Source organism: Planctomycetaceae bacterium (assembly GCA_021371795.1).
In the GTDB taxonomy this organism is placed as follows: Bacteria; Planctomycetota; Phycisphaerae; order Sedimentisphaerales; family UBA12454; genus UBA12454.
In genome coordinates this window covers 230,685-288,355 of record JAJFVK010000019.1, presented here as the reverse complement: position 1 = coordinate 288,355, position 57,671 = coordinate 230,685, and the positions used below count along the sequence as shown (strand labels likewise).

Here is a 57,671-nt window from a genome sequence, read left to right as displayed (position 1 = left end):
ATCGTTTCAATAGCTGACGCTGCGATTCTGTTAATGCCGATGCCGTAGCAGCCCATAATGCACGGCTTTTCCGTTCCATCCTTATCGAGGAATTTCGCGTTGAGTTTTGCGCTATACTTTGTTCCGAGTTTGAAAACCTGTCCGACTTCAATGCCTCTTTTGAATGTAAGTTTTATGCCGCGATATGTATCGCCATCGACAGCGTTGCGAACGTCAGCGACAATTATATTTTTGCCTTCAATCGGGAAATCTCTGCCCGGCACGACGTTCTTAATATGGTAATCGGTCTTGTTTGCGCCGGTAACGGCTGTTTCAATCGTCAGCACCGAATGGTCGATGATGAGTTTGTTGATTTTCTGCGTCAGACCAACCGGGCCGGCAAAACCGACTTCTGCGCCAGTCAGCGTTTTAATGGTGTTCTCGTCCGCCAGCTCTATTGATTTGCCGACAGTTGAACGGAGCTTTTCAGGATTTATTTCGAAATCGCCTCGGACAAGAGCGAGGATTATTTCCGTGCCGCTTTTGTAAACGAGCGATTTAATTAGCGTTTTGGCGTCAACTTTCAGAAATTCGCAAATCTCCGTGATTGTTTTCTGGTTCGGAGTGTGAATTTCTTCGACGGGTTTATATGTTTTGTTTCTTGCGACTGCGGGCAGGGCATCGACGGGGGCTTTCTCGATGTTCGCTGCGTAGCTGCCGTCTTCGGTTTGAACAATGACGTCTTCGCCTGATTCACAGGGGATTGTAAACTGGTGCGAACCGCTGCCGCCCATTTCGCCGGACTCGGCTTCGACAATCGCGTACTTCAGGCCGCATTTGCTGAAGATTCTTTTGTATGTTTCGTACATTACTTTATAGGTTTCATCGAGACTTTTTTCGTCCGCGTGGAAACTATATGCGTCTTTCATTATGAATTCGCGCGAACGCAGAACGCCGAAACGCGGGCGGAACTCGTCGCGGAATTTGAAGCTGATTTGATAGATATTCATCGGCATCTGTTTGTACGAATTTATTTCGCCGGCAGCGAGATTCGTTACGACTTCCTCGGCGGTAGGAGCAAGTACGTTTTCCCTGCCATGGCGGTCGGTGAAGTGTGCCATTGTCAGACCGTAATCGACACTTCTGCCGGTCTGCTGCCAAAGCTCCATCGGTTGAACGGATGGCATAAGAATTTCCTGTGCGCCGCTTGCGTTCATTTCCTGACGCACGATGTTCATAATTTTTGTCAAAATTTTCCAGCCCAAAGGCAGGTAAGTATATGTTCCGCTGGCGAGTTTACGCATTAATCCTGCGCGAATCATCAACTGATGACTCGGAATCTCCGCATCGGAGGGTACTTCTTTGACCGTTGGTATAAGCGCTTTGCTGTATCTCATTTTATTCCTTGAACTTATTAAATAAACAACAGCCGCATTTATATCCTTAAAAACCTGTTTTTGCAAGAACAACTTTGCGTGCATCGCGTACTTTTATATTATTATATTTTTTCATAAAACGTTTTGACAGCAGGTTTTGCTTTGTTATAATTGGCCGAGGTTTTATTCTGGATGCAAAATAGTACTAAACGTAAGATGAAAGGATTGTCAAATGTCTGAAAAGCTACGGTTCAATGTTTTTCGGCTGTTAGTTTTGGTAATGTGTGCGTTTCTTTTCGTCGGCTGCGAAGAATCTGTCAAAACAGATAAAGCTGACAAGGTTGCGAAGGTTGAAAAGCCCGCCAAAACTGAAAAGGCTCAAAAGTCAGCCAAGCAGACCGCCCAAAAAGACCCGTCCGTAAGTCTTTATGTTGACGCTATCACTTTGAGCGAGACGAATAATCCTGATTTGGCTATCTCCAAACTGAATGAGGCTGTTCAGAGCAAACCTGATTTCGCACTTGCGTATTCTCTGATGGGCAATATTTATCTCCGTCAGAGCAGGTTCAACGAAAGCGTTGGAGCGTACAAAAAAGCGACCGAATTGAATCCGTGGTCGTTCGACGATTTCTGCAATCTTGGCAGGGCATATCGCGGTATGGAGGATTTCAACTCGGCGGCCGGCGCTTACGCAAAGGCCTGTTCGCTCGACCCGCAGAATACATCGGCACTGTGCAGTGCAGCCGAGTCGTATTATAAGATTGGCGATTACGAATCGGCACTGGAATTCGGCAAGACGGCCAAAGACCTCGACCCGACAGACAGCGATATTGAAAAGTTGATGGGCGATATTTATACCGCCCGCAAAGATAATGAAATGGCTATCGAGTCGTACAAAAAATCGCTCGAACTCGACGGCAGCGATCCCAATACGATGTTCTCGCTCGGCGCGGCGTATTTGCAGGCAGGTAAACTCGAGGAAGCACGTTCGTATCTCGAATCGGTTGTCGCGACCGAGCCGCAGAACACTCTGGCGTTCAGACATTTGGGCTATGTTTATTTGAAACTGCGCGAAGTTGACCTCGCGGTCGGCAGCTATGAAAAAGCCGTTGCGGTTAGTCCTGATGATTGGCGTGCACAAAAAGGCCTCGGCGTTGCGTATATGATGAAGTATAGAATTCAGGATAGTTTCGAGTCTGCGGATGCCAACGATTTAAAACAGAAGGCACTTACTCACTGGAGCAAGTCTCTGGATTTGAACCCGGCACAGGATAATTTGCTGAAACTTTACAGAAAATACCAGCCGGAAAAATAACTAAATATTAATACCACAGCGTGAATGATACCGACTTGTTCGTCGAAAAAATCAAAAATTAAAAATCAAAATGACAATGGTGAAAAAGCGTTGTCAAAATTATATTTGAATTTTGATTTGTCATTTTGATATTTTAATTTTGATATTTAATATAAATCGACTTGTGCTTGTGTTTAACAAAGACTTAAAAACAAATTCTAAATATGAATTTTGAAATGCATAAAACATTGACAGCACATCTGATTTTCTGGCCGATTTTCTTCATTGGTTTGGCTTCTGATTTAATCAGCAAATCGCTTATGTTCAAATGGCTCGAAAATCTTCCTTCACAGTGTTACAGTGTTGTCAACGGTCTGTTTCAGTTTGTAATGGTGGAAAATCGCGGAGCGGCGTGGGGCATTGCGTCCGACAAACGAGTTACGCTTGTTGTTATTTCCATTATCGCGATAATGGTTGTGCTGGGGATTTTCCTTTTTAGCCGTAAATTGCAGATGATTGTTGTAATTGCATTGGGCTTGTTTGCCGCCGGTATATGCGGAAATATGTACGACCGGATTTTCAACAACGGCAGGGTGCGAGATTTTCTGGATTTTTATTACGGTGACCATCATTTTCCCGCGTTTAACATTGCCGATTCAATGCTGACCGTTGCGGTGGGGTTGCTGATTTTGACAAGCATTTTTGCGCCGAAGGAAACAGAAAAAACTTCATAAACACCTGAACATAAATTAGGAGAGAGTTGAATGGTAGTTTTATTGTGGTTTGATTTGTTAGGTTTTTTAGCAAGTTTATTTGCATATGTTTCCATATTCCTTTGTTTAGATTTCCCTTCTAATGCCGCAGCAATTATATTGAATATTTGTATGGTTTTATCGACAGGGGTAAGATTGCTGCTGACTTACGATATACGACAAGGGGATGAGTGGTTTTTTGGCAAAAGCTTAAAAGGATTATGTCCAATTTGGCTGAAAATTTCTGCGGGTATAACCATAATTTACGGGGTAGCTAATGGGATCATTTGTTTCGTTAGAGTGTTTTTAATGATTTCGCCAGATATTGACGATTTTGGGCATAAGATTGCCATGAGATTATTGTTTATGGCAGTGTTTTCATTGATCATGGGGTGTTATGCTATGGAATTTTTACATGTTTACTTGTATAAAAGTAGAAGGAAAATTAACACAGAAAAACTTCAAGGGGATGGGTTGGTTTGGTAGTTTTTAATTCAAAAAAATTATTTTGCATAAACTTCAAATTCATATTCATCGCGGAAGTACGATGTCTTATCGCCTATGGCTGTAAAAATTAAAATCCATCTGGCCTGCAAATCAACTGCCTTTTCAACTTCGGGAGTATGCGGAATGATAAAGGCGGCTGAACCATTTTTTATATTGTTAACAATGTTTTGACAATCGCAGTACAAAGTCTTATCCACAGATTTTTTTGTGTTTTCATCTATAATTGCCGCCTGACAGTTAATTTCAAGCATTAGAGCGGAAATATTTTCGGTTTTTCCTCCGATTTTCAAGTCGATTCTCAATGTTTCGCCGATCCTCAAATTTGTTGAATGGAATGTGATGTGTACCGGCGTGAGAAAAACCTTATACAGCCTGTTTAATGCTAAACAGAGACATACGATAGCGGGAGTGCCTAAAATTGCCAAAATGATTACATAACCCATTTTATCGGTTTTTTCGTCTGCAATAAGATAAGCAATTAACACAAAACCCAATGCAGTTACTAAATATCCCATGAAGTACCCAAGACGAACAGGTGTTGAACTGTATATTTTAGGAAGTGTTTTATTTAAAGGCAAACATTCTTCAAATGTTCTCATTCTGTTTTTTTCTCGTATGCCAAAAAAAGCTAACATTGCCCCAAAGAAAATAAGCCCTGCAGAGACAATAACTTTTTTTAAAGGTTTATACAAAGTGGTACTTAACACTGCCTGCGAAGGGTTTTGAGGGTTTACATAACAGCTATATATACCATTTACCATGTATTTTGCGATAATGGAATTTGCGGTTTTATGCGTTGGGTAAAACTGTTTAAAGAAGATGTCCTGAAAGTCATATTGAGTTGACGAGTAATCTTTTCCATTGTAATTGTATGAATATATAATATTAATTAGGTAGCCGCGGCCGCTACGGTCGGTGGTTTTGTGAGTCGTAACATCTGTTTTGATAATGGTGCAATTCTGCTTTGACCAGTTATGTACTGCATTGTATCCCTTAATTGCAGGGTATATTACAGATAAAGTTCCATACCCCAATCCACATGAAAGGCAAACAATAACGCATATGTATATAACACAGATGGCGGTGTGTTGTTGTTCTTTTCGTTTTTGAATATCTTTCTGTTCCACCCCTTATCTCCTTCGTGTTTTGAGTTTTCATTCGATTTTACCCTTTACTAAAGACGTGTTCCGCCACAAAAAGCGGGATCTTTGTTCCTGCGGAAAGCGCGATGGCGTCGCTGGGGCGGGAATCAACTTCTACCTTTTCTCCGCTGACGTTCAGATGTATCGTTGCGTAATAGGTATGGTTTTTAATGTCGTCAATCACAATCTTTTCAATCTTTGCGCCCATTGCGTGAATGGTATTATACAGCAAATCATGCGTCAGCGGGCGGGGCGTTTCGATTTTTTTCAGTTTGCGGTCAATAGCCATTACCTCGACAATGCCGATAATTATCGGCAGATAGCGACTGCCATTCTTTTCTTTAAGAACGATAACCTGCTGGTCACTGGTCTCGTCAATTATTATTCGAGATAATTCAACCGCAATATTTGCCACAGAGTTTCCTTTTGTTGTTATAAACCCCGTCATAGTGATGACGGGGTTTATAACAACAATTTATTTAAGTTCCGCTAAATTCTTTTCGATAACGGCTAACTGTTCTTTCAACTCCGTCAGTCTTTGTTTTGTCTGCTCGACAACTTCCGGCTTGGCACGGCTAATAAAGTTTGCGTTATTTAATTTTGACTCATTGCCTTTCACGCCGTTGAGAATTTCATCTCGCTGTTTTTCAAGGCGTTTGATTTCAGCGTTGGCATCAATCAAACCTTCAACGAATATCTGTGTCTGCTCAACAACGGCGGCGGCTGCATTCTCCGGCTTGGCAATATCAGGCGAAGCAGAGAATTTCTCAAGTGCCGCTCTATCGCAAATCAAATCCGCATTGTCATTGAGATTCTTCGCTATATCGGCAGGAGCGTTTGCCATCGCGACAAGTTTTTTGCCAGGCGCAACGGCGTATTTATTTCTGATTTCACGAATCGCGCGGACGATTTCCTGAACTGCGGTAATGTCCGCTTCGGTTTTTGCATCAATAAACTTATCCAGACCCTTCGGCCAATCGGCGATAATTAACGCATTTGCCGAGGAAATTTCAAAAATGCCTTTCAGGCCGCGTTTGGGAGCAAATTCGTTCAGCTTTTGATAAATGCCTTCGGTAATGAACGGCACAAACGGGTGCAGCATTCGCAGCGTCAAATCCAGTATAAACGCCAGCACATTCTGCGGCACAGCCTTTTGCGAATCATCGTGAATCCGAACCTTAATCCATTCGACGTACCAGTCGCACATATCGTTCCAGAAGAATCTATAAATAGACATCAATGCTTCGCTGACCTGGAATTTATCCAACATCGTCGAAACTTCATTTACCGTCTGTGCCAATCTTGACAGAATCCACTTATCGGTAATCGTCAGTTTCTTGGCATCAAACGCATCGTAATTCAGGCCTTCGAGGTTCATCATCGCAAAGCGTGAAGCGTTCCAGAGTTTATTGCAGAAGTTTCTGCCGATGTCGAATTTTTCGCTGATGTTTCTGCCTTGCTCGTCTTTTGTTACAGGCAGTTTCAAATCCTGACTTTCGGTCGTCATCTGGCACAAGCTAAACCTCATCGCATCTGCGCCGTAAGTTTCGATAATATCCAGCGGGTCGATACCATTGCCTTTGCTCTTGCTCATACGTTCGCCGTTGCCGTCGAGGATTGTCGGATGGATAAACACATCCGAAAACGGAACATCGCCCATATTTTCGAGTCCCATCATTACCATACGTGAAACCCAAAGCGTGATAATATCGCGCGCGGTAACCAGCGTATTGGTCGGGTAGTAAAATTTTAATTCTTCAGTTTTCTCCGGCCAGCCGAGCGTACTATGCGGCCAAAGCGCAGATGAAAACCATGTGTCGAGAACATCCGGGTCCTGCACCAAATCTGTCGATTTGCATTTCTCGCATTGTGTCGGGTCTTCGATGCCGGTGTTGATATGTCCGCACTTTTGGCAATACCAAATCGGAATTCGATGTCCCCACCAGAGTTGGCGACTGATGCACCAATCGCGGATACCGTAGAGCCAGTCGAGATACGTTTTGCCGTAGCGTTCGGGATGGAATTTTATTCTGCCGTCTTCGACAGCTTTGATTGCTTCCTTGGCCAAAGGTTTAACGCTGACGAACCACTGGTCGGAAAGATACGGCTCGATAATATCGCCGCTGCGGTCTGAATGGCCGACTTCGTGTTCACGCGGCTCAATCTTTTCCATCAATCCCATTGCTTCGAGTTCAGCGACAATCGCTTTGCGGGCTTTGTATCTGTCGAGGCCTGCGAATTTTCCGCCGTTTTCGTTAATTTTGCCGTCGGACGTTAAAATATTTATCATTTCCAATTTGTGTCTTTGTCCGATTTCGTAATCGTTCGGGTCGTGTGCGGGCGTTACTTTCAAGCAGCCTGTGCCTTCGCCGAGTTTGACGTGGTCGTCTGCGATGATTGTAATTTCTCTGTCGGTCAGCGGCAGTTTGATTTTTTTGCCGAGGAGTTTCGCAGCTCTTGGATCTTTGGGATTTATCGCTACCGCCGTATCGCCGAGCATTGTTTCGGGACGCGTCGTTGCGATAGTAATAAAGCCTGTTCCATCCGCCAACGGATATTTGATATACCAGAAATTGCCCTTAACGGTTTTATGCACAACTTCATCGTCAGCGACAGCAGTTTGCAAAATCGAATCCCAGTTGACAAGTCTTTTGCCGCGATAGATTAAACCTTTTTTGAACAGATTCACAAAAGTATGACGAACTGCCTTTGCGCACATTTCATCGAGTGTGAATCTCGTCCGCTGCCAGTCGCAGCTTGCGCCGATACGTTTTAGCTGTTCGAGAATTCTGTTGCCGTACTGGTCTTTCCATTCCCAAATCATTTCGACGAGTTTTTCACGGCCGACATCGTGGCGGGTCTTGCCGGTATTAGCTTTTAGATTTTTTTCGACGACCGATTGCGTCGCGATGCCTGCGTGGTCTGTGCCGGGCATCCAGAGCGTATTAAAGCCAGACATTCTTTTGAAGCGAATCAGCACATCTTGAAGCGTGTTATCGATTGCGTGTCCCATGTGCAGGGCGCCGGTAACGTTCGGCGGGGGAATTACGATGGTGTAAGGCGTTCCATTTCTGCCGCCTTTTGCGGGCGGTTCGGTATGAAAATAATTGCCTTTGGCCCAAATGCCGTCGGCAAACTGCTCAATTTCCTTTGGTTCATATACTTTTGGTAATTCTTCTGCCATAAATCCAGTCCGTTTAAAACGTTATTAAAATAATGTAAACTTAAAATTCTACCAAAATATTCACATTTAATCAATCGTTTTAATTTGGCCCCTGCATCTGTGGCAGTGAAGGTCATTTAGAGCGTAGTGGAGAAATCGTAAAGTAGAAAAATTCAAACTCAAAACTCTTATGGTTTTTCAAATCTTCATTTTATGTTGCATCGTAATAAATTCCGCCTTATAATGTCCATATTGTTTTGCAGGAGTTTTTTGCGAAACATCCTCCGGCAAACCGAGAGTAACGAACTCATAAAAAATCAAAGGATATATCTATATAATGTATTATAAAATTTTATTTTTAATTGTTATATTATTTGCAGTTGTCATTATTGCACCGGCTCGAAGAGATCTGGCAAAGCGTAAAAATACAATTGACTATATTGCCGAATACAATCGAGTTACTAAGCCTGACAATTTCGACCCTAACAATAATGCTGCCCCTTTCTATCAGAAAGCTTTTGACACTTATGTTGAAATTCCTGAAGCGTTAAAAAATAAAGACAGACATGTGTCTTTAAAAAGATTTAATGATGATGAAATTGGCGTTTTACGAAAATGGCTCAGTGAGAATGCAAATTGCATTAGCAGCTTTAATCAGGCAGTTGTAAAACCTTATTGGTGGGTTGGGACAAGGGCAGACAGTAATAGTGTAGATGAAATAGAATTTCTGGAAATAACTTCTTATAGAAAGGTACTTTATGCGGCAGCTTGGCGGGCCAAATTGGATGCCTATGATGGAAAATATGAAGAAGCTTTTGATCAATTATCCAATATTTATTTGTCAGCTTCACAATTAACACCTCCTAAAGTTATTTTAGAACAATTAGTTGGCCTTGCAAGTCGAGCTATAGTTATTAGAACAGCTCTTGCAATTATAGACGAAGATGCTGTTCCAGTTGACATCTTAAAATCTTTCAAACAACAATTAAAAATTCATATGGCAACCCAAAAAACAATGTTAGAACTTTCCACCAGCGACTTGATATATACGCTTAACGAAATACAAAAGTGTTTTACTGATAACGGGAATGAGAATGGCAAGCTGATTCCATCTGCTTTTGCAAAAATGACAAAGGATCAAAAACAAATTGACGGAACATCTCTAAGGGTTTCGTATCCTAAGGCTTTATTGATTAGCATTACCCATCCCGACAAAAAAGACACAGTTGAACTTGCAGAAAAATATTGTGATTACTTCAATCAACTTATTAAGCAAACGCCTTGGCAGTTAAATCAAGCCAAAACTACTTACGCCGAAAGTTTAAGTGTATTTACTAAAGGTAATTATTTATTGAATTTTGATAGTGGAAAAACAGAAGGAATGGTGTGCGGGTCTCAGCATAACCATAATGCTTATAAAGGAGCATTGTTTTGTACCATTTCAATTATTGAATATAAAGAACAGGAAGCTAAATTTCCCGAAAAGATAGAAGAACTCATTGATAAAGGGTTCATTGACAGTTTGCCAATGGACCCGTATAGCGATAAATCTTTGGTTTATAAAAAGGCAGGCGATGATTTTATACTGTATAGTATTGGGGCAAATTTCAAAGATGACGGCGGAGTGCACAGCGAATATTGGGGAGCAAACCAAGAAGGTGGCGACTATGTTTTCTGGCCTGTTCAGAACAATGAATAAAATTTGCCGCGCAGCGGTCCATAGTTTTACACTATTTCCCCCTATATCCTAAACGCTCCACGCTCCACGCTAAACGCTTGCCTATACCTGTCCCCTAAAATCAGTGAAATCTGTGGCTAAAAGGTGTGTAGTATTAACATATCTGACGGGCAGAACAAGTTGCGGAGATAAGGTGTGTGACTCGGCGAAGAGAGTTTATTTCCGCTTCTTAAATGTCTCGCGCATTTCGAGGAAATCTTTTTTCCACTTTGCATACTGTTCCGGCGTCATAACGGAATTCATTTCAGTGATGATAACCTGTGCGTAATCATCGCGCTGCTTGTCCATCCATTCGTCATTTGATTTTTTGTGCTCAAATGCACGATTCATAATTCCGCGAACTCCTTCGATTTGCTGTGCATCCAGTGTATATTTTTCCGCGATTTTATTTGTGATGTCGTTTGTGTCCATATGAATCTTGTCAACCCATATAACACGGTGTTTTATCATCTGAATAGTTACTCCGCTGCCGATGATTATGCCCGATGCGAGTATAACTACTGCGCAGAGCAGTTTGGTCAGCATCTTGTTATTCTGTCTGAATAAGCACGTTGTGTTTTCTTCTACCATAACGAAGCTCCCTGATACGGCGTAAGCAGTTGCGCCATTGGATTCAAAATATTCTGTATTGCCTCAAGCGATAAGAACAGCATAATCGATGCCGCCACAGCCGTGAAGCCCGCGAACAGCTCCAGCGGCAGAAGCCCCGGCCTGCTTCGCTGCATTAAAGCTATGCGAGTCATCACATCGTCGGCGACATAGAATTGAGGCGCGACTTCATTCTTAGCCTTGTCAGCCAGTTTTTCGATAATATTAATTATTTTATCCATTCGAATCTCTCCGAAAAATTTTCTTTTTCAGCAGCTTTTTTCAGTTTTGAACGAGCCCGCATCGCCCGCATTTTCGTCCCTGCACGAGTCCATCCCATCCTCTGCGCGATTTCTTCAATCGAGCAGTCCTCAAAATACATCAGCGTCAGCACGAGTCTGTCGTCGGTCTGAAGTCTTTCCAGCAGCTTATGCAAAGCAGCAGCCGCTTCGGTCGGGTCAATTTGCTCTTCGGTCTGGGGTGCGTTGATGTTGTCGAAATCCTCGACTTCGACGAACAATCTTGCTTTGGTTTGCTGCTTCCAGAACCGATAGCCGACACGCGTTGCAATCTTATTCAGCCAGTGTGGAAATGGCCCCTGACCGCGATAGCTTTTAAGACTAAAAAACGCCTCAACAAAGACATCCTGGACAAGAATTTCGCACTCGTTCTTGTCTCGCGTAAATCGCCACATAAGCCGAGCGATTTGCTGTTCGTAGGCCTTTACCAGCCTGCGATAAGCCTCGCCATCACCGGCGGCACTGGCTAATATGTCCTGTAAGTCATTTTCCATAAACGCATTATACCATATGCCCCCAAAACGTCCATTGGTTTATTTTAATGAAAAAGAGCCACTTTTAACGTTGCTTTTCGAGACTTTCACATAGATTAAGTGCATCCGGCCGTAAAAAGGTAACAAAAATTTCAACCTTTTTTTACGGTACATAATACCTTGTTGCCAAATCCGGTTTCCGCGATTATTACGACCCAAATAAAGATAAAACTTGACTTTTATCAGATATCTTGATATGTTCAGCGGTATAATTACAGGCTAAAATATCCATTTATGGGGGAATGTATTATGAAAACTACCTGCTTACTCATGTCAATCGTGTTTTGCTTTGTTTTCACAGCCGTATCTTTCAGTGCTGAAACCGTACATCTTACACTGATTGGGCAAGATCAAGGCTGGATACAAGGAGATTCAACACTAATTTCACTGGGACGGGAAAATACAATCGAAGCATCAGCATATACGCACATGCTTGTCGGCGAGCCGGATCCAAGAAACGGCATCACAGGTGAGGTGCGGGACCATTTTCCGGTTTCCATTCTAAAGAAGTTTGACCGTTCTACGCCTCGGCTGTTTAGAGCATGGTGCAATCACGAAAGGCTGCAGGCGACATTTAAATTTTACCGCCCCGATCCCAGCGGCGACGGTACGACACAGCACTTTTATACGGTGGTATTGAACAACGCATATATTTCCGGCATTCGCAAGGAAGTTCCTAATACTATTGATGCCCAAACATCAAACTATCCCCCCGTGGAACGGATTTCATTTACATACGGCGATATACAAGAAATTTGGGTACCGGACGGTTTTGCTTATGGCGATGAATGGCATGCAAATACCACAAAAATACCTTTGAGCGATGTCAATTTTGACGGCATCGTCAATATGAAAGATTTTGCTATCCTGGCCGATGATTGGATGACGCAATACTAACATTTTTGGTTAGCCCTGCCAACACTTTGGCAGGGTTTGTCGTTTAGCCTCGGCCTGTGCCGGGGGAGTTTAGTCACGTCATCACTATGACGTGGTTCGTTAAATCAGTAAATTCCCAAAAAACTCAAATTTTAAATCTTAAATCGTTAAATGTTAAATCGTCCGCATTGTTTCGCTTCAATTCATATCTTTTATTTCACACCCTCTAACGGCTTTTTTTTATCAACTCTTTGCCTGCGATATTTATGCTCTCAAGCGGGTACGTGTTCATATTCGGCGAATTGAGCTTTTAAAATTTTACATTGTCATTTTTTTATAAATTATTGCCGGCCATTTTTAAGCTATAACTACCGGCGTTCCGCCATCGACTAACGACTAATCAGAACTATAATTTCAAAACTAAATTTAAATCGTACTATACTTGTATGTAGTATACTGTAATCTAAAAGTGTTACGTTCGTTTTTAGTTGCATTTCTGCGGGTGTTAATCCATAATTGAAATATTCATTTAAAATTGGAATGTTCAAATTTAAGGATTTTTGTAATGCGAAAGTTGATTTTACTGTTTGTCGCGTTAGTTTTACTTCCGGGAGTTTTAGCCGCTTCAGGGTCCGGCAAGCTATTTGATTATCAAAAAACTGTTCTGGATAACGGCCTGACCGTTATTACTCTTGAGGATTTTTCATGTCCGATTGTAGCCGTGCAGGTTTGGTATAACGTCGGCAGCAAGAATGAAGACCCGAATCGGCAGGGCTTTGCGCACATGTTTGAGCATATGATGTTTCGCGGCACAGACAGATTAGGTCCCGAAGAACATTTCAGTATTATTCGCTCGGTCGGCGGCTCCTGTAACGGCTACACAAGTTTCGACAGGACAGTATATCTTGAAACGCTGCCCGCGGAACAGATTGACGTTGCGCTGTGGCTCGAAGCGGAAAGAATGACGTTTCTTAAAATCACACAGGACTACTTTTTTACGGAACGTAAGGTTGTTGAGGAAGAGTTAAGACAAAGATTGAACAAGCCTTACGGCACGATTTCTGAAAAGGTGTTTGATGCAGTATTTGCAGGGACTCCTTATCGGTGGATGCCGATTGGTCAGATATCACATTTGCGGGCCGCGTCCACAAATGAACTTCGCAATTTCTGGCAGAAGTATTATGGGCCGGAGAACGCAACGCTGATAATTGTCGGCGCTGTTAAGCATCAACAGGCACAGGAACTTGCGAAAAAATATTTCGGCTGGATAGAGGGCAAAGCCAAACCGCAGCAGATACAAGTCAAACAGCATTATCCTGACAAGCCGGAGGACGTGATAATCAAAGGCGAACTTGCCCCGGCACCTATTGTCGGCGTAAGATGGCTGACAGTGCCGGCGTGCAGCGATGACACTACCGCTCTCGATTTGCTTTCTGTAATTATCGGTTCCGGCAATTCGAGCAGGATATACTCTGAATTGGTCGATACGAAGCGTTTGGCAGTAAGTGCTGACGCCGAAACATACTCATTGCAGCAGGCAGGTCTTTTCGCAATCGATGCTGTTTTGCCGCAAACTGGAGGCGAACCTAATACAGTCATGAAACTCATTGAAGAGTGCGTTGCGAAAGTCAGAACTGATGGTGTAACTGCGGAGGAACTTGAAAAGGCAAAGAATCTAATGTTGCGAAGCTTAGTTACGCAAAACCTTGAAATTGAGAACAAGGCAGAGGCGTTAGGCGCAGCTGCGATAGATATGGGTGATGTAAATTTTGTCAATACTTCGATTGATGATATCAAAAAAGTTACGACTGAAAAAATTAGGGAAGTCGCGAATAAATATCTTACGCCGGAAAAAGTTTTCAGAATTTATGTCCCGCAGAATATCGACGGCCCTGTATTCAGCAAAAATTCAGGACAAGAATCCACTGTCGTATCGGACACAAATGACGCCAACGAGCCAAAGCCCGGCAGAGGCCACAGCGTTCGTCCGCAGGATTATCCACAGTCTGTTCCATTTGCGAAATCGAATATCAGTGGTCTAAAGCCCGAAACTTACAGCCAAAAGCTGGCTAACGGTCTGACTGTAATGGTTGTTCCGAATAAGGAAGTTCCGTTTATTACCGTTCAGCTCGGCATAAAATACGGCGGTTGGACAGATGAAATTCCCGGCACGTGTTCGATGGCTATGAGCCTTCTTGAAAAAGGAACGAAAAAATATTCAGCGGCGCAGCTTGCCGAAAAGCTGGAAAGCCAGGCGATTTCACTGTCAGTCTCCGGCGGTATGGACAACAGCGGCGTGGCGGTGAGTTGCGTTTCGGACAGAATTGAAAACGCTATGGAATTGATGGCGGAAGTTGTTTTGAATCCGACTTTCCCGGCAGTTGAGTTTGATAAGGAAAAGGAAAAACTGCTGACAGATCTTGCTGTCAAGCAGCAGACGCCGGAATATATAGCTGATAAAGAATTTCGCAAAAAGCTTTACGGCAACCATCCGTACAGTAGAACATCCACAGGCGAAGTTGAAGATATTAATAAACTTTCAGCGGATATATGCAAAAAATGGTGGAATACTTATTCGCAGCCGAATCAGGCGGTTCTTATATTCGCCGGCGATATCGAAAAGAGTAAAGCTGTTGAACTTGCGGAGAAAAATTTCGGCAAATGGCACAACGCTGTTGAGCCGAAAGTGAAGGAAAATTTTGCTTTGCCGGACAATAATCAGCCGACGGAAATATATCTTGTTAATTATCTCGGCAGTCATCAAAGCCAGATACGCATCGGCAAGCTCGGTATTACACGCAAAGTGCAGCCTGAATATTTCACGAGCAGAATCGTTTCGGATTATTTCGGCTTCGGCTTCAACAGCAGACTCAATAAATCTATTAGAATTGAAAAAGGTCTGACCTATGGCGTTTGGGGCGGATATATAGCGAATAATATGGCGGGCGAATTCGAGATTTCAACATTCAGCAAAACAGCGTCAACTGCCGACGCTGTAAAGGGGATTCTTGAAGAAATCAACAGGCTCAAAACGGTTCCGCCTGAAAGCAATGAGCTGTCGCAGAGCAAGTCTTATATCGCGGGCAGTTTTGTGATTAATCGTGAAACGCCGCAGCAGATTGCCAAGGATTTATGGCTTATAAAATCGCAGAATTTAAATGACGATTATCTTGATAAACTGCTTTCGTCCGTGCAGGGCACGAAAATTGAAGATTGCAAAAACCTCGTTGATAAAACGCTGACTCCGAATAAATTAATAATTGTAGTCGTAGGCGATGCGAACACGTTGCAGCCCCAGCTTGAGAAGATTGCGCCTGTAAAAATCGTAAAATAGTGAACGGTTGTCAAAAGACGTCGATTGACATTAAGACTCATGGCTTGCGTTTGGCAGTATTAAAACGCTTGGCGTTCGTATGGCGGCACACTTATACGTTTGTCCGCAGGTTTGGAATCAGCGGATGACCTTTATAAAGGATTTTTCACAGGCTCTGGAGAATTTGGGTTGATTTGCTGTTTGAGTTTTTCAATATCGAGACGCATATAATAATTCAGCAAATTTTTCCAGATGGAATGAAATCCGTAGCCGCCATAAATCATTTCATTCAGGGCGTCTTCTTTAGACCAGCCTTCAACTGCTGCGCGGTACACTGCGCACATTAAACCGGTTCTGTCCGCTCCGTGCTGACAATGCACGAACACTGGCGTTTTATTGGGGTCTGTTACAATCTGAAGGAATTTCACGATTTCCTTATATTCAGGATGCCACGCTGTCATTGAAATATGTTCGCAGCCGATATTGACATCGCCGATTTCATCTTTGTCGGAATGAAATGCCCGCAGATTCAATATCGTTTTGATTCCCATCGCTTTTAATTTTGCGATTCCGTTGGCGTCAGGTTGTGCGCCTCTGTACAAAGTCTCGGAAACCTTATGAAAATTCGGCAGGCCATCTTCTTTAATTGCGACAGCCCAGTTTGCAGGTCTTTGCGTTTGATACTTCTTGGTTTTTTCGCTGTCAATTTTAACCTTGCCGATGCCGGTGGATGCCAGACCTGACACAATCAGTATCGCGTACAACAGCACTAATCGTTTATGTAATTTGCTCATAGATTTATTTCCTGAAAGTATTATTTTGTCTCACATCTATTCATAATATTCTGATGCAGACGGGCTTTGGAATGGATATTTTGTATCCCGCAGGTTCAAGTGTGCCGGTTTTAGCATTTATTCTGAAGACCACAATTGAATTGCTGTCCTGATTGGCAACAAGGCAGAATGTACCTGTTGGGTCAATGCAGAAATTTCTTGGCGTTTTGATATCCGTAATTTCATATTTGATGAAAGTTAATTTTACTGTGTCCGTATCGATTTGGTATGCGGCAATACTGTCGTGTCCGCGATTTGAGCCGTAAAGAAATTTTCCGTTCGGATGAACGCATATTTCGGCAGGGTAATTTGAACCATTATAATCATCAGGAATGGTTTTTACAGTCTGGATATCTGTGAGATTGCCAGATTGCGCATTATATTTAAATGCGGTTATTGTAGAATCAAGTTCGTTGATGACGTAGGCGAACTTTCCAGATGGATGAAATGTAAAATGACGCGGGCCTGCGCCGGATTTGAGTTTTACAAAAGGCGGATTGTTTGGAGTAATTGTTCCTGTTTCCGAATTTAATTTGTAAATCATTATCTTATCAATTCCGAGGTCCGCCGCGAAAACAAAACGGTCATCCGGGCTGACATTAATTGAATGAGCATGTGGTTTTTGTTGCCGATGAGGGTTTATGCCGCTCCCCTCATGCCGGAAAGAGCATGAAAGTTCTGCAAGCATACCATTCGACTTGACAGGAATCACAGAAATACTGCCGCTTGTATAGTTGGCGACAAACAGATTTTTACCAGTATGATCGATGCTTATATGGCAGGGATTGCTGCCGTTTGATAGCTGTTGATTTAGAGGTTTAAGGTTCCCGTTTTTAGGGTTGACTACAAACGAATTCACACTGCCGATGCCGTTTGATTCACTGACACAATAGAGGAAACAGTGGTTTGGATGTATTTGAAGAAATGATGGGTTGTTCACTTCTGCGGCAAGTACAATATCAGAGAGCTTCCCGGTTTTAAGGTTAAGGCTGCCGCGGTAGATACCTTTGCCGGAATTTTCACCTTCGGTATAAGTTCCAAAATAGACATAAAACGACTTAGCAGGAGCCATTGATATAGTCATCAAAAACGCTGTTATAACAAAAACTTTCATTCTTATGATGATAACAGACAAAAGTATTTTGTCAAAATATACAATAATAAACACCAAAGTGTCAATGCTTTGGTGTCGGCGAAGACTTAACGGCTATAATCGTTGACATAAGTGTAGAGTTTTATTACAATTATGAAATATACAAGGATTTTGGTATGGAAACATTTGTCATAATATTGATTATACTTGTCCTGGCGGTGGTTGCTTTGTTGCTTTGGCTTTCGCAGGCAAAGGGGTTTGTGCAGCAGTTAAAGGATTTAAAAGCCGCCCAGGAAAACCTCACGCAGAGCTTTCAGCAATCGATGATAACCAATCAGGACTCGGTGAACAAAAACCTGCAATTCCATTCACAGACCTTAAAAGACTTAAGCTCGCAGCTCGGTCAGCTTCAGGGAGCAAACAACAGGATTATCGAATTGGGCGCGGATATAAAAGGTCTTCAGCAGATACTCGCCAGCCCGAAACTTCGCGGCGGACTTGGCGAATGGTCGCTGGAAAATATACTTTCCGCGGTACTTCCGGCCGACAGTTTCAGCCTTCAATATTCATTCCGCGACGGCAAAAAAGTTGACGGCCTTGTGAAAATGCCGAAATATTCTGTTCCCATTGATGCGAAATTTCCATTGAGCAATTTTGAAAAACTTCAGCAGGCCGCCGGCGACGCTGAAAGATTGAAAGCCCGCAGGGATTTTCTCAAAGACGTCCGCAATCATATAGATAAGATTTCCACAAGTTACATTAAGCCCGATGAAGGCACGCTGGATTTCGCGATTATGTTTATGCCGGCTGAAAATATTTATTATGAAGCGATGGTCAAAAATTCTGATGATAATATAAGCATTCAGGATTACGCTCTGGAACGAAAGGTTTTTCCGGTTTCGCCGAACCTGCTTTATATTTATCTTATGACGATTGTGATGGGGCTGCATGGTATGCAGATAGAAAAGCAGGCCGCCGAGATTCGCCAGAACCTTAATACGCTGAAAAATTCGTTCGGCGATTTTTTATCGATTTGGGATACGCTCGGCAGCCATCTTCGCAACGCGCAGGCCAAGCATGATGACGGCCAGAAAAAATTAGATAAATTCACAATGCAGTTGGAGCAAATTCAGGAAAAGGAGTTTGCGGATAAATGATTTACGAAGATTTAAAGGGTAAAAAAGTTCTCGTTACCGGTTCGTCAAGCGGAATTGGAATCGCAACGGCAAAAATATTCGCCCAGCAGGGCTGTTTCGTCGGCGTTCATTATTTCCGAACGCAAAAGGGCGGCGAAACGACGCTTGCCGAGGTTAAAAAACATTCCGACGGCTGCCTGCTCAAGGCTGATATGCGCGACAAGAAGCAGGTATTCAAAATGATTCAGGATTTTGAAAAAACAGCCGGCGGCATTGATATTCTGGTCAATAACGCCGGTTCACTCATTGCCCGCCAGACGTTTGCCGATGCGAGCGAGGAATATTTCGATGATGTTATGGCGACAAATATTAAAAGCATTTTTCTGGCGACACAGGCATCGCTTGAGGCGTTAAAAAAATCAAAAGGCTGCATTATAAACACCGGCTCAATCGCGGGACACACCGCCGGTGCGATTGGCGGCGGAATTTATGCATCTGCTAAAGCGGCCGTGGCGACTATGACAATTGCGATGGCAAAAGAGTTTGCGCCATTTGGCATAAGGGTTAATTCAGTTTTGCCCGGCCTTATCGAAACACGATTCCACGAACAGTTCAGCACTCCAGAGCGAAGGGCACAGGTTGCGCAGCAAACGCCGATGGGCAGGAACGGTACAGCCGAGGATGTCGCCAAAGCGATTCTGTTTTTGGCAAGCAATGCCGCCGAGTTTGTTACAGGTGAATATATCGCCGTTAACGGCGGACTGCATATGAGGGCATAAAATAGTTTTGAGTTATGAGTTTTAAGTTTTGAGTCTTTTGGTAGAGTGAAAATGAAAAACGCTAACAAAATTGTAATGACTATCGCCGGTCTGGTTTTGCTTATCGCTTCGGCGCTGAAAATCAATCAGTTGTTGACAGAGCCGATATTGAGCAAAGGTTTTTGGGAATCGTGGGAATTTTTCCTTATCCAGATTCCGCTTGAACTTGGCCTTGCGATTTGGCTGCTCTGCGGTTTGTTCAGGAAAGCTGCCTGGCTGTTGGGGTTTATCGCGTTTGCCGGTTTTATCGCTGTTACGCTGCAAAAGTGGATGATCGGTGCAGAATCCTGCGGTTGCTTTGGAACGGTACACGTAAGGCCGTGGATTACGCTGTGCTTTATGGACATACCTATGTTTCTGGCATTTGCGATATGCAGGCCGAAGGGGCTAAAGCTTTTGCCGCCGCCGTGGCCGAGTCTGCGATATTTTCTGGCTATTGCGATACCGACTTTTATTTTGCTGCCGACGATTGAGTATGTTTTGATTACAAATAAACCGCCGATGGTAAGCGAGAAGTATGAAGTTATCGATGTAAGCAAATGGGAGAGTCAGCAAACATGGCCGCTGCTGCAGTATGTTGATATTCAGGACAAACTGCAAACCGGCGACTGGGTCGTGCTTATGTATCACAATGACTGTCCCGACTGCCGACAGGCGATGCCGATTTACGAAAAGTTTTACGGCGATCTCAAAGGCAACAATGTTGATATGGCTTTTATCGAAATGCAGCCGTACGAAGAGGGCGAATTGCAGTTGATGCCCGCCGACAGCAAAGTAAACAAAGGGCGTTTGAGCGATATAAAGACGTGGTATGTCGAAACGCCTGTGGTTGTTGTTGTGCGTGACGGACTGGTATTAAAGGCATGGGGCGGCTATGCCCCAACATTTGACGAAATAATCGAGGCCGCCTTTGCGCAGTAATATATTATAAATCTTTGTGTCTTTGTGGCTGTTGCTACGCCATAAGTCTTTCCGCTTCGAGCATTAACTTGCTGATTCTGTTGCCGTTCGGACAAACTTTTTCAGCTGCACTATAATCAGCGGAACCAATTCTACAATTTGTTTTTGCCTGAACTTCAGCGAAAAGTCCCTTTGCCAGTTTCACATCGCCGTATTTATTATGATACATCAGCGAACGCATTACATCGCTTACATAAGGTATTTGCGGAACCGCTGCGCTGCACGCGCCGCACGCATTACAGTATCCGCCGCTGGTTTCTTTCGCGTAACTGTTCATAAAATCCAAATCGCTCTGTGTAAGTCTTGTTTTGTCAAGAATTGCCGCGACGTTGGAAGTCAACAGTGCTATGTTTTTCATTCCGACGCACGCCGAGCAGATTTTGTCATCCTGCAGAACGGTTTTAATTTTTGCCTGACCTTCAGTGAAGCCTTTGTCGAGGAAGTATCTGTCTAATGGTTTTTCATCACTGCCGTCAGACCTGCCTGCCTGTGTCTTCATTGCGATTAACGCGATTCCTTTTGCTTTGCACGTGTCGACAGCGGCCATAAATTTCGGGTCCTGCATAAGTCTGAAATTATAGCTGGTCATAATCGCGTCAATCCAGTCGGTTTTTGCAGCGGCTTCAAGGCAGGCGGTCATATTTTTGTGCGTTGTGAAGCCGAAATATTTAATTTGGGCTTTTGCTTTGGCGTCTGCTGCCCAGTTTTTCAAATCGTCGTTAAGGTCGGCCGGATTGTTCATTCCATGTACACCGAAATATAAATCGATATAATTCGTGTTCATTCTTTTAAAAGATGTTTGCAGCCGGTCGGTGCGAGACGCTGAATCGCTTGCGCCGGAAGCCTTTGTGACCAGAAATACATCTTTTCGCTTGTTTGGATTTTTGGCGAAATACATTCCGATACCTTCTTCGCTTTTTCCGCCAGCGTAGCCGTGAGCGGTATCCCAGTAATTGATGCCCCATTGCATTGATTTATACAGAATGATTTGGTTTTCTATTGTATCGAACATTGCACCCAGCGACAGCATCGGCACAGAAACATTAGCTTTTCCAAAGGTTCTGGTGGGAACTTGTGGAAATTTTGGTTTTGCCGGTTTGTTAGAATTAGCAGGAGCGTTACTGTCAGCTCCGAAAGAAAGACTGGAAGTTATCGCCGCAGCCAAACCGCTTCCGGCGGCAACTCTAAAAAATTCACGTCTGTTTATATTTTTCTTTTCCATAACTATCTCCGTTATATTTAGTGTTTATTCGTGTTAATTCGTGGTTTCCATTTGTATTTTATTTTTCCCTGCTTTGGCCGTAAGGTGTTACAATTACTGCGCCTTTGCCGGACACTGGACATTCGTGCTGACAAATTCCGCATCCGATACACTTTGAGGAATCTACAAAAGGCCTCTGCAATCGCAGCATAATTTGAATGTTGTTTACCGCAGCGTCGGAGATATTTTGAGCAATCTTAATAGTATTACTGCTGTTGGCGATAATTGGTTCGCGGGCAACTTTGCCGTTTGCATTAAACTGGCAGTAATAATCGCCGGCCGCGAACTTGTCGGCTTCGAGCGAGTTTTCGCCCAATACAATTTCACCATCCTGGACGCTTTTGATTTTGTCTGTATCGAAAACAGAACTAAATGATTCATGCGTATAGATAGCTTTCGGGCTGACAGGGCAGTTTTCCTGACAAACGAGGCAAGGCGTGCTGAATGCCCATGGCAGACATTTGGTTCGGTCAAATGACGCGGTTCCAAGTTTAATCGGTCCATCGGCGGAGAATTTTCCCTTGCCGAGCTTTTCCGCAAGCGTCAGCGGCCGTATCGCACCAGTCGGGCATACATACCCGCAAGCCACGCAGTCGTACTGGCATCCGCTTGTGCCGATTCGGTAATTCATCGTCGACGTCCAAAGATTCAGAACTCCCGCTTCGATACCAAGCGGCTGAATCACATTTGTCGGACACAGCCGCATACACTGGCCGCATTTGATGCAGCGTTTTATAAATTCATTTTCCGGCAAAGCGCCGGGCGGGCGGATAATACCAACCGAATCCCTGCTTGTTTTCAGCAGTTTGAATGTCGGCATCGCCATCAATCCGGTAAAGGCAGCCGCCATAAGGCCGCGTCTTGTAATATCAGGCGGTGTTTGTACATTTGGATTCGATGCCGTGCTGAAATCAACCGCGTCGAATTTGCAGTCGTCAATACAGTTCATACAGAGCAGACATTCGCTCAATTTGACTGTCTCCGAAGGCTGACAGTTGCCCTGACAATGAGCATTGCAAAGTTTGCAGTTGGTGCATTTCGAATTGCGATTGATTCGAAAGATTACGAATTGGTTTAAAATTCCAAAAAGTGCGCCCAGCGGGCAAATAAACAGACAGAAAAACCGCGGGATGTAAAAATTAAGAATCGTGAACGCTAAAAACACAGCCAGAACAGGTATCACAGCTTTGTAAAACCGCTGGCCGGCAGAAATAACATTCGTCCAGTTATCTATAACCGGCAAAAGCAGAATATTGACCGTTCGCGTAAACATTGGTATCGGGTCGAGCAGGCCGCTTTGCAGATTCCGCATCCCCGGCAGTGCAGCCATTAATAAAAACACAATCAGAACATAGTATTTGATATTTTGTGCCTTGTGATATTTATGTACAGAAAGCAACTCCGCAGTTTTTTTTCTGTGCGAAAGCAACGATATAAACTGATGAAGCGTTCCGAACGGACAAACCCATCCGCAGAAAAACCTGCCGATTAAAATTGTCAGAATAATCGTTGCAAGCGACCACAGAAGCGGGGCAAGCAACTTATGTGTAGAGATAACTGTCCCGATTGCGACAAGCGGGTCAAGATGCAGAAAAATATTTACAGGCCAGCCGCGCAATTGCCAGAACTTGACCCCGACCGCTGTCACAATACACAGCCAGATGAACAAGGCAAAAAAGAAAGCCTGACTAATTTTTCTTGCTGTCGTTATTCGCATAAAATTCAACTAATCATTTTTTATTTTTAATTACTATCGGATTTGTCCACGCATGTCTGCCGTTAGCGTCAACAATTTCCGCGCGAACCCATTGAATACCTTCCGGAAGTTTGTATTTACCGGTCGTTATTAATTTATTCTTTTCTGCCGTAATATTATAGCTGTATGTATTTTGGCCCATAAAACATATTTCAACTACCGGCGAGCATTTTACAACCACCGAATTGACGTCCACATGGAAATCTTCAAATTTAGGTCCGTTGGAAGCGTAGTAGCATCCGGTTCTCAAGGAATCCATTACAGCGTTTGCCGTTAATTCTTTTGCCTTTATCATTATCCAGCTTTGACCGATGAGTTTGCTGTTATGCAAATCATCCGCCGCAACAGCCGGCATGATTTTGCCTGTGTTGAGCAACTGATCCCATTGAACGGAACTATAGCCTTTGCCTGTGTAATAGAATTCGCTGTTATAAACTTCCATCGCGATAAAGCCATCGACGGCGAGCATATCGTTGATATTATGTCCCGACCAATACGGATGTGCGAAAATTACTTCGCCGCCTGCCGCCCTGACTTGTCGAACACGTTCATTCGCGTTGACGTCTTTCGCGAACGAGAGGCTTTCCGGAATATTTACGCAAACCAGATGGTACGGGGTCTCTGAATTGCTTTTCGGATGTGTCTCCATACCATTCAGCAGCAGGAAACTGGCGTCCGAATATCCGTCAATGTGGTTTGTCTTTTCGTGGTCGGTAACAGCCAGTACCTGATAGTCTGCATCACGATATTGCTTGACACGAACCGCCAAATTGACATCGCCGTCAGACAGGTTTGTATGCGTATGCAGATTGGTCTTGTACCAGTTACCCTCGACTGTAAATGGGTTAATTAAATCGTTGGCAAAACATTGTGAAACAACAAAAAGGCAAAACAAAATTCTTTTCATTAAATCATCCTTTCACTTGTGCAAAAATAGGTTTCAATGATTGATAATCGGTCGTTCCGATTTTTAACTCATGTGCTTTTGATAAATAGGGCAGGTCAGCCGGCTTTAAGTTCAGCAATCCTGCGCCGAAGCTGTCGGCCGCAACCTGGTCGCAGCCCGCAATCATCATATTGGTTCTTTTTAAGTCTGATGTCGAGCCGCCTGTCGGTCCGTTGGCGACCATTATTTCCGTTGCGTCGAGAATTACCAGCGTCGGTTTAATCAGCATTACCAGTTCGGTAATAATGGTGTTGATATTGGTATGAAATATATTTCTTCCGCCGCCGAGCATCCCATACCAGTTTTTCATCGTCATCGATGCGCCGCTTCGTGCGTGGTCTTTTACGATGGCAATGCCAATGACTTTATCGACTTTCGCCAAAGGTTCATATAGGAAAGGCCAGTTCTTTATCAGCTTCCCGCCGTCAAGCGACATCGGCGTAAACAAACTCTTTTTCGGTAGAATCAGTTGGGCACCGTATTTTTCCGCCGCCGCTGCGATTTGGCTGTTCACAAAACAGCTTTGAGCGTCGTTGATTGGATTGTCGGTGATGTAAACCTTTTTCGCTTTTGCGTACTCGTAGCAGAGCCGTGTTAGCTCGCCAATTATATCAGGATGACTTGTCGCGCAAATCCTCGGCGGACTTGAGAATCCGATATTCGGCTTTAAAAGCACCGTTTCACCGGGCTTTACAAATCTGTCGATTCCCCCCAATAATTCAATTGCTTTATTTACAGTTTGAGTTCTATTTGTGCCTGTTATGACGCTCATAGTCTGACCGGCAATTTGCGGAACGGAAAAATCCTTCAGACCTGTAATTATCTTTTCACTGGCAAGCGTTTTCAGTACATCAGTTTCGTAAAGCAGACCGGCCGCACCCGCGACCGCAGCGACAGAGAAACCTGCCCTGGCTGTACGTGCCATAAATTCTCTTCGCGATATTTTGTCTTGTTCGGTCATTTTTGCTTTGACAGACCCTCAAAAAGTTTTTCTGCTGTTTGTTTCAGGTCGTTTAACGGCGCCGTGCCTCGCACGCCGGCAAAATATACGCCCGCTTTAAAAATTATATCGGTTGTACCAAAAAGCTCCACCGCTTTAACGTTCGGCAGTTGGGAATCTGTTTTTAATTCTGTCCCGCCATTATCAATTAAGAATTGATGATAATTTTTATATATTCCACCTGTCGGATCTTTGCACAGATATGCTGTTATGGTATTTTCGCCGATTTTGTATTCCGCCGCAAAGATATTTTGCAAATCGCTGCCGAAAGCATCGGCACTGATGAATTTGAAACTGTCGGCGACGAGATTTTCCGTTGGAAAAAAATTCTTACCCGGAATTTCCTCTTTACCCGATGATATTGACTTTGCCAACATCGTAACGCCGTTCAATGCTGCCTTGAACAGCTCTGCGTCATTAACGGAAATCACCGTTTCGATATAATATTGACCCGCAGCGGCATAAATCGCATCCGAAGTCGAATATCCCAACTGCGTCCAGTCCAATGCAGTGCCATCGGCACGTTTTTGCATACTGTAAACAGCGAACGCATTATCTGAATTACCCATTTCATACAGATATACTTCCATCCACTTGTCGAGTGCGGAACTATCCCCAAATCGTCTGCACTGGAGCGAAATAAACCCGTTATTCAGGTATAAATCAGCTTTGCCATCGATTTTTTCGTATAAATTGGAAGAAGTGTAATTCTCAACATCGTCTGTCGGTATAAATTTATCGCCGAAAAGGGTGTTTTCCAGAGCGGTATCCTCGGTAAGATAGCATTGCTGCTTAAAACCTACCGCAATCGCTATGCAAAATAGGAGTATTATGACGATAATACTTATAGTTGACTGTTTTTGACTTGCCGACATAAAGTTTTTTATACCAATTGGTATTAGGGCTCGCGCGTTGTGAAGTTTGTAACTTCCTTGCCCGCTTCGCTTTAACCGCGGAGCAACGCGTGACTTTTATTTGAAATCCGTATTACCTGCTTGCAACATTAATCGTTTACAATTATACTGTTATACGGTTGTTAGTCAACTTTGTTGGACTTTACTTTTAAAAAATCGGAGATAAATATGTTTGGTATTATGGATAACATTTTGGCATGGTCTATTGGTATGCCGGAACTGATTGTTATTTTGCTTATCGCTTTGGTTTTATTTGGCAGAAAACTTCCCGAAGTTGCGCGTTCACTTGGTAAAAGCCTTAACGAATTTAAAAAGGGTATGAAAGAAACGCAGGACGATATAGAAAACAAGGTTAACGACAAGGACGAAAAGCCCAAGTCTTAACGGCAGAACAGCAGCCCCAACTCATATAAAATATACATCGGCACAGCCAGTGCTATCTGGCTTATCATATCGGGCGAAGGCGTAACGACCGCGGCTATAAAGAATATCGCCAGTATCACATATTTTCGCACGGATTTAAGAACTGTCGCAGAGAGAATTCCCATCTTGTTCAGGGCGACAATAGCGATAGGCAGTTGAAAGCAAAGCCCAAAAACGAGCATCATAATAAGCATAAAACTGACATAACTCGATAGCGTAACCTGTGTCTGAATCTCTTTGACGCCGGGGTCGAAGCCGATTAGGAATCGAATCATCAGCGGCGAGATAACCAACAGGAAAAACATCGCGCCGGACACAAAAAGCAAAGCGCAAATCGGCGAGACTATGTGTACAAACTTTTTCTCACGGTCGTAAAGGCCGGCGGATATAAATTTCCAAATCTGATAAAATATCCACGGCGAAGAAAGAATGACGCCGAACAGCAGGGCGGTTTTCATATAAACCATAAATTTTTCCGACAGCGTGATAGCTTGCAGTGTTGCAGGCAGACCGGTTTGCTGCTGAACGTCGAAATACGGCTTAGTCAAATGTCCAAGAAAGAACTTTGAAAAGAACAGACACACCGCCAGCGCGACCGCAAGACCGATTACCGCAAGAATTACTCGTATCCGCAGCTCTTCAAGGTGGTCGCCGAGGGACATTTCCAAAAAACTATTATGTTCGTTTTTTTCTGTCATTTTTAAGATTGTTTGTAACGAATTCATCATAACATTACTCTATAATTAATGCAAAGGTCTTTGTGTTTGATTTTGCAGGGAAAAATGGCTAAAATTGACGTATCTTCCCTGAAAGGAAACGTTTATGGCTGACAATTATCCAATAAGTGCAAAAATTTACAAAACCGCCGAGTTTGGCGAATGGAGCATGGAGGATATGCTGTCCTATTTCAAAAAGCACGGCGTTATGCGTGTCTCCGATTTGCACATAAAAGTCGGCGTTCAGCCCGCGTATCGCTTTGACGGCAATCTTATGAAACTCAAGGGCGAACTGGTTACAAGACAAATCGCAGAACAGCTTATCTATCCCTTGCTCGGCGAGGTAAAGGTTGCAGAGTTCAAGGCGAAGAATAATGTTGATGCTTCGTATTCGTTTGCCGGCCTGCAATTCCGAATCAATGTCTTTATGGATAATGACGGCCCCGCGATGGCGGTAAGAGCGCTTGGCAGTGAAGTTCCGCAGCTTGAGGAAATCGGTTTCCCGAACAGCGTTTACAAGGATATCGTGCATTTGCAAAATGGTCTTGTGCTGCTGACAGGCATTACCGGCGCAGGCAAATCCACGACAATCGCTTCGTTTATTGACAGGATAAGCGACATAAAGGCTTGTCGTGTTATTTCAGTCGAGGACCCCATTGAATACATTTTGCACCAGAAGAATTCCGTAATTTCACAGCGCGAAGTCGGCAGGGATACCGCTTCATTTGCCGAAGGATTGAAGTATATGCTGCGTGAAGACCCTGATGTGATTTTTGTTGGTGAAATGCGTGATGCTGAAACAGTCGCGATGACCTTGATGGCCGCAGAAACCGGACATTTGGTCTTTTCGACTCTGCATACGCGAGACGTTACCGGCACGATAACAAGAATTCTCGATTATTTCCCGTCATCCAGACAGGACGAAGTCAGCAATCAGCTTTCATTGGGATTGGCGTATGTAGTTTGTCAGAAACTGGTTCCGAAGAAGGACTCGACAGGCAGATTAGTTTGTATGGAGATCATGAACAATAATTATGCCTGTGCGAATATTATTCGAACCGGCAAAATTGAGCAGCTTTACTCGCAGCTTCAGACAAGAACACGGGAAAAACCGGATGAAAAGATGATTACTTTTGAGATTCACCTTGCCCGTCTTGTCAAGGCCGGAAAGGTTGACCTGCTCGAAGCGAAAAAATGGGTCAATGATTACCAGTGTTTCATCGACGCAATGAACACCGTTACGGTGTAAGTGAATAGTGAAAAGTTAAGAGTGAAAAGTGGGAACAGTTACTTTCAATTGTCCAGGTTGTGGTTATGTCTGTGCGTTTAAGGACGTTTACGCCGGCAGACGCGCACGTTGTTTGCAGTGCAATCAGGGGTTCATCATTCCGCACAGCGATAGCGAACCGGTTAAGAAAATAATACCACCCAAAGAATATGATGAGCCTTTGCCCGGCTATTACGAGGCGGTTTTCAAAAAGTCATACGCGGCGATTTTCAGCAAACAAAGTTTTACGACCCTGATATTCATTCTCATCGCAATAACTTTTAAATTTTTCCTCGCGCATCTTGATTTTACTTTCAACTTTGCCTGCAACAGCGGCGGCAAAATATTTATTCCACTTCCTTTGGGCAGCATTTTCGCCGGCATTGCCTGGGGTGCGATTTTCTGGTGCTATGCGGAGATTATTTATGCCACTGCTTATGACACTGAAGCATTGCCGGAGATTACATTTGGCGGAGGATGGGGATTTATCGCCTCTGCGTTTAAATCGCTTATTTCATTTGTTATGGCGATGGTTATTTCATTGATGCCGACGGTTATATTCAAAATCATATTAAACGCTGCGGGAATTACATCGAATTGGGCGTTAATTCCTTTTGTGGTGTTGTCGATATTTTTGTTTCCGATGGCGGTTCTGCTGGTCAGTATTAGCAGAGATATCCAGACGCTTTTCAAGCCGAGGCATTTCATAATACCGATTAAAAAAGCATTTCGGTATTATTTAGTTCTCACGATATTTTTTTACATTACATGCCAGTTGCAGATTTGGAGTCGTAACTACGGCGATGTCAAAACGCTGTCGATTTTTATTATTTTTCTGAATCTTTTGTTTGTTCTTTTTATTCAGATTCTCGCGGTTTTCGCAATGAGAGCGACGGGCCTGTTTTACCGCCATTTCGCCTGCTATATTGAAATTTGATAAAATTCCGCTGCTCTTAACTATTCACTCTTAACTCTTGATTATCTGTCTTTATTGTATATACTTATCACGTCATGGCAAAAAAAGTTAAAATTGTAACACTTATAGAAGATACCGCCGAAGGCGATGGCCTTCTTTCAGAGCACGGCATAAGTTTCTGGATAGAGTTCGGTGAACATAAAATTCTGTTCGACACCGGCCAGACGGGCATTATCCTGCGCAATGCGGAAATTCTCGGCATTAACCTTGCCGAAACGGACGCGATTGTAATCAGTCACGGCCATTATGACCACACGGGCGGTTTGGAGCCGGTACTTAATATCGCGACAAAAGCGAAAGTATATATACATCCTGATGCGCTTGACAAGAAGTATCATTTTGGCGGAGGTTCGAGCAGAGCGATTGGGGTAACAGGCGGGTCTAAAAAAATTATCGCTTCGCATGCTGATAAAAATCAGGTTATATGGACAAAAGACACGACAGAGGTTGTGCCCGGCTTTTTCGTCAGTGGGCAGGTGCCGCGAACCAACAGTTTTGAAGTTGAAGAGCAGGATTTTTTCATTGATGACCAGGGAGCCGAGCCGGACGAACTGAATGATGACCAAGCGGTTTATTTCAACACGAAAGACGGTTTGGTGGTTGTCTTTGGATGTGCTCACGCGGGCGTTATCAACACACTCGACCATATAACAAAAACCAGCGGCGTGCAGCAGGTTCATACGATAATGGGCGGCTTCCATCTTATCGGCAGCGGAAAAAGCAAAATTTCAAAGGTTATAGACAACCTTGAGCGTTTTGGCGTTCGCAACATCAGCCCCGGCCATTGTACAGGTTCGGAAGCGGCGATGGAGTTTAGAAAACAGTATCCGAAACATTGTTTTATGTGTTCGGTCGGCACAACTCGTGAGTTTCAGGCGATATGACAGAAAAATCAATACAAAACAAAGCACATGTATTCGGCCCTGTTCCGTCGCGCAGGCTCGGCAGGTCTCTGGGCATTGACCTTATACCGCACAAGACCTGCACGTATGACTGCCTGTATTGTCAGGTGGGTTTGACAACGGAAAAGACCGCAACACGGCAGAGCTGGATTGCGGTCGATGATATTATCGCCGAGCTGAAGGGCAAACTGCTGACAAAGCCGGACTGTATTACACTTTCAGGCTCCGGCGAACCTACGTTGTATATTCACTGTGGCAAATTAATCGCCGAAATTAAAAAGATTACAGATGTTCCCATCGCCGTCATTACGAATGGCTCGCTGCTGTGGATGCCGGAAGTTCGCAGTGAATTGCTTGCCGCCGATATAGTAATGCCGTCGCTCGATGCAGGCGATGAAGAAATGCTTAAAAAGATTAACCGACCCGCTCCGGAAATTACATTTGATAAAATGCTACAGGGGCTTATTGATTTCCGAAAGGAATATAAAGGCAAGTACTGGCTGGAGGTTTTCTTAATCGCCGGCCTGAATGATAGTGATGAGCAAATCGCGAAAATTGCCGAGTGTGTTAAAAAAATTAATCCTGACAGAATCCAGCTTAATACTGTAAGCCGTCCGCCTGCCGAAAAAGTGGCTGCGATGACTCCGCAGCGATTGGATGAAATAGCCAAAAGAATTGGTAACAATGCCGAAGTGATTGCGGATTTCAAGGGCGTTGTGAGCGAAACTTTTGCGAGCAACTCGGAGGATATTGTAGAAATGCTTCGCCGCCGTCCGTGCAGCGCTGATGATATTGCCGCCGGACTGAAATTGTCGAAGCTTGAAGTATTGAAAGCCGTCACGGAACTGATGAAGTCGAAAAAAGTCGAATCTGTTCAGCAAAACAATAAAACTTATTACAAGAGTTAATAAAATGAATACCTCTGTGAACTCTGTGGCAATCCTATGGAACTAAAAGTTACTTTTCAGCCGCAGGGCAGAACCGTTTATGTTTTGCCCGGCACAAAAATAATTGAAGCCGCCGCCATTGCGGGCGTTATTGTAGACACGCCTTGCGGCGGGGCGGGCACGTGTAAAAAATGTAAGATTACAATTATCGAGCCTTCCGGCGAAAGATTTGACTGCCTTGCATGTCAGCGAACGATAGACAAGAATACCATAATCGAGGTCCCGCAAAATTCCCTGCTGTTTAGCCCTGACAAAATCGTTGTCGATTCGGAAATAATTCATAAAATCATACCAGACAGAAAGTGCGAAAACGGCGAATGTTTTGGCGTCGCTGTTGACATCGGCACGACAACTTTGGCCGCGTCTCTGGTCAATCTTAAAGACGGCACAGAGATTGCCGTGATGGGCAGCCACAATCCGCAGATTTCTAATGGCGACGATGTTATCAGCAGGATAAAATTTTCAATCGAGAATCCCGAAGGTCTTGCAAATTTGCAAAAGGCTGTCATTCGGCAGATTAATTCGATGATAGACAATCTCTGCAAAAAGGCCGGCATAAAAAATCATAATATTTTGGAAATTTCTGTTGCGGGCAATACCGCGATGCAGCATTTATTCCGCGGCATAGACCCCGCACCTCTGGCGCAATTGCCATTTGAGCCGAATTGGTTAGGCGGCGAAAGCATAAAGGCCTCGCAGCTTGATATACACATTAATCCCCAGGGCGTGATTTATATTTTTCCGGTTATTGGCGGCTTTGTCGGCGGAGACATTTCAGCCGGCATGCTCGCCGTGGATTTGCTCAACCAGCCGCAGCCTTTGCTGATGATAGATATTGGTACAAATGGCGAAATAGTGCTGGTCAACGACAATAAAATTTTCGCCGCATCGACTGCCGCCGGCCCTGCGTTTGAAGGGGCGGGCATATCTTGCGGTATGCGTGCGATGTCCGGCGCTATTGAGAAGGTCAACTTCGATAATAACGAAAATAAATTCATTTGCAATGTCATCGGCGATACTAAACCTGTCGGCATTTGCGGCAGCGGCCTTATAGATATGATGGCAGAATTTCTTAACGCCGGCGTAGTTGATTGTACCGGCCGAATGACAGGCGAAGAAATTGAACTTGCCCCAAAAGTAAAAATTACGCAGAGGGACATCCGCCAGATTCAGCTTGCTGTCGGTGCGATACGTGCTGGAATAAGTATTATGCTGAAAAAAGCTGATATTAAGTCGTCGGATTTGAAACGTGTTCTTGTCGCCGGCGGTTTTGGCAGCTTTATTCGCAGAAATCACGCCCAGTGTATCGGTTTGCTGCCTGCTGATGTAAGCCATGAAAAGATTTCGTTTATTGGCAATACATCGCTTGCCGGCGCTAAAATGGCGTTACTTTCACTTGATGCCAGAAAGAAAACACAAGATTTAGCTGACCAGACGGAGCATATAGAACTGTCCGCGGATTTTGATTTCCAAAACGAATTTGCCAACGCGATGATTTTCCCATAACAATCATCCTGTGAATGATATTTTCGGATTAATCGTTGGGAATATACAGTTTGCGTCGTTTGATATAATCTATCACTGCCGGGGGCAGAAATTTACTTACATCCTGTTCGTCAACAAGTTGTTTGCGTATTTCCGTACTGCTGATTTCGAGCATTGGCGTTTCGAGCATATTTTTTTTAAGGTTTGCGATATGTTCAGGGCTTAATCTTCCTCGCAGGCTGTCGAAATTGGGCTTTTGATAACCACCTCGATTCATCACACAGATATTGCACTCGCTCAATAAATCGTTGATTTCGTGCCATAAAGGCAGGTCTTTGAGCATATCAGCGCCGATAAGCCAGTAGAATTCGCAATTTTCGCCTAATTTTTCGTGTAATTGCCGGATGGTATCGATTGTGTAACTTGGCTCGGCTCGATTCATCTCCACATTGCTTATCTCAAAGTCTTTATTCCGTTCGATAGCCAGTTGTATCATTGCTATTCTGTCAGTGTCATAAGCGACCGGCTGTTTGTTTTTGAGCGGAGAACGTCTTGCAGGGATGAAAAAAAATTTGCTTGCACAGATTTTTTCCATTGCGCAGATTGCGACTTCGATATGACCGTTATGTATTGGGTCAAATGTGCCGCCGAACAGTATTATTTTTTCTTTCGTCATAATATCTAACAACCAAACTGTTGAAAACTATAAATAAAATTTAAAATTTTTTCTTCTGCTGGAATATTTTGCATAACCTTTTTTCATTTTAACATAAATTTTTGCGATGACAATTGTTAGTGTCGAATGTTTGCTGTGAGTTTTGTTTTTTTCGTAGTTGTAAATTCTAAATCTTTTCTTGTTAATGAAAAAATCTTTGATTTTGTTAAAATATTCACGGTTTTCTCTGTTATCGCATCTGTTGGAAAATAAAAAACTGTGCGTAAAGTTTTTAAATTTGAATTTATTTTTGCTTACAAAAATCTTGTGTATGCGATTTAACTTGGTGATTTTTGAATTTTTGTAAAGAAATTTGTATTTATTTGTCGATAAACTTGTTATAGAGATGTACTTATGACGAAAATCATTTGACACCTTGTATGAAATCTGTGAAAATTCTCATTCGAACCTAATTCCGAAAGGAGGTGAACGAGAATGGCAAAGAAAAAAGCTAAGAAAAAAGTAGCAAAAAAGAAAAAATAGTTCTGTGAGTTGGTCGTTGCTTTGATTCGCTACGGCAAAGTTAAGCAAACGACTGCAGGACTGTGGGCCGTAACTCAAAATTTTGATTTTTAGCTCACAAGGTAACGGAAGATTCTGACGCGCCACGGCAGGGTCTTCCGTTTTTTTATGGCTTTACACAACCGTACATACTGCTATAATTCGCTTTCATTACACTTTTTATTAAAGGACAGGTTATGAAATACATCAGCACACTTTGCGTTGTCGTGGTTATTCTTTTTTCATCAGGCTGTCAGCAATCACAGCAGGCATCTCCGAATTCATCTGGTGTGGATAAAAAAGGCAGACTTATGGCCGCTGAAAACATCAGTTTAAAGGATGAATTGGCAAAGACCAAATACGAGATGGAAAAACAGAACAAACTTCTTGCCCAGTGTAAGCAGAACGCTGAAAAGATGAAAAAACAGATTTCGATAAGCGAAATGCAGCTTGATTCGTTAAAGACCTCTGTAGCCGGCAGCGCCAAAGTTATAGCTGATTTGAAGAAGCAGCTCGCGGAATGTCAGAATATGGTTGAAGCCAAAGACTCGCCCGCTCTATGTAAATACAAATTTGAACAGCAGAAGAAATTGCTGGACGAGTGCGAGAAAGCAAAGCAGGAAATTGAAACCACCTGCGACAGTAATACCAAATTTCTTATGGATCAGCTCCCGACCGATTTGATGAAGGAGGTTGAAACCCTAACTGCCGAAAACCAGAAACTGGCTGAAAAGATTGCCGAGCTTGAAAAATCTGCCGGCAAATCATCGCAATAAATATTAGGTGTTTACCATAAAAAAAGGGACAGGCTCGATGGCTTTGTCCCTTTTTTTGTACATTTTTTATAGAATCAGCATTTCTTTTTCATTGCTGCAGCGACCAATCCAGTGAACATCGGCTGCGGACGCAACGGTCTTGATGTCAGACACGGATGCGACTGTGTCGCGATAAAATACGGATGATCCTTTAGTTCCAGAATCTGCATAATCGGGTGATTTGGTGCTTTGCCGGAGAAGACAAGCCCGCCTTTTTCGAGTGTTTCGATAAATTTGGGGTCAACTTCATATCTGTGTCTGAATCGCATTCTGATGGTCTTATGATTTCCGAAGAGTTTATGTGCGAAACTGTCGGGTTTGATTTCGATGTCATGGCCGCCCAGCCGCATATTGCCGCCGAGTTTTTCAATTTTTTTCTGTTCCGGCAGAATATCGATTACAGGCTCCGCACACGCAGGCTCGATTTCCGTACTGTTGGCTTTCTTGAGTCCGCATACATTCCTGGCGAACTCAATAACTGCCATCTGGAAGCCCAGACAAATGCCGAGGAACGGAATATTATTGGTTCGTGCGTGTTTGATGCACAGGATTTTGCCTTCAGTTCCGCGAGTTCCGAATCCGCCCGGCACAATTATGCCATCAACGTTTTTCAGATGTTCGTCGACATTTTTCTCGTTTATTTCGCTTGTATCGATCCAGTCGATTTTGACTTTGCACCCCAGTTCAATGCCGGAATGTTCCAGCGCGTTAATAATCGATGCGTAGCTGTCCCGCACCGAAGTATATTTGCCGGTGATACCGATTGTAACTTCGGTTTTTTCTTTGCCGATTTTATCTGTGAAATCGCACCATTGGGCCCATTGCTGTCGTTCTTTGCGAAGGTCGATTCTGTCCTCGATGTGCAGCAATCTCAATACTTCGAAATCCATTCCGCATTCGCGAAGCATTGCCGGTATTTGATAAATGCTTGCCGAGTCCGCCAGGCTAACGACTCTGCCGATAGGTACGTTGCTGAATACGCTGATTTTCTGTCGTGCCTTTTCGTTTACTTCACTTGCCGCTCTGCACGCGATGATGTCCGGCTGAATACCGCTTTGCATTAATTGTTTGATACCGAGTTGAGCGGCCTTTGATTTTTGTTCGCCGAGGATTCGCGGCTCAAGAATATATGTCAGTGCGACAAAGCAGCAGCTGGTCGGCCCTTCTTCATAAGCCAGTTCACGCATCGCTTCGATGTAGAATGCGTTTTCTAAATCGCCCACCGTTCCGCCGATTTCGACGAACACGATATCGGCTTTTGTTTTTTGTGCCAGCGTCCGCAGCCGGAGTTTCACTTCGCCGGTAACGTGCGGAATCATTTGCACATCGCGTCCGAGATAATCGCCGTGCCGTTCCTTATCGAGAATCGAGCGGTAAATCTGACCGCTTGTTGAAAAATTTTCTTTACTCAAATTCTGGTCGAGCATTCGCTCATAAGTGCCCAGATCCATATCTGTTTCCATTCCGTCGTCGAGCACAAAAACTTCGCCGTGCCGAAACGGATTCAGCGTGCCCGAATCGATGTTCAAATAGCCTTCCAGCTTGACAGGGGCGACTTTCAGTCCTTTATCCTGCATCAGTTTAGCCAGACAGGATGAAAATATACCTTTGCCAAGCCCGCTCATCACTGTTCCCATCACGATGACGTATTTGGTTTTGCCTTTGACGTATCCTTTGGGTATTGGCGAAAAATATTCACTGTCCGTAGATGTATCACTTATGCTTGCTAATAATTCATTTTTGTCTGTTTTATCTATCATATTATGCCTTGTTTTTCATTCTATATATAAATTCTTCATATTGCTCCGGCGTGTCAATCCCCGGCGCGATATGCGATACAAGTCCGGTCAGAATTTGAAATCCGTTTTCGAGCACACGAAGCTGCTCAAGTTGTTCAATTTGTTCAAGCCTGCCCATCGGCAGTTTAGTTATTGCCAGCAGGAAATCTTTTGTATAAGCGTAAATCCCCAAATGCCTGAAATAATCATTGAAATCTCCCACAGGCGGATTTTTCCGGCAGTAAGGAATAACCGAACGCGAGAAGTACAATGCGTTTCGACTTCTATCGACGACGACTTTGACGATATTCGGATTTTCGACCTGTTCTTTGCTGTCGAATTTCGCGATAAGCGTTGCCATTTTCGTTTTGGCATTATCGATCATTAACCTTGCCAGCAGTTCGACATTCGCCGGCTCGATTTCAGGTTCGTCTCCCTGAACATTGATAATTACATCGACATCGATTTTCGACACAGCTTCAGCGATTCTATCGGTTCCGCTCTGATGAGCCGCCGAAGTCATTACGCATTTTGCGCCGAATTCGCCGCAGGCCTTTTGCACGATATCGCTGTCGGTTGCGATGATAACATCTTCGATTACGCTAACTTTACGTACCTGTTCCCACGTATGCTGGATAAGGTATTTGCCGGTTTGTTTAGCGAGAACTTTCCCTGGAAATCTGGTAGATTCGTAACGGGCGGGTATAACAGCTAATATTTTCACATTTTTTCCGCAGCGATAATTATTTTTTTGCTTAAATTTATATTAACACTGCCGGATTATATTAGTCACATTGCAGCCGCTTGTCAACACTGCGTTGAAATTTTTAAATTAAATTTTTTTAGCGGCAAAAATCGCTGAAATGTTTGATAAGTAATATTGTATATGCTTTTGGAATCTGCATAATTACAGATAGAAATCATATTATGATGGATAGAAGTCTTTTTTTATGGAATGAATTTTAATAAAACTTATAATCCTTGCTATATGAAAGACAGTTTATTTGATTTGCCGAAAGACCCGAAGCCCAAACCGCCTGAACAGCCAAAACAGAGCGAGCAGGCCAAAGTCTATACCGTCAGCCAAGTAACAGCACTGATAAAGGTTTGCCTTGAAAATACGCTGCCCGGCAGGCTGACAATCACAGGACAAATCAGCGGTTTTAGGCCTCATTCCAGCGGCCATTATTATTTCGATATCAAAGATGAAAACGCGGTCATTCCGTCGGTGATGTGGAAAAGCGATTCTGCAAAGTTGAAATTCAGGCTGGAAAACGGTCTGGCGATTATCGCCAAAGGGCACATTGACATCTATCCGCCGCAGGGCAAGTATCAGTTTTACGCCGATTCAATGACTCCCGCCGGCGTTGGCGCACTCCAGCTTGCCTTTGAGCAGATGAAAGAAAAACTTGCCGCCGAGGGATTGTTCGACGACGAACACAAAAAACCCTTGCCGAAAATCCCATTTCGTATTGCGATTCTTACCAGCAAATCAGGCGCTGCGCTGCACGACATTGTCGATAGTATCCGCAATCGCTGGCCGGTCGGTAAATTGCTGTTTTACGATGTGCCTGTTCAGGGAGCCGGTGCCGCGGAGAAAATAGCTCTTGCTATTAAAGATGTGAACAAGAGAAATAAGGATTTAAAAATTGACGTAATGATTGTTGGCCGCGGCGGCGGTTCGATGGAGGATTTATGGGCATTCAACGAAGAGCCGGTGGCAAGGGCAATTTATAATTCTAAAATTCCGGTTATCAGTGCCGTCGGACACGAAGTTGATATTACAATCGCAGACCTTGTCGCGGATGCTCGCGCTTCGACGCCTACAAAGGCAGGCGTTCTGGCCGTACCGGATATTAACGAAGTGATGTCGCACATTGATAATATAGATAACAGGATTAGAGCAAGCACGGATAATGTGTTGAGAATTTCAAAAGAAAGACTTAACACGATTCTCGCATCGTCTGCGTTTCGCAATCCAATGACGATAATTCAGAATAAATCGCAGATGCTGGACGATTTTGAAAGCACACTGAAAGATTCCGTTAAAAGTTTAATCGCAAACAAACGGCAGCTTATTCAGGCGTTTTTTGAAAAAATTCTCAAAATCGAGCCGCACAGATTGCTTGCCGATAAAAAAATCATCATCAACAATCTGCGGAATAAATTCGACAATCAAATCAAGTCTGTTTTGCACAAATTGAACCTTGAGCTTACAAATCGCGAAAGCCGACTGGCCGGCTTGAACCCGAAATCCGTTTTACAAAGAGGCTACAGCATTACCCGCAATAAACGAACCGCCGCTCTGGTGAAGTCTTCCGACGATGTGCGGGAATCTGATTTACTGATAACCGAGCTTGCGAACGATAAAACAATTGAAAGCAGAGTAATTAAAAAGTAAAATAGCGGCCAACTCTTATTTATTTAAGGATGTGCTATGACTGCCAAATCAAAGTGCCATGCTATCGTTTTATTTGTTACCCTTTTTTGTTTTATCATTCCTGATTGTCTTGCTAATGATGGTTGGAAACAAATGGAAAAAATACTTAACAGAATCAAGCATCCGGTCTTTCCCGACAAGGATTTTAATATTACAAATTACGGCGCCGTCAGCAATGGCAAAACTGATTGCACACAGGCTTTCAAAAAAACTATCGAAGCCGCAAGCAATGCCGGCGGGGGCAGAGTTGTCGTGCCGACAGGTGAATTTTTGACTGGCGCAATTCATCTCAAAAGCAATATTAATCTGCATTTGTCCGAAGGTTCGGTTATTAAATTTTCCGATGACCCGAATATGTATCTTCCGGCAGTTTTCACCCGTTGGGAGGGTCTGGAGTGTATGAATTATTCTCCGCTGATTTACGCGTATAAGCAGAAGAATATCGCAATAACCGGCAAAGGCACTCTCGACGGCAACGGCGAAACATTCACATTCAAACAGACCGTAAAAATGCTGCTCGAAGCTGCCGGCCCGATGCTTTTGATTTTCATCGCGATTGGTGGAATTTTACTCGGCTGGTTTACTCCGACAGAAGCGTCGGCTGTCGCTGTGCTTTATTCGTTTATTCTTGCTGTTCCGATTTATCGTGAGGTCAAACTAAAAGAACTGCCGCAGATGCTTTTGCAGACCGGCGTAACGACATCGGTTGTTTTTCTGCTGATTGGTACGAGTATGGCGATGTCGTGGATTATGGCTTTGGAGAATCTGCCGCAGAATATCAGCGAGGCTTTGATTGGTAAAATAGTAAAATCTTGCAAAAATCAGGGTTTATAAGTAGAATGTCGTACTATGACAGAAAAAACTGAAAATAAAGACGAAAAGAACATAACTTTTGAGCAGGCTCTCAAGAAGTTGAGCGATATAGTCGGCAAAATCGAGGCCGGACAGATTCCGCTCGAGCAGAGTTTAACGCAGTATGAAGAGGGCATGGAGTTGATTAAGTACTGCCGCGGCATTCTGGAAAAGGCCGAAAAGAAAATCGAAGAAATTACTAAGTAGCCACAGAGAACACAGAGTTCACAGAGATATTATTATGCGAGCGTGGCGGAACTGGCAGACGCGCAAGGTTTAGGTCCTTGTGTCCGAAAGGGCTTGTGGGTTCGACTCCCTCCGCTCGCATTTTTTCGGAGATAGTTTAATCCGGTTCACCGCCGGCAAGCGGACTGACAGTAACAGCAGCAACCGGCTGGGCGTTTTGGTGAGTGTGCTCTGGAATGTGTACCACCGCGAAGATACTGGCCGCAGCCGCAGCCGAGCCAATTAGGAATGTCCATTGGTAGCCCAGATATTTCCACGCTATTCCGCCGACAAGCGGCATTGTAACTGCCGCGACATGATTCATCGCCACACCCATGCTTAAAGTCATAGTCTTTTCGTTTGGCGGTGCGAGCCTGTCGACGTAGGTTGTCAAGGCCATCGCAAATACAAAAAACGCATTGTCCACAAGAAATATTCCGTAGAGGACATACTTGTTCCGTATGACTGCGTATCCGATAAAGAAAATTGTCAGGCAGGCATAGTAGAATATAAGCAGTTTGCGTTCGCCGATTTTGTCGATGAGCCTGCCGACCGCATGGGAACTGAACCATCCTATTGATTGCACGATGAGCCATAGCAGGAGAATCGTTGACAGGGCAGTGCCGTGAACTTTGACCAGCAGAAACCCCGCGAACGCCAAAAATATCTGCTTTCGCCAGCCTTCAAGAAAATTAAGCAGATAGTAAAGGCCGTACTTGTGTCTGATTACCAGTTTGGGTTTTTCACTTCTGATTTGTCTGGGGATATACAAACACGCAACCGCAGCGATTAATGCAGCCGCGCCTGCGATGATATACAGCGGTCGAATTTGCACCCCCGCAAAATCGAGAACCAGTGCAACTACAAGTCCAAGACCTGAACCCGCCGCGCCTGCCGCCTGAATCTGGCCGATACGCCGTCCCTGACAACCAGGTTCTGCCAGAGCAAGCCCCATCGAATTTGGAAGAGGCATCCATATATGCAGTCCCTGACTCCAGACAAGGCTTGAGATTATCAGCCAGAAATAGTTGTGCACATAACAATAACTGCCAAGCCCGACGGCTAAGAAAAGAAGCATAACTGCTCCTATCAAAGGTTCTGCCAGCCCCGCAAGCAGAGCCAGAATTCCCAATGCGAAAATCCCGCAGCTTTCGCGGAACATTTCCAGAACACCCTGTTGAAAGCCGCTAAGATTCATTTCCTGTACTACAAAATTTGCGTTGAGCGCAATCTGAAGGGTTAATGTAAATCCCACGGCCGCCGTGGCGATACAGAGGAATTTAATGCCTCTTTCCCGATGCTGTTCGATGTCAGAATCAGTTTGTTTGTCCAATACAACCTGCATAAAAAAAGCCTTTATAACCTGAACTTTGGATAAGCATAAAAAACGGCCGAACAGTCGGCCAAACCACCACCCCATTCCCCACATAGAATACCACATTTGCCATGGAGAGCACAGCATTTTTTGAGTCTGTTTGTCGGCAGCCTGCCTGTTTTACGGTTGAAAGTCAAAGGCAGGAAGGAGCATATTTTCTTGCAAAAATTTAAATTCCAGTTATTGTATGGCAGTTTTACAGAATTACATTTTTTAAGCTAAAGAACAGATACGGAACGGAAAAATGACGAAACAAATTACAGAAATGGTAAAAGAAAGCTGGCAGGAGCGTTATCACGCTTCGCAGATATATACTTTAAGATGCAAACTTGACGACACGCCGGGCATGCTCGGAAAAGCGATCACGGCAATTGGTCAAACCCAAACGCAAATCGGAAATATAAGTACCGCAGGCGTTGAAGACACGGCCAAAGTTAGAGACATACAGGTTTATTGTTCGAAAAAAGAGCAGTTGGAACAGGTAGTCAAAAGTATAAAAGCAGTCAAAGGGCTGGAAGTTTTGAGTGTTGTTGACGATGTTTTGGAAATGCACCGGCGCGGCGCTATTGAAATTAAAAGCAGGATACCGATTAATACCCTGACGGATTTGCGAATGCTTTACACGCCGGGCGTTGCGTTTGTCTGCACGAAGATTGTCGAAGACCCGTCTTCTGCATGGGAATACACAGGCCTTTGCGATAGAGTCGCGGTTGTAACCAATGGCACGGCCGTTTTGGGTTTGGGAAGTATTGGCGTTGTTCCTTCACTGCCGGTTATGGAAGGCAAAGCAGCTATCTTCGCGGAGTTTGCGAACATCAGCGCGGTGCCGATTCTTGTCGATTCCAAAGACCCGGAAAAAGTTATTGAAACAGTATGTGCGATAGCAAGCAGCTTCGGCGCAATACAGCTGGAGGACATTTCCGCGCCGACTTGTTTCGAGATAGAAAAGAAATTACAGGACAGACTCGATATTCCGGTAATGCACGACGACCAGCATGGCACGGCAACTGTTTTGCTCGCGGCCTTGATGAATGCGTTGAAGAAAACACGCAGAAACGCCAAAGACTGCAAGGTTATAATGCTCGGCGCAGGTGCTGCCGGCGTTGCGATTACGAAAATCCTCCTGAAATTCGGCGTAAAGGACATTGTAGTGTATGATTCCTGCGGAGCTATTTATAGAGGCCGCACGGAAAAGATGAACGTTCATAAACAGCAGTTGGCCGAAATTACAAATAAGGAAAACCAGAAGTGCAGTTTGCTCGAGGGGTTCATGGGCAAGGATATTTTCATCGGCGTTGCACAGCCGAACGCGGTTTCAAAAGAGATGATTGCCGCAATGGCCAAAGACGCACTTGTTTTTCCGTTGAGTAATCCTGTCGGCGAGATAACGGTTAAAGAAGCGTTGGACGCCGGCGCAGCGGTCGCCGCTGACGGCAGAACGATAAATAACGCATTGGCGTACCCCGGCCTTTTCAGAGGCGCTCTTAATGTCAAAGCCAAAGACATCACAGTGGATATGCAGTTGGCCGCCGCACGTACGCTGGCGGAAATATCGCCGGAAGGTTCGCTACTGCCGGATATTCTCGATAGGGAAACACATCGCAGAGTTATTAAAGCTGTCGAACAGGCTTACAAAGAATAACGCTGTTTTTTTCTGCGTGCAGGTATGATTAGCCATAAAATTACACTTGATAAATAGCTGGAAACCTTTAAATTAACAGAAGAATGCCTTGTTGTTAGGGCTGTTATTGTCTTTAATTGATAATGTATTTATTGGAACTATTATGTTTAAAATGAGTATCAAAGGTGAAAATTTACCGAATATCCCATGGCAGGACAGACCAAAGGGCTGTTCTGACGTTGTTTGGCGTTACAGCAATAATCCGGTTATTCCAAGAGACCTCATTCCATGTTCAAACAGTATCTTTAATAGTGCGGTTGTTCCTTACAAAGGCGCTTTTGCAGGCGTTTTTCGCGTGGACAGCAAGTCAAGAAATATGCGAATTCATGCCGGCAGCAGCAAAGACGGTTTTAATTTTCAGATTGACCCGGAACCAATCAAATTAATTTGCGAAGATCCGGAAATTTCAAACTTCATCGAAAGTTATGACCCGCGAGTCTGCTGGATAGAAGACAGATATTACGTAACGTGGTGCAACAACTATCACGGCTATACAATAGGAATGGCATACACCTACGATTTCAAAAAATATTATCAAATGGAAAATTCATTTTTGCCGTTCAATCGAAACGGCGTTTTGTTCCCACGCAAAATCAACGGCAAATATCTAATGCTGTCGCGTCCGAGTGATACAGGTCATACACCTTTCGGCGATGTATTTATCAGTGCAAGTCCTGACATGGTTCACTGGGGCTGCCACAGACATGTTATCTCACCAAAACGCGATAAATTAACCTGGCAGTGCACAAAGGTTGGTGCCGGCCCAATCCCAATCGAAACTTCCGAAGGCTGGCTGATGTTCTATCACGGCGTGCTGACAAGCTGTAACGGTTTTGTTTATCAGATGGGTGCCGCTTTGCTCGATCTTGAAAAGCCGTGGAAGGTTATCTATCGCAGCAAAGATTATCTGCTCAATCCGCGCACAATTTATGAATGCGTTGGCGATGTTCCGAATGTTGTCTTTCCGTGCGCTTCACTGCAGGACCCGGCAACAGGCAGAATCGCGATTTATTACGGCTGCGCTGACACTGTTACAGGTTTGTCGTTCTGTTACGCGGATGAAGTTTTCGATTATCTGAAAAATAATTCAGAACTGTAATAATTACAGTGTAAATCAGTGTCGTTTTTACTGCGGCGAATAATAACCTCCCCATTGTAGGACGAAGAGAATTTATGAAAATAATTATCGCACTGGATTCATTTAAATCGAGTTTGACCGCAGTGGAAGCCTGCGAAACTGTTTCTGACGCTATCGTTTCAGAGTACCAGGCCGTGAAAACGGTATTAAAGCCGATGGCTGACGGCGGCGAAGGAACAGCGAAAGCTATGCTTGCCGCAAGAGGCGGCAGATGGATAGAAAAAAAAGTAACCGGGCCGCTTGCGAACATGGAAGTTGACGCGGGGTTCGCCTGGTTCGATAAGCAAAAAGAAGCTCTTGTCGAAATGGCGACCGCCAGTGGTATCGAGCTTTTAACGCCTCAACAGCTTAATCCTCTTTTGGCAACCACTTTCGGAACAGGCCAATTAATTAAAGCCGCCGCCGAGTTTGGTGCGCAAAAGATTTTGCTCGCTGTCGGCGGAAGCGCGACAGTTGACTGCGGCATTGGCGCCGCGATGGCTTTGGGCTGGGAATTTCTCGATTCAAATAATGAATCTGTTGGCTTCGGCGGCAAGGCGTTACAGCAGGTAAGAAAAATTATTAAACCGCAATCGCTGAAACTGCCTCCGATAGAAGTTTTGTGCGATGTTAAGAATCCTCTTTGCGGCAATAACGGCGCGGCAAGAATTTTCGGCCCGCAAAAAGGCGCAACGCCTGAAATGGTGGAAGAACTCGAACGCGGTATGCTGAATATCGCGAACATTATAAAAAAAGCGACAGATACGGATATTAAAAACATTCCAGGCACAGGCGCAGCAGGCGGCTTGGCGGCTGGCGCGATGGCCTTTATGAATGCCAAACTTGTTTCAGGCGTTGATACAATAATTAAGGAAATACAATTAGAAAAAGAAATGGCCGACGCGGATTGGATTATCACCGGTGAAGGCTGTTTTGACCATCAGTCCTTAAAAGGCAAAGTCGTTTCCGGCATTATGAATATCGCCAAAAGCACAAAAACCAAAATCGCTGTTATCGCCGGTTCAGTTCTGCTGAAAAAAAATGAATACCAAAAGCACGGCATCGAAACAGCAATCGGCTGTCGAAAAGACGGAATGACTCTTGAGTACGCCATTACAAACGGCAGAAAACTGCTTGAGGCCGCGTCGCTCGAGTTTGCGAAAAAGAATCTTTAATTTATTCGAACACTATCGTGCCAAAGAATTCAGGCCGATGGAAATCAGGTTTCGGCAGTTCAACTTTCGACCATGTCAGCCAGTGCGGATGTGAGGTCTGGTCTGCGCATTTATAAAAATTAGCACGCCATTTAACGCCCGCTGTTGGTTTGCAGATTTTTGCGTATTTTTCAAGCATTTCCAAAGGCAGGGCATATTGCAGCGTCCACGTTGTCGGCTCTTTAATTTCAGGCTCGACGATTTTAGGCATCGACGGTAGCATCTTAATTTTTTCGCAGTCTTTTTCAGCGATTATTCTTTTGTTCGTGTCTCTTGCGGCCTGATGATGCATCAACAGTGTTCCGCCGCAGTTGGTTTCAAGATTGAAATAGCCGTCAGCGATATTTTCGCTCGGCGTAAAGAAAAACTCAACGCAGCTATCACTGTAAACCATACCATGTGTTTTTTTTGCGACTGCGCGAACATATTGGTCTTCAACTGTAAAGAAAACATAAATATTCTTATCATCGTAGAGCAGTTTCGCCTGAACTTTTGGGAAATGTTCGGGCTTATCGCCCATATAGTTTTTCAGCTCAAGAGTATTTGCCTGCTGCCATTGAATGTCTTTCAGATTTGCTGTATTTGTTCTTTTGATTTTGTAAATCGAGTTCATTGTATCGCTTTCCATATTATTATTATCAGTTATAAAGGGTGATGCCGGTAAATCATTTTTATTATAAAGATTGCATTCTATCCAATCTGCCCAGCCGTATCGAACATTTTTTGGATTTTCAATTTGTTCCGACCAGACGATAACGCTGTCGTTTTCGATTTTCGCGTTTGCGGTGACAAATTTGTTATCCTCGCCGGCAATTACAAATCCCTTAAGCGGTTCGTCATTCGGAATTTTAAGTCCCGACTCGGCATATTTGAAAGAAATTCTTATCTTGTCGCCTTCAATTTTCATATCTTTGTACAGAGGCCCTGAATACACGATATTTTTAAAGCCATAAGTTTTCGCCAGTGCCCACAGAGCCAGCCGCTGGCCGACAGGTTTTTTATTTTTCGGGTGAATATCGTTTGCTTCGCCGACATCCATCGTTACTGCCATTCCGGTATTCGGCACCACATCGAGAGTTTTTAATTGTGCCTGGCGGATTAAAATCCACTTGGCGTTATTGGGGTCGACTTTGCCGTAAGCCGGCAGTTGTACATAATAGAACGGGAAATCTCCTTGACTCCATTCACTCCGCCAGCTTGTAATCAGTGTTTGGAATAATTTGTCATAGACATTTCCGCTTTCGCGATTTGATTCGCCTTGATACCAGACAACGCCTTTTATAGCGAACGGAATAATGGGATGAATCATCGCGTTATAGACAAGGCAGGGGCGGTACTTTACCCTTATTTCGTTCGGCAGTATCGGCTGTTTTGGTGCCGGCTTATGTTCCGCGACAGCCTTGATAACATCTTCCCGCCATTTTCTGTATGCCGGTGCGTATTTCTTTTCATAGAATTCTTTATGTGCCTGATTGTTTGCGTCATCGACCAGGAATTTATTCAGCACAGGATTGCTTTGTAGCGTCTCTTTGTTTATCCACGCCTGCGCGGTGCTTCTGCCGGAGGATGAATCGATAAGGCCGATTGGCGTTTTCAATTTTTCGTGAAGTTCTTTGCCGAAGTAATAGCCGACAGCGCTGAAATTGGCCGCAGTTACGCTGTTACATTCCACCCATTTGCCTTTGCAGTCGTCGAGCGGTTTTTCAGACGGCGTTCCTTCGACGGAGAAAAGACGAATCCCCGGCAGATTTGCTTTCGGCATTTCATCATTGGCGCCGCTGGACACTTTGAGTTTCAGTTCCATATTCGATTGGCCGGAGCAAAGCCATACATCGCCTATGAGAATATTACTGATTGTTTTGGTTTCTTGTCCGCAGGTGATTTTGATGGTGAGTTTTTCGCCTTTTTTCGGCGTTTTGATTTTTGCCGTCCATTTTCCCTGCTCATCGGCATTTATTTTGACAGTTTTATGATTCCACGAGCAGGTGATTGCGATTTGGCTGTTCGGGTTAGCTTTGCCCCAAATCGGCGTATCTGTGTCGGCCTGCAAAACCATATTGTCGGAAATTATCGCCGGCAGGGTGATTGCCGCCTGCGCGGTTGAAGCGATTGCGAACAGTGTCAAGAGCAATATTTTTCTGAACATCTTTTCAATCCTTTAAAAATGTAAAGCGTAGATTTTAGCCTGTTTTTATTAAAATTAAACCAAAAAATTTGGAAGAGAGATAATATCGCTTTTTTTCTTGTTGTTTGCTATGTATATGTTATTATAATTGCGAATATATTGGAAGGATTTATGGCCGGTCAGGACGACAAAATAAAGTGGCTGTATACAGAGATGGAAAAGTGGGCACGTGAGGGTGTTATCGGTGTCGCACAGATGCAATCCATCAAGAATCTTTATCCCCAACCGCAAATCAAAAAATCTGTTCCATGGGCGTTATTAGTTTTCTCCGGAATTGGTGCGGTGATTATTGGTTTGGGAGTTATTTTGCTCTTTGCGTACAATTGGGACAAGATGGGGAAATACGCGAAATTATCCGTTGTATTCGGTTCACTTATCATTGCACATTTTACCGGCATTACGATTTTCATACGCAGTCAGCGATTTAAAGGTATTGGCGAATCATTGTGCGTTCTTGGAACGATGCTTTTCGGTGCCGGCATTTGGCTTGTCGCGCAGATATATCATATAGATGAACATTATCCGAATGCGTTTTTATTCTGGGGTCTTGGCGCGATGCTGATGGCATGGACAATGCCGTCGGTTATTCAGGCGATTCTTGCGGCTGTTCTGTTTACGATTTGGGCTGCGTGTGAAAGCGGAAATTTTAGTTGTTCGGTTCCGTACGTCTTTATTCTACTGGCAGCCTTATTACCGGTAGCATACGGTAAATCTTCAAGATTACTGATTACTATTTTGCTTTTGGCATTTTCTATATCTGCGATTTTTGTTGTATCATCTTACGATAACTACATGAGTGGGGAGATGGTTTTGCCGGTATTGCTTGGGCTTTTCTCGTTATATATTGCTGCCGGGGTAATTCACCAGAAAGTTGTTAAATATGATTTGCTTGCACCGTATTATTTCTTCGTTGGTTTGGCAGGATATTTTATTACGCTCTACATTTTAGGGTTTTCCGACGTACTCCGGGAAGTTGTAAACATCAGGAATCTTTTGAATGCAGGTGTTTTGCTTTATTGGTTTGTGCCTTCCGGAATTGCCTTTTTAGGCTGGTGCTATGTTCTCAAAAGAATTTTAGTGAAAGATTCGTTTAGATTCTTTTCTTACGATTTGTTCTTTGTACCGCTGATGCCTTTTTTAATTTTCTATTTTTGTTTTGGCACAATGCACGCTTTTCAATGGGTTCTGGCTGCAATATTAAATCTCGTTTTTCTGGTACACGCGGTAACTATGATGGGCAGAGGTTGTATGAATGCGTATCTGATGCCGACGATTTTCGGCTCACTGCTTCTTATTGCAATTATGATAGCCAGATTTATAGATTTTGTAGATAATCTTGCCCTTCGCGGTGTGATATTTCTTGTTGTCGGAATTCTTATTTTTAGTCAGGGGTTTTTCTATGTGCGTGCGAAAAAAGAAAAAGCCTTGCAGGAAAATAAATGAGAAAACTGCTTATAATTTGTTCTGCTGTTTTGCAGGTTCTTTTGCTTGCCTATATTGGCGGACAGAGAGAATATGTTTTGCATACAGGCCGAACTATTTATTTGCGTACAGTGCCTTTTGACCCGCGTGATTTTTTCCGGGGTGATTATGCACGGCTGAATTATGAAATTTCGACTATCGATAAAAAGTATTTTAAGGATGGTATTACTATTCCGCCTGACACAAGAGAGTCTTACCGCAAATTTAGAGGCAGGAAAATTTATACTGTATTACAGGTTGATGATAGTAACGTTGCATCTATAGTATATGTGACGGATAAAGAGCCGCAGAAAGACGCATTGTTCATCAGAGGCAGACAAACATATAGTTATGAAAATTCTATAAATGTTTTATACGGCATTGAAGCATTTTATGTCCAACAGGGCAAGGGCAGAGAAATAGAGACCAGAATGTCCGATGGCGAACGAACTACTATAGAAATGGAAGTAGCTCTCGGCACTAACGGCATAGCGGTACTCAAAGATTACCACAGGTCGCCATTATCAATTAAAGCTCAAAATCTGAAGAAAAAGGATGGTATTCTTCAAACTTGTGAAATTGTTTTAACAAACAATTCTGATAAACCCGTCGGTATTATTGATTTGCCCGGTTATAATTCTCTAAAATTGGAAATTGGTGTTGTTTTCCCGGGACAACCGGTGCCTTGGACACAAGAGCGTAAAATAGCCAAAATCGAAGACAAAGATGTGCATATTATAAAACCATTTCAAACTTATATCTTTCCTGTCGATTTTGACGATTCGTACTGGAAGATAGAACTTCCTGAAAAGACTCAATTGTCGGATGAGCCTAAAAATCCCAGGAAAATGTTATTATATTTAAGTGTAGCTTATGAATCGCCTTCAAAAGAACAGTGTAAAGACCTGAAAGATGCTGATATAGTCTGGCACGGTAAGCTTTCTACAGGAAGATTGAGTAATTACGATAATGACCCCAACTTAAGAATGTTGCCGAGTTTTCCCCGTTTTTAATGTTCAATTAAGCATTTTTTATTTTACCCAGAATACTAATTTTGACATTTCTCTTTTTTGTGTTATCATGAAACAGTGTCCCGATTTTGTCGGGATACCACTATTTTGATATTTAATTTTTTATTTTTAATATAAGGTAATAGAATGCGTTTATCGGCACGGATGCAGAAGAAACAATGGCACATTTTCCCCGCCCAGTCCAAATCCGCCGAGCTTGCCGCAGAGCTTAAAATCTCGCCATTGCTGGCACAGTTGCTTTATAATCGCCAGATTGAAACTGCCGAACAGGCCAAAATGTTTCTCAATCCTAAATTGGCCGACCTTATTGAGCCGGAGCAAATGCCCGGTATTGGCCCGGCTGTTGACCGGATAGAAAAAGCGATAAAAGACAAGCAGAAGATTACGATTTACGGCGATTACGATGTTGACGGCATTACCGCAGTTTCAATTCTGCATGGCCTTTTCAAACTGCTCGGCGCTGAAGTGGATTATTACATTCCGCACAGAGTTGACGAGGGGTACGGCCTGAATGTTGACGCGATTTCACAGGTGGCCGAAAGCGGTGCGAAATTAATCATCAGCGTTGATTGCGGCATTACGGCTTTCACGGCCGCACCGGTCTGCCGCGAAAAAGGAATGGATTTAATCATTACCGACCATCATCGTCCTGACGCGAGCGGCAAATTGCCGGAGGCCATCGCGATAGTGCATCCGAATCTTGACCCAAATTATCCTGCGCAGTCGAGTTCAGGCGCGGCAGTCGCGTTCAAGCTCGCATGGGCGGTTGTCAATCGAATCAAAAACGGAGCGACGACTCCGCAGCATTTGCGTCAGTTTTTAATCAACGCCACGATATTTGCCGCAATGGGTACGATTGCCGATGTTGTTGACCTTCGCGGAGAAAACAGAATTATCAGCAGTTTCGGCCTTCGCGCGATTTGCGATTCGGAACTGCCCGGCATCGAAGCGCTCGTCAACGCCGCGGGCATCAAAGGGCAGGCCATCGACAGCTTTCACATGGGTTATTGCCTGGCTCCGATGCTGAACGCCGCCGGCAGAATGGGACACGCGCGTCTTGCCGTCGAACTTTTGACAAGCGATAACAGCCTTAAAGCCATTCGAATTGCCGAGTATCTAAAGGAGCAGAACAAACAGCGTCAGCAGCTTGAGAAAAAAATCTTTAAGCACGCCTGTGAAATGATGACAGCCAGAGGCTTCGACCATCCCGACCGTAAAACGATTGTGCTTGCAAGCGACGAATGGCACACCGGCATTATTGGTATCGTTGCTTCGCGATTAGTTGACAAATTTCATAAGCCGGCGATTCTGTTCAATACTTCCAGCGGCAAACCGCAGGGTTCTGCGCGTACGATTGAAGGTTTCGACATTTTAGAAGCAATCACCGCCTGTCAGCAACATTTGAACACGTTCGGAGGTCATTCGATGGCCGCCGGTCTTACGCTTGACATTTCGAAAATAGACGATTTCACACAGGATTTGGAAACTTATGCCGTCGCTCACTGGAACGATGCGGACTTTGCCAGCAAATTGGAAATAGATGCCGTATGCAGTTTAAAAGATTTGACTGTGCCGGCCGTGAAGTTATTTTCAGCTCTCGGCCCGTTCGGCAGGGGCAATCCCGCACCGATTTTCGCCGCAAGGGGAGTAAGATTGAGTGCCTCGCCCAAAAAAGTCGGCGTGAACAATGACCATCTGCAATTGGTAATCTCCGACAACACAGCCAGCATCCGCTGCATAGGCTTTAAAATGGCTCATTTGGAGAAAAAACTGCTCGAAAATGAATTTTTCGATATCGCTTTCGAGGCAAAGGTTGACAACTTCTATGGCCAGCCGTCGATTCAGCTTGTTTTAAGCGATATTCAATTTAATTAATTTTTTTGCAATATTTTTTTGTATAATGGCGTCTGTACTTATTTACGGTATGTTTAAATCTACAATTAGGCGGATGGAATGCAGCGGTGAAATTCTTTTGGTACAGCGTAATATTCTTTATATCTATAAGTCCGGCAATTGCGGCAGAAGATTGTAATTGCGGTAAATCTGTTTCCAGAGATGGCAAACTGATTAAACCGGAAAAAATCTATCAGCAGTTCGAGCAGGGCGATGAAAAAGTTAAAGTCATCATCAATCTTAAGCAGCCCGAAATGCTCCGCGAAAAGAAGGTCAACTGGCGTTCCAGAGAATCAAAAAATCTTCTGCACAAAGAAGTAAAAAACAGGCAGGACAAACTCATCGACAGATTTTCCGCGAATGAATTCCATTTGCGTCATCGTTTTGAGAATCAGGCCGGTTTTTCATGTGAGGCTACCGCTGACGCTCTGGAAAAAATTTTAGCAGACCCCAATGTCGAGTCTGTCGAGCCGGTGGAATATCTGTACAAACATACCTCGCAGGGTATTCCTCTTATAAATGGTTCGGTGTATCGTTCGACTTATAATGGTCAGGGCGTCGCGATTGCGATTTGCGATACCGGCGTCGATTATAATCATCCGATGCTCGGCGGCGGGGGATTTCCGAACAGCAAAGTCATTGGCGGTTATGATTTTGGAGATTCGGATTCCGACCCGTTTCCGGCGTCTGACGAAGGACACGGCACTTGCTGTGCAGGTATTGCCGCAGGCGACCTCGGTTCAACCGGAAGCTACATCGGCGGCGTTGCGTACAATGCGAAAATTTACGCGCTCAAAGTAGAGAACAGTGCAGGCTCAATGACCAGCGACAAAATTATAGCCTCGTGGGACTGGTGCGTTACACATCAGTACGATGACCCGAACTATCCTATTCTTGTTATCAGTATCAGCCTCGGCAGCGATGCCGGCTATTCAAGTTATTGCGACAGTTCTAATACGTCTTACGCTGACGCGGTTAGCAATGCTGCGGCCGCGGGGATATCCATTGTTGTCTCGTCCGGCAATGATGGTTTTTGCAATTCGATAGCATCGCCGGCCTGTTTATCAGGCACTATCGCGGTCGGTGCGGTTTACGATGCGGCTTTCGGCAATGCTACATTTTGTGTTGACTCCTCTTCGTGTGCGTCCAAGACGGTATCCAGCAGCTGTTCGACCGGTTATTCCGCCACTGATGCAACAGCCGCCGACAAGGTAACTTCTTATTCGAATGTCGCGTCGATTCTCGATGTGTTTGCGCCTTCCAATCAGGCTTACACAACTGATATGGTCGGTTCTGCCGGTTATTCATCGGGCGATTATTATGCTTCGTTTGGCGGGACTTCTGCTGCCGCTCCATACACAGCGGGAGCGATAGCTTGTCTTCAGCAGGCCGCAAAGGAAATTACGGGCGGTTTTCTTTCGCCCTCACAGATTCGGGATGTGCTGACTTCGACTGGCGATAACGTTACGGATACGAAAGTCGCGATTACAAAGCCGCGAGTTAATATCGCTAACGCAATAGATAGCCTGTACGGTATGAAATTTGTACAAATCGGCACAGGCACTTTTTCGTGGTATTTTCCATTTCACACTGGTTCAAAGGATAACAGAACGCAGACGATTTACCTCGCTGATGAAATCACTACCGGCGGCACTATTTCAGCTTTGCAGCTTTATGTTCCGACGGTGCCGGGGCGTACTATGACAAACTGGACGATTCGTATGAAGCACACATCGCTTGTGGAGTATAGTTCGTGCGAGCTTGAATCTTCAGGCTGGACGACGGTCTATCAGGCAGATGAAACTATCGATAATACGGGCTGGCATTTATTTACTTTTACCACGCCTTTCGAGTATAATAGCACAGACAATCTGATGGTTGATTTCAGCTTTAATAATAGTAGAACTGCATTTTATTCGGGTTATTGTTATTGTTCAAGTCCGGGCGGAAACAGAACGGCATCCGCATATGCGAACGATACTTACGGCGACCCGCTTGATTGGTCTGGCTCTTCTTCGCCAACAGTTTCGTGCGATTCGTATGTTCCAAATATTATTTTTACTGTAAATCTGGATTCCGTTTCCGCTCCGACACTCAATGCCGAGCCGAACATTACTGCTGGCCTGTGCAATAATATTTCGTGGAGCGATGTTCCGCTTGCTGATAATTATTATGCCGAGTGTGCCGCTGATTCGTCATTTTCATCTGTCGAAGCAAACAGCGGCTGGATAGCGGATGCGAATTATCAGTTCTGCTCACTTGCCAATAGTCAGACATATTGGTACAGAGTCAAGGCGAAAAATGACACATTCGACATCGAAAGCGACTGGTCGAACATCGTTTTTTCACGTCAATGTGCGACTATTGGCGATTTTCAGCCGGATTGTGCGGTTGACACGACAGATCTCGCCGTTATCGCCGAGCAATGGCTCTCGCCCGAAGCCCCGCTGTCGGCGGATATTGCCCCACAGCCCGATGGCGATGGCACCGTTAATTTCCTCGATTTGGCCGAATTTGGCCTCCACTGGATGCAATAAAAGATTTAACTGTTTTTAATTCCAAAAAGAGTTATAATACCCCCCTTGTGTTTTTAGTTCATCGACAAAGAACATCTTTTATTTTTTTTTAGGATTTTCAAATGCCATTTAAAATGCTTGGGCTTTCTGACCCACTTGTTCGCGGAATACTCGCGACCGGATACACTGCGCCGACAGAAATTCAATCGCAGGTCATTCCTTGTGCCATAGAGGGCAAGGATATTATTGGCTGTGCCCAGACAGGTACAGGTAAAACCGCAGCTTTTGTGCTGCCGATTCTTAACCGTCTTACTCACGAACGTGATCACAAAGGCAGGTATGTCAAGGCGCTTATTCTTACGCCCACAAGAGAGCTGGCTCTGCAAATCCATCAATGTATTATTGACTACGGCCGGTTTTTGAGTCTTCGCACTCTCACAATTTACGGCGGCGTGAACATCGGCGGGCAATTGTCGCAGTTAAGTCGCGGCGTGGATATAGTCGTTGCTACTCCCGGCAGACTTATCGACCACATTAATCGCCGAACAGTTGACCTTCGTAACGTAGAAGTGTTAGTGCTTGACGAAGCGGATCGTATGCTCGATATGGGTTTTATAAATGACGTCCGCAAAATTATCTCATACACTCCGCAAAACCGGCAGACAATGCTTTTCTCCGCGACGATTCCGCCGGAGATTCACAAACTCGCATCGGGCGTAATGCAGAGTCCTAAAGTAATTCAGGTCGGCCGGGCACACAATCCGATTGAGACGATTACACAGCATATTTACCCGGTCTCAAAAGAGAACAAAATGCAGATGCTTTTGTATATGCTTCAAAAGGGCGGTATGTACAGTGTTCTGATTTTCTCACGCACAAAACACGGAGCGGACAGAATCAGTAAAAAACTCTTGCACGCTGATATTAAATCTATGTCGCTTCATTCCGACAGAACGCAGAGTCAGCGACAGCGGGCGCTTGAAGGTTTTAAAAATGGTAAATTTCAGGTGTTGGTTGCGACGGATATTGCCGCAAGAGGCATAGATGTTGAAGGTATTTCGCACGTGATTAATTTCGATGTTCCGTCATTTGCGGAGGATTATGTCCATCGTATCGGCAGAACAGGCCGCGCAACTGCGAAAGGCGATGCGATTACGTTTGTTGCACGTGATGAAGAAAAATATGTTCGTCAGATAGAGAAATTTATCGGCAAAAAAATCAAGTACGAAAAATGTGAGGGCTTTGTCCCGACGCCTCTTTCGCCGCAGGAGCAGCAGGAGCATCACGAGGAAAAAACTCGCAATGCAGAAAGGTCGCGTTCGCCGCAGCAGCGAAATCAGAAGCGTTCTTTCCATCCGGATCAGAAACGCTCTTTCCACCCGGGAAAAAAGACTAATAGCCGTAATAAGCGCTCCTGGCACAAAAAATAATATCGAAGATTTTTAAAACCCTCGGCATGTGCCGGGGGTTTTTTGTTTTATATTATTTTTGCGCATAAAAAAAGCGGCAGACCTGCTGAACCGTTATTTGGTGAATAGCATTTTTTATGCAGGTATCCACGATATCGGTAGCAAGTATTCCGCTAATTTATATGCCGTCTTTTTAGGACAGCCTTCTTACCCTTCCAAATATAATATAAGATATGTTTCCCAAATTGCCAAATTTGAGATGATTTTAAATTTTCAATCTTAAATCATATTGACTAATGCTAATTTTTCTCCTATTATTCAACGTTTTAGGCAGTTTTACTGATTGCGATTGAATTTTCCCGTTAATCCGCGGGTAAGGTGCTTAAAATTGTAAGTTACCTTGATATTCGCGGGATTTTACTACCCTTAAGGATATATAAGGAGTTTTATTGTGACGCAAACAGATGATTTTCGTAACATCGTATTACTTGGTCATGGAGGCTGCGGCAAAACAAGCCTAGCTGAATCCATTCTTCATAAGACCGGTAAAACAAACAGGTTAGGAACAGTAGAGGAAAAAAATACCGTCAGCGATTTCGATGACGAAGAGAAGGAACGCGGCAATTCAATTCATTCCGCGGTTATGCACACAACGCACAATGGTAAAGAAATCAACATTATAGACACCCCCGGCTATCCGGATTTTGTTGGCGCGGCTTTAACCACAATTCCCGCGGCCGATTGCTGTGTTATCGTTATCAACGCCGCTACCGGCATTGAAATCAACACACGCAAACTCTTCCAGGCCGCCACAGATGCCGGCAAGGCGAGAATTATTATTGTCAACAAGATTGACACTGAAACCGCCGATATTCCAGAACTTATCAAGAATATTCAGGCGACTTTCGGTATGCTGTGCAGATGTGCTAATTTGCCGGCTGCGGATAAATCAGCCGTTGTTGACTGTCTTGAAAAAAGTGCCGGCGATGTTCTTTTCTCTGATGTCCAGAGTGCCCACATCGAGATTATCGAAAGCGCGATTGAAGCCGACGACAAGTTGATGGAATCGTATCTCGCAGGCGAGCAGATTTCGCCGGAGCAGATTGCCGCTGTTTTCACAAAAGCGCTGGCCAATGGCAAAATCATACCGATTCTTTTCACAAACGCACGCAAGGAAATCGGCATTGTGGAATTTCTCGATATGGTTACAAAAGATGCGCCGTCGCCTGCGCAGGTAAAGCCTGCCAGGCTGGTTGATGGTGATAATGTTACAGAGCTCACGGCTGACCCGAATGGGCCGTTGGCTGGTCTTGTTTTCAGAGTCGGTCTTGATCCTCGTTCGAATATGAAATACGCTACAATGCGTATTTTCAGCGGCACGTTGAAAAGCGATACCGCTATGTTAAGAAACCACGACAAGAAGCCGATTCGCCCAGGCCACGTGCTGAAGAATCAGGGTGCTGAAAATCA

48 protein-coding genes, 1 tRNA gene and 1 pseudogene (2 of these 50 cut by a window edge) are annotated in these 57,671 nt (G+C 44.1%); 29 read left to right on the top strand and 21 right to left on the bottom strand.

Translation table 11 applies throughout. The features are described 5' to 3' along the window. Positions 1-1,376, bottom strand: partial view of a proline--tRNA ligase gene (locus LLF92_09960; protein MCE5341431.1) — the 5' portion only. Its footprint begins 352 nt before the window's first position; the window shows 1,376 of its 1,728 coding nt (coding positions 1-1,376); its start codon is at positions 1,374-1,376; the stop codon falls past the left edge of the window. Positions 1,377-1,587: 211 nt separating this feature from the next. Between LLF92_09960 and LLF92_09955 the strand changes: the two genes are divergently transcribed. The 3 genes from LLF92_09955 (at position 1,588) to LLF92_09945 (ending at position 3,887) form a co-directional block, all read left to right on the top strand. Next, positions 1,588-2,670, top strand: a complete 1,083-nt coding sequence (locus LLF92_09955) for a tetratricopeptide repeat protein (GenBank protein MCE5341430.1) — start codon at positions 1,588-1,590, stop codon at positions 2,668-2,670. A gap of 215 nt (positions 2,671-2,885) precedes the next feature. Continuing rightward, the gene (gene lspA / locus LLF92_09950) at positions 2,886-3,383 is read left to right on the top strand and encodes a signal peptidase II (protein ID MCE5341429.1); all 498 of its coding nucleotides are present in this window, start codon (positions 2,886-2,888) and stop codon (positions 3,381-3,383) included. 30 nt (positions 3,384-3,413) lie between these two features. Next, entirely contained in the window at positions 3,414-3,887 is a 474-nt protein-coding gene (locus tag LLF92_09945) for a hypothetical protein (GenBank protein MCE5341428.1), read from the top strand. 17 nt (positions 3,888-3,904) lie between these two features. Here the strand turns inward: LLF92_09945 and LLF92_09940 are convergent, their stop codons facing one another. The 4 genes and pseudogenes from LLF92_09940 to LLF92_09925 form a co-directional block, all read right to left on the bottom strand. Continuing rightward, positions 3,905-4,507 (bottom strand): hypothetical protein, encoded by a 603-nt coding sequence (locus LLF92_09940; protein MCE5341427.1) that lies wholly within the window; start codon positions 4,505-4,507, stop codon positions 3,905-3,907. Between the two features lie 15 nt (positions 4,508-4,522). After that, a pseudogene (locus LLF92_09935) lies at positions 4,523-5,035 on the bottom strand (DUF3592 domain-containing protein). Positions 5,036-5,072: 37 nt separating this feature from the next. After that, positions 5,073-5,465: a bifunctional nuclease family protein gene (locus tag LLF92_09930; protein MCE5341426.1), complete on the bottom strand. Its 393-nt coding sequence runs from the start codon at positions 5,463-5,465 to the stop codon at positions 5,073-5,075. Between the two features lie 60 nt (positions 5,466-5,525). Continuing rightward, on the bottom strand, positions 5,526-8,234 hold the full coding sequence (locus LLF92_09925; GenBank protein MCE5341425.1) for a valine--tRNA ligase: 2,709 nt from the start codon (positions 8,232-8,234) through the stop codon (positions 5,526-5,528). Positions 8,235-8,550: 316 nt separating this feature from the next. Here LLF92_09925 and LLF92_09920 point away from each other — a divergent pair, with 316 nt between their 5' ends. Then, a complete protein-coding gene (locus LLF92_09920) occupies positions 8,551-9,912 on the top strand; it encodes a hypothetical protein (GenBank protein MCE5341424.1) in 1,362 nt (453 codons plus the stop codon). Positions 9,913-10,107: 195 nt separating this feature from the next. On the opposite strand, the gene LLF92_09915 is transcribed toward LLF92_09920, so the two are convergent. Genes LLF92_09915 through LLF92_09905 form a run of 3 tightly spaced genes read right to left on the bottom strand, consistent with a single transcriptional unit; the run spans position 10,108 to position 11,332 of the window. Further along, positions 10,108-10,521, bottom strand: a complete 414-nt coding sequence (locus tag LLF92_09915) for a hypothetical protein (protein MCE5341423.1) — start codon at positions 10,519-10,521, stop codon at positions 10,108-10,110. Next, positions 10,515-10,781, bottom strand: coding sequence for a hypothetical protein (locus tag LLF92_09910; protein MCE5341422.1), 267 nt, complete (start codon positions 10,779-10,781; stop codon positions 10,515-10,517). Before LLF92_09910 ends, LLF92_09915 begins: the two co-directional genes overlap by 7 nt. Then, positions 10,769-11,332 (bottom strand): RNA polymerase sigma factor, encoded by a 564-nt coding sequence (locus LLF92_09905; GenBank protein MCE5341421.1) that lies wholly within the window; start codon positions 11,330-11,332, stop codon positions 10,769-10,771. The genes LLF92_09910 and LLF92_09905 overlap by 13 nt, the downstream gene beginning before the upstream one ends. Before the next feature lie 288 nt (positions 11,333-11,620). Here LLF92_09905 and hcp point away from each other — a divergent pair, with 288 nt between their 5' ends. Together hcp and LLF92_09895 are read left to right on the top strand one after the other, a co-directional pair. Further along, on the top strand, positions 11,621-12,268 hold the full coding sequence (gene hcp, locus LLF92_09900; protein MCE5341420.1) for a type VI secretion system tube protein Hcp: 648 nt from the start codon (positions 11,621-11,623) through the stop codon (positions 12,266-12,268). 544 nt (positions 12,269-12,812) lie between these two features. Continuing rightward, positions 12,813-15,581, top strand: coding sequence for an insulinase family protein (locus tag LLF92_09895; protein ID MCE5341419.1), 2,769 nt, complete (start codon positions 12,813-12,815; stop codon positions 15,579-15,581). Between the two features lie 131 nt (positions 15,582-15,712). Here the strand turns inward: LLF92_09895 and LLF92_09890 are convergent, their stop codons facing one another. Further along, positions 15,713-16,354 carry a dual specificity protein phosphatase family protein gene (locus LLF92_09890; GenBank protein ID MCE5341418.1) on the bottom strand — a complete coding sequence of 214 codons (642 nt, stop codon included), beginning with the start codon at positions 16,352-16,354 and terminating at the stop codon, positions 15,713-15,715. A 40-nt stretch (positions 16,355-16,394) separates the two neighbouring features. Continuing rightward, positions 16,395-17,477 (bottom strand): lactonase family protein, encoded by a 1,083-nt coding sequence (locus tag LLF92_09885; protein MCE5341417.1) that lies wholly within the window; start codon positions 17,475-17,477, stop codon positions 16,395-16,397. Between the two features lie 185 nt (positions 17,478-17,662). Here LLF92_09885 and LLF92_09880 point away from each other — a divergent pair, with 185 nt between their 5' ends. Genes LLF92_09880 through LLF92_09870 form a run of 3 tightly spaced genes read left to right on the top strand, consistent with a single transcriptional unit; the run spans position 17,663 to position 20,361 of the window. Then, positions 17,663-18,643, top strand: coding sequence for a DNA recombination protein RmuC (locus tag LLF92_09880; protein ID MCE5341416.1), 981 nt, complete (start codon positions 17,663-17,665; stop codon positions 18,641-18,643). Then, positions 18,640-19,401 carry a glucose 1-dehydrogenase gene (locus LLF92_09875; protein MCE5341415.1) on the top strand — a complete coding sequence of 254 codons (762 nt, stop codon included), beginning with the start codon at positions 18,640-18,642 and terminating at the stop codon, positions 19,399-19,401. Before LLF92_09880 ends, LLF92_09875 begins: the two co-directional genes overlap by 4 nt. Before the next feature lie 51 nt (positions 19,402-19,452). Next, the gene (locus LLF92_09870) at positions 19,453-20,361 is read left to right on the top strand and encodes a hypothetical protein (protein ID MCE5341414.1); all 909 of its coding nucleotides are present in this window, start codon (positions 19,453-19,455) and stop codon (positions 20,359-20,361) included. A gap of 34 nt (positions 20,362-20,395) precedes the next feature. Here LLF92_09870 and LLF92_09865 read toward each other — a convergent pair whose 3' ends face one another. From LLF92_09865 to LLF92_09845, 5 genes are read right to left on the bottom strand one after another with little or no spacing between them, the layout of a single operon-like run. Further along, complete coding sequence (locus tag LLF92_09865; protein MCE5341413.1) at positions 20,396-21,622, bottom strand: aldo/keto reductase; 1,227 nt, start codon at positions 21,620-21,622, stop codon at positions 20,396-20,398. Between the two features lie 58 nt (positions 21,623-21,680). Beyond that, complete coding sequence (locus LLF92_09860) at positions 21,681-23,378, bottom strand: 4Fe-4S binding protein (protein ID MCE5341412.1); 1,698 nt, start codon at positions 23,376-23,378, stop codon at positions 21,681-21,683. Positions 23,379-23,391: 13 nt separating this feature from the next. Then, positions 23,392-24,324, bottom strand: coding sequence for a CehA/McbA family metallohydrolase (locus tag LLF92_09855; GenBank protein ID MCE5341411.1), 933 nt, complete (start codon positions 24,322-24,324; stop codon positions 23,392-23,394). A gap of 4 nt (positions 24,325-24,328) precedes the next feature. Beyond that, positions 24,329-25,324: a DUF362 domain-containing protein gene (locus LLF92_09850; GenBank protein ID MCE5341410.1), complete on the bottom strand. Its 996-nt coding sequence runs from the start codon at positions 25,322-25,324 to the stop codon at positions 24,329-24,331. Continuing rightward, a complete protein-coding gene (locus LLF92_09845) occupies positions 25,321-26,238 on the bottom strand; it encodes a hypothetical protein (GenBank protein MCE5341409.1) in 918 nt (305 codons plus the stop codon). Before LLF92_09845 ends, LLF92_09850 begins: the two co-directional genes overlap by 4 nt. A 231-nt stretch (positions 26,239-26,469) precedes the next feature. Here LLF92_09845 and tatA point away from each other — a divergent pair, with 231 nt between their 5' ends. Continuing rightward, entirely contained in the window at positions 26,470-26,661 is a 192-nt protein-coding gene (gene tatA / locus LLF92_09840) for a twin-arginine translocase TatA/TatE family subunit (GenBank protein MCE5341408.1), read from the top strand. Here the strand turns inward: tatA and tatC are convergent. Beyond that, complete coding sequence (gene tatC, locus LLF92_09835) at positions 26,658-27,428, bottom strand: twin-arginine translocase subunit TatC (GenBank protein ID MCE5341407.1); 771 nt, start codon at positions 27,426-27,428, stop codon at positions 26,658-26,660. The two genes, tatA and tatC, sit on opposite strands and share 4 nt — an antisense overlap. Positions 27,429-27,522: 94 nt before the next feature. Here tatC and LLF92_09830 point away from each other — a divergent pair, with 94 nt between their 5' ends. From LLF92_09830 to LLF92_09810, 5 genes are all read left to right on the top strand, one after another. Then, positions 27,523-28,665 carry a PilT/PilU family type 4a pilus ATPase gene (locus LLF92_09830; protein MCE5341406.1) on the top strand — a complete coding sequence of 381 codons (1,143 nt, stop codon included), beginning with the start codon at positions 27,523-27,525 and terminating at the stop codon, positions 28,663-28,665. Positions 28,666-28,693: 28 nt separating this feature from the next. Beyond that, on the top strand, positions 28,694-29,620 hold the full coding sequence (locus LLF92_09825; GenBank protein MCE5341405.1) for a hypothetical protein: 927 nt from the start codon (positions 28,694-28,696) through the stop codon (positions 29,618-29,620). Between the two features lie 74 nt (positions 29,621-29,694). Further along, a complete protein-coding gene (locus tag LLF92_09820; GenBank protein ID MCE5341404.1) occupies positions 29,695-30,543 on the top strand; it encodes an MBL fold metallo-hydrolase in 849 nt (282 codons plus the stop codon). Continuing rightward, positions 30,540-31,469, top strand: a complete 930-nt coding sequence (locus LLF92_09815) for a radical SAM protein (GenBank protein ID MCE5341403.1) — start codon at positions 30,540-30,542, stop codon at positions 31,467-31,469. The genes LLF92_09820 and LLF92_09815 overlap by 4 nt, the downstream gene beginning before the upstream one ends. Before the next feature lie 36 nt (positions 31,470-31,505). Then, positions 31,506-33,014 (top strand): ASKHA domain-containing protein, encoded by a 1,509-nt coding sequence (locus tag LLF92_09810; protein ID MCE5341402.1) that lies wholly within the window; start codon positions 31,506-31,508, stop codon positions 33,012-33,014. A gap of 28 nt (positions 33,015-33,042) precedes the next feature. Here LLF92_09810 and nadD read toward each other — a convergent pair whose 3' ends face one another. Continuing rightward, on the bottom strand, positions 33,043-33,669 hold the full coding sequence (gene nadD / locus LLF92_09805; protein MCE5341401.1) for a nicotinate (nicotinamide) nucleotide adenylyltransferase: 627 nt from the start codon (positions 33,667-33,669) through the stop codon (positions 33,043-33,045). Between the two features lie 737 nt (positions 33,670-34,406). Here nadD and LLF92_09800 point away from each other — a divergent pair. Continuing rightward, a complete protein-coding gene (locus LLF92_09800) occupies positions 34,407-34,985 on the top strand; it encodes a hypothetical protein (GenBank protein ID MCE5341400.1) in 579 nt (192 codons plus the stop codon). Between the two features lie 74 nt (positions 34,986-35,059). Here LLF92_09800 and LLF92_09795 read toward each other — a convergent pair whose 3' ends face one another. Both LLF92_09795 and kdsB read right to left on the bottom strand, forming a co-directional pair. Continuing rightward, positions 35,060-36,784 carry a CTP synthase gene (locus LLF92_09795; protein MCE5341399.1) on the bottom strand — a complete coding sequence of 575 codons (1,725 nt, stop codon included), beginning with the start codon at positions 36,782-36,784 and terminating at the stop codon, positions 35,060-35,062. A gap of 1 nt (position 36,785) precedes the next feature. Next, positions 36,786-37,526 carry a 3-deoxy-manno-octulosonate cytidylyltransferase gene (gene kdsB / locus LLF92_09790; GenBank protein ID MCE5341398.1) on the bottom strand — a complete coding sequence of 247 codons (741 nt, stop codon included), beginning with the start codon at positions 37,524-37,526 and terminating at the stop codon, positions 36,786-36,788. Positions 37,527-37,757: 231 nt separating this feature from the next. Here kdsB and xseA point away from each other — a divergent pair, with 231 nt between their 5' ends. The 4 genes from xseA (at position 37,758) to LLF92_09770 (ending at position 40,421) form a co-directional block, all read left to right on the top strand. Beyond that, positions 37,758-39,203, top strand: a complete 1,446-nt coding sequence (gene xseA, locus LLF92_09785) for an exodeoxyribonuclease VII large subunit (protein MCE5341397.1) — start codon at positions 37,758-37,760, stop codon at positions 39,201-39,203. A 36-nt stretch (positions 39,204-39,239) separates the two neighbouring features. After that, entirely contained in the window at positions 39,240-40,076 is an 837-nt protein-coding gene (locus LLF92_09780; GenBank protein ID MCE5341396.1) for a TRAP transporter large permease subunit, read from the top strand. Between the two features lie 15 nt (positions 40,077-40,091). Further along, positions 40,092-40,301 carry an exodeoxyribonuclease VII small subunit gene (xseB, locus tag LLF92_09775; protein ID MCE5341395.1) on the top strand — a complete coding sequence of 70 codons (210 nt, stop codon included), beginning with the start codon at positions 40,092-40,094 and terminating at the stop codon, positions 40,299-40,301. A gap of 36 nt (positions 40,302-40,337) precedes the next feature. Beyond that, positions 40,338-40,421: transfer RNA gene (locus LLF92_09770), tRNA-Leu, on the top strand. A 16-nt stretch (positions 40,422-40,437) separates the two neighbouring features. On the opposite strand, the gene LLF92_09765 is transcribed toward LLF92_09770, so the two are convergent. Further along, positions 40,438-41,664, bottom strand: a complete 1,227-nt coding sequence (locus LLF92_09765; protein MCE5341394.1) for an MFS transporter — start codon at positions 41,662-41,664, stop codon at positions 40,438-40,440. Positions 41,665-41,938: 274 nt separating this feature from the next. On the opposite strand from LLF92_09765, the gene LLF92_09760 reads away from it, so the two are divergent. The 3 genes from LLF92_09760 (at position 41,939) to LLF92_09750 (ending at position 45,667) form a co-directional block, all read left to right on the top strand. Further along, positions 41,939-43,336: an NAD-dependent malic enzyme gene (locus LLF92_09760; protein MCE5341393.1), complete on the top strand. Its 1,398-nt coding sequence runs from the start codon at positions 41,939-41,941 to the stop codon at positions 43,334-43,336. Positions 43,337-43,487: 151 nt separating this feature from the next. Further along, positions 43,488-44,474 carry a glycoside hydrolase family 130 protein gene (locus tag LLF92_09755; GenBank protein MCE5341392.1) on the top strand — a complete coding sequence of 329 codons (987 nt, stop codon included), beginning with the start codon at positions 43,488-43,490 and terminating at the stop codon, positions 44,472-44,474. A 74-nt stretch (positions 44,475-44,548) separates the two neighbouring features. Beyond that, positions 44,549-45,667, top strand: a complete 1,119-nt coding sequence (locus tag LLF92_09750; GenBank protein MCE5341391.1) for a glycerate kinase — start codon at positions 44,549-44,551, stop codon at positions 45,665-45,667. Position 45,668: 1 nt separating this feature from the next. On the opposite strand, the gene LLF92_09745 is transcribed toward LLF92_09750, so the two are convergent. Then, positions 45,669-47,852 (bottom strand): hypothetical protein, encoded by a 2,184-nt coding sequence (locus tag LLF92_09745; GenBank protein ID MCE5341390.1) that lies wholly within the window; start codon positions 47,850-47,852, stop codon positions 45,669-45,671. A 150-nt stretch (positions 47,853-48,002) separates the two neighbouring features. Here LLF92_09745 and LLF92_09740 point away from each other — a divergent pair, with 150 nt between their 5' ends. From LLF92_09740 to LLF92_09715, 6 genes are all read left to right on the top strand, one after another. Beyond that, a complete protein-coding gene (locus tag LLF92_09740) occupies positions 48,003-49,334 on the top strand; it encodes a DUF2157 domain-containing protein (protein MCE5341389.1) in 1,332 nt (443 codons plus the stop codon). Then, positions 49,331-50,365: a GDYXXLXY domain-containing protein gene (locus LLF92_09735; GenBank protein ID MCE5341388.1), complete on the top strand. Its 1,035-nt coding sequence runs from the start codon at positions 49,331-49,333 to the stop codon at positions 50,363-50,365. The genes LLF92_09740 and LLF92_09735 overlap by 4 nt, the downstream gene beginning before the upstream one ends. A gap of 144 nt (positions 50,366-50,509) precedes the next feature. Further along, positions 50,510-52,258 (top strand): single-stranded-DNA-specific exonuclease RecJ, encoded by a 1,749-nt coding sequence (recJ, locus tag LLF92_09730; protein ID MCE5341387.1) that lies wholly within the window; start codon positions 50,510-50,512, stop codon positions 52,256-52,258. Between the two features lie 86 nt (positions 52,259-52,344). Further along, entirely contained in the window at positions 52,345-54,813 is a 2,469-nt protein-coding gene (locus LLF92_09725) for a S8 family serine peptidase (GenBank protein MCE5341386.1), read from the top strand. Positions 54,814-54,914: 101 nt separating this feature from the next. Then, positions 54,915-56,222, top strand: coding sequence for a DEAD/DEAH box helicase (locus tag LLF92_09720; protein ID MCE5341385.1), 1,308 nt, complete (start codon positions 54,915-54,917; stop codon positions 56,220-56,222). Between the two features lie 430 nt (positions 56,223-56,652). Further along, positions 56,653-57,671: the 5' portion of an elongation factor G gene (locus LLF92_09715; protein ID MCE5341384.1), read on the top strand. The gene runs 1,018 nt beyond the window's last position; 1,019 of the gene's 2,037 nt are visible here — the first part of the coding sequence; it begins with the start codon at positions 56,653-56,655; its stop codon lies beyond the right edge, outside the window.

Bases quoted from the DNA above. Each gene is read 5' to 3' on its own strand.
- LLF92_09850 (MCE5341410.1), bottom strand. From the start codon at position 25,324: ATGACCGAACAAGACAAAATATCGCGAAGAGAATTTATGGCACGTACA.
- xseB (MCE5341395.1), top strand. From the start codon at position 40,092: ATGACAGAAAAAACTGAAAATAAAGACGAAAAGAACATAACTTTTGAG.
- lspA (MCE5341429.1), top strand. From the start codon at position 2,886: ATGCATAAAACATTGACAGCACATCTGATTTTCTGGCCGATTTTCTTC.
- LLF92_09865 (MCE5341413.1), bottom strand. From the start codon at position 21,622: ATGGAAAAGAAAAATATAAACAGACGTGAATTTTTTAGAGTTGCCGCC.
- LLF92_09830 (MCE5341406.1), top strand. From the start codon at position 27,523: ATGGCTGACAATTATCCAATAAGTGCAAAAATTTACAAAACCGCCGAG.
- nadD (MCE5341401.1), bottom strand. From the start codon at position 33,669: ATGACGAAAGAAAAAATAATACTGTTCGGCGGCACATTTGACCCAATA.
- LLF92_09845 (MCE5341409.1), bottom strand. From the start codon at position 26,238: ATGTCGGCAAGTCAAAAACAGTCAACTATAAGTATTATCGTCATAATA.
- LLF92_09895 (MCE5341419.1), top strand. From the start codon at position 12,813: ATGCGAAAGTTGATTTTACTGTTTGTCGCGTTAGTTTTACTTCCGGGA.
- LLF92_09945 (MCE5341428.1), top strand. From the start codon at position 3,414: ATGGTAGTTTTATTGTGGTTTGATTTGTTAGGTTTTTTAGCAAGTTTA.
- LLF92_09780 (MCE5341396.1), top strand. From the start codon at position 39,240: ATGACTGCCAAATCAAAGTGCCATGCTATCGTTTTATTTGTTACCCTT.
- xseA (MCE5341397.1), top strand. From the start codon at position 37,758: ATGAATTTTAATAAAACTTATAATCCTTGCTATATGAAAGACAGTTTA.
- LLF92_09860 (MCE5341412.1), bottom strand. From the start codon at position 23,378: ATGCGAATAACGACAGCAAGAAAAATTAGTCAGGCTTTCTTTTTTGCC.
- LLF92_09940 (MCE5341427.1), bottom strand. From the start codon at position 4,507: ATGAGAACATTTGAAGAATGTTTGCCTTTAAATAAAACACTTCCTAAA.
- tatC (MCE5341407.1), bottom strand. From the start codon at position 27,428: ATGATGAATTCGTTACAAACAATCTTAAAAATGACAGAAAAAAACGAA.
- LLF92_09760 (MCE5341393.1), top strand. From the start codon at position 41,939: ATGACGAAACAAATTACAGAAATGGTAAAAGAAAGCTGGCAGGAGCGT.
- LLF92_09920 (MCE5341424.1), top strand. From the start codon at position 8,551: ATGTATTATAAAATTTTATTTTTAATTGTTATATTATTTGCAGTTGTC.
- LLF92_09795 (MCE5341399.1), bottom strand. From the start codon at position 36,784: ATGATAGATAAAACAGACAAAAATGAATTATTAGCAAGCATAAGTGAT.
- hcp (MCE5341420.1), top strand. From the start codon at position 11,621: ATGAAAACTACCTGCTTACTCATGTCAATCGTGTTTTGCTTTGTTTTC.
- LLF92_09740 (MCE5341389.1), top strand. From the start codon at position 48,003: ATGGCCGGTCAGGACGACAAAATAAAGTGGCTGTATACAGAGATGGAA.
- LLF92_09915 (MCE5341423.1), bottom strand. From the start codon at position 10,521: ATGGTAGAAGAAAACACAACGTGCTTATTCAGACAGAATAACAAGATG.
- LLF92_09810 (MCE5341402.1), top strand. From the start codon at position 31,506: ATGGAACTAAAAGTTACTTTTCAGCCGCAGGGCAGAACCGTTTATGTT.
- LLF92_09955 (MCE5341430.1), top strand. From the start codon at position 1,588: ATGTCTGAAAAGCTACGGTTCAATGTTTTTCGGCTGTTAGTTTTGGTA.
- LLF92_09745 (MCE5341390.1), bottom strand. From the start codon at position 47,852: ATGTTCAGAAAAATATTGCTCTTGACACTGTTCGCAATCGCTTCAACC.
- recJ (MCE5341387.1), top strand. From the start codon at position 50,510: ATGCGTTTATCGGCACGGATGCAGAAGAAACAATGGCACATTTTCCCC.
- LLF92_09765 (MCE5341394.1), bottom strand. From the start codon at position 41,664: ATGCAGGTTGTATTGGACAAACAAACTGATTCTGACATCGAACAGCAT.
- LLF92_09820 (MCE5341404.1), top strand. From the start codon at position 29,695: ATGGCAAAAAAAGTTAAAATTGTAACACTTATAGAAGATACCGCCGAA.
- LLF92_09910 (MCE5341422.1), bottom strand. From the start codon at position 10,781: ATGGATAAAATAATTAATATTATCGAAAAACTGGCTGACAAGGCTAAG.
- LLF92_09905 (MCE5341421.1), bottom strand. From the start codon at position 11,332: ATGGAAAATGACTTACAGGACATATTAGCCAGTGCCGCCGGTGATGGC.
- LLF92_09815 (MCE5341403.1), top strand. From the start codon at position 30,540: ATGACAGAAAAATCAATACAAAACAAAGCACATGTATTCGGCCCTGTT.
- LLF92_09855 (MCE5341411.1), bottom strand. From the start codon at position 24,324: ATGAAAAGAATTTTGTTTTGCCTTTTTGTTGTTTCACAATGTTTTGCC.
- LLF92_09800 (MCE5341400.1), top strand. From the start codon at position 34,407: ATGAAATACATCAGCACACTTTGCGTTGTCGTGGTTATTCTTTTTTCA.
- LLF92_09875 (MCE5341415.1), top strand. From the start codon at position 18,640: ATGATTTACGAAGATTTAAAGGGTAAAAAAGTTCTCGTTACCGGTTCG.
- LLF92_09880 (MCE5341416.1), top strand. From the start codon at position 17,663: ATGGAAACATTTGTCATAATATTGATTATACTTGTCCTGGCGGTGGTT.
- LLF92_09755 (MCE5341392.1), top strand. From the start codon at position 43,488: ATGAGTATCAAAGGTGAAAATTTACCGAATATCCCATGGCAGGACAGA.
- LLF92_09720 (MCE5341385.1), top strand. From the start codon at position 54,915: ATGCCATTTAAAATGCTTGGGCTTTCTGACCCACTTGTTCGCGGAATA.
- LLF92_09870 (MCE5341414.1), top strand. From the start codon at position 19,453: ATGAAAAACGCTAACAAAATTGTAATGACTATCGCCGGTCTGGTTTTG.
- LLF92_09750 (MCE5341391.1), top strand. From the start codon at position 44,549: ATGAAAATAATTATCGCACTGGATTCATTTAAATCGAGTTTGACCGCA.
- LLF92_09885 (MCE5341417.1), bottom strand. From the start codon at position 17,477: ATGACTATATCAATGGCTCCTGCTAAGTCGTTTTATGTCTATTTTGGA.
- LLF92_09735 (MCE5341388.1), top strand. From the start codon at position 49,331: ATGAGAAAACTGCTTATAATTTGTTCTGCTGTTTTGCAGGTTCTTTTG.
- LLF92_09925 (MCE5341425.1), bottom strand. From the start codon at position 8,234: ATGGCAGAAGAATTACCAAAAGTATATGAACCAAAGGAAATTGAGCAG.
- LLF92_09890 (MCE5341418.1), bottom strand. From the start codon at position 16,354: ATGAGCAAATTACATAAACGATTAGTGCTGTTGTACGCGATACTGATT.